The 56,541-nt window shown below is 70.4% G+C and carries 54 protein-coding genes, 2 pseudogenes and 1 riboswitch (2 of these 57 cut by a window edge); of the genes and pseudogenes, 36 read left to right on the plus strand and 20 right to left on the minus strand.

Annotated features, from left to right (window positions below; all coding sequences use genetic code 11):
* From ACIBJC_RS34285 to ACIBJC_RS34320, 8 genes are all read right to left on the minus strand, one after another.
* Positions 1-289, minus strand: partial view of an alanine racemase gene (locus tag ACIBJC_RS34285; RefSeq protein ID WP_399299296.1) — the start only. 893 nt of this gene lie to the left of the window's left edge; only the first 289 of its 1,182 coding nucleotides appear in the window; its start codon is at positions 287-289; its stop codon lies beyond the left edge, outside the window.
* A 2-nt stretch (positions 290-291) separates the two neighbouring features.
* The gene (locus ACIBJC_RS34290; protein WP_399299298.1) at positions 292-1,395 is read right to left on the minus strand and encodes an aminotransferase class V-fold PLP-dependent enzyme; all 1,104 of its coding nucleotides are present in this window, start codon (positions 1,393-1,395) and stop codon (positions 292-294) included.
* A 1-nt stretch (position 1,396) separates the two neighbouring features.
* Positions 1,397-2,404, minus strand: a complete 1,008-nt coding sequence (locus ACIBJC_RS34295) for a phosphotriesterase (protein WP_399299300.1) — start codon at positions 2,402-2,404, stop codon at positions 1,397-1,399.
* A 76-nt stretch (positions 2,405-2,480) separates the two neighbouring features.
* Complete coding sequence (locus ACIBJC_RS34300; RefSeq protein WP_399299302.1) at positions 2,481-3,851, minus strand: YhfT family protein; 1,371 nt, start codon at positions 3,849-3,851, stop codon at positions 2,481-2,483.
* Positions 3,852-3,889: 38 nt separating this feature from the next.
* Complete coding sequence (locus ACIBJC_RS34305; protein ID WP_399299304.1) at positions 3,890-4,243, minus strand: DUF2620 domain-containing protein; 354 nt, start codon at positions 4,241-4,243, stop codon at positions 3,890-3,892.
* Positions 4,240-4,650 carry a transcriptional antiterminator gene (locus ACIBJC_RS34310; RefSeq protein WP_399299306.1) on the minus strand — a complete coding sequence of 137 codons (411 nt, stop codon included), beginning with the start codon at positions 4,648-4,650 and terminating at the stop codon, positions 4,240-4,242. Before ACIBJC_RS34310 ends, ACIBJC_RS34305 begins: the two co-directional genes overlap by 4 nt.
* Positions 4,651-4,805: 155 nt before the next feature.
* Positions 4,806-5,744, minus strand: coding sequence for a GntR family transcriptional regulator YhfZ (yhfZ, locus tag ACIBJC_RS34315; RefSeq protein WP_399299308.1), 939 nt, complete (start codon positions 5,742-5,744; stop codon positions 4,806-4,808).
* Between the two features lie 168 nt (positions 5,745-5,912).
* Positions 5,913-6,806, minus strand: coding sequence for an SAM-dependent methyltransferase (locus tag ACIBJC_RS34320; protein ID WP_399299310.1), 894 nt, complete (start codon positions 6,804-6,806; stop codon positions 5,913-5,915).
* A 539-nt stretch (positions 6,807-7,345) separates the two neighbouring features.
* Between ACIBJC_RS34320 and ACIBJC_RS34325 the strand changes: the two genes are divergently transcribed.
* The 17 genes and pseudogenes from ACIBJC_RS34325 to ACIBJC_RS34405 all read left to right on the plus strand — a co-directional run bounded on the left by ACIBJC_RS34325 (position 7,346) and on the right by ACIBJC_RS34405 (position 20,423).
* Positions 7,346-7,939 carry a hypothetical protein gene (locus tag ACIBJC_RS34325; RefSeq protein WP_329823030.1) on the plus strand — a complete coding sequence of 198 codons (594 nt, stop codon included), beginning with the start codon at positions 7,346-7,348 and terminating at the stop codon, positions 7,937-7,939.
* Positions 7,940-8,230: 291 nt separating this feature from the next.
* The gene (rpsP, locus tag ACIBJC_RS34330; RefSeq protein WP_329823029.1) at positions 8,231-8,677 is read left to right on the plus strand and encodes a 30S ribosomal protein S16; all 447 of its coding nucleotides are present in this window, start codon (positions 8,231-8,233) and stop codon (positions 8,675-8,677) included.
* A 2-nt stretch (positions 8,678-8,679) separates the two neighbouring features.
* Positions 8,680-8,919: an RNA-binding protein gene (locus ACIBJC_RS34335; RefSeq protein ID WP_329823028.1), complete on the plus strand. Its 240-nt coding sequence runs from the start codon at positions 8,680-8,682 to the stop codon at positions 8,917-8,919.
* Between the two features lie 157 nt (positions 8,920-9,076).
* Positions 9,077-9,628 (plus strand): ribosome maturation factor RimM, encoded by a 552-nt coding sequence (gene rimM, locus ACIBJC_RS34340; RefSeq protein ID WP_329823027.1) that lies wholly within the window; start codon positions 9,077-9,079, stop codon positions 9,626-9,628.
* Complete coding sequence (gene trmD / locus ACIBJC_RS34345; protein WP_399299313.1) at positions 9,625-10,446, plus strand: tRNA (guanosine(37)-N1)-methyltransferase TrmD; 822 nt, start codon at positions 9,625-9,627, stop codon at positions 10,444-10,446. The genes rimM and trmD overlap by 4 nt, the downstream gene beginning before the upstream one ends.
* A gap of 129 nt (positions 10,447-10,575) precedes the next feature.
* A complete protein-coding gene (gene rplS / locus ACIBJC_RS34350; RefSeq protein ID WP_329823025.1) occupies positions 10,576-10,926 on the plus strand; it encodes a 50S ribosomal protein L19 in 351 nt (116 codons plus the stop codon).
* Between the two features lie 95 nt (positions 10,927-11,021).
* Positions 11,022-11,816 carry a signal peptidase I gene (gene lepB, locus ACIBJC_RS34355; protein WP_399299316.1) on the plus strand — a complete coding sequence of 265 codons (795 nt, stop codon included), beginning with the start codon at positions 11,022-11,024 and terminating at the stop codon, positions 11,814-11,816.
* Positions 11,809-12,898 (plus strand): annotated as a pseudogene (lepB, locus tag ACIBJC_RS34360) (signal peptidase I); the annotation flags it as partial. The gene lepB (ACIBJC_RS34355) and the pseudogene lepB (ACIBJC_RS34360), both read left to right, overlap by 8 nt.
* Complete coding sequence (gene lepB, locus ACIBJC_RS34365) at positions 12,795-13,715, plus strand: signal peptidase I (RefSeq protein WP_399299495.1); 921 nt, start codon at positions 12,795-12,797, stop codon at positions 13,713-13,715. The pseudogene lepB (ACIBJC_RS34360) and the gene lepB (ACIBJC_RS34365), both read left to right, overlap by 104 nt.
* A 42-nt stretch (positions 13,716-13,757) precedes the next feature.
* Positions 13,758-14,519, plus strand: coding sequence for a signal peptidase I (gene lepB / locus ACIBJC_RS34370; protein ID WP_399299318.1), 762 nt, complete (start codon positions 13,758-13,760; stop codon positions 14,517-14,519).
* Positions 14,509-15,033: an NUDIX hydrolase gene (locus ACIBJC_RS34375; RefSeq protein WP_399299320.1), complete on the plus strand. Its 525-nt coding sequence runs from the start codon at positions 14,509-14,511 to the stop codon at positions 15,031-15,033. Before lepB (ACIBJC_RS34370) ends, ACIBJC_RS34375 begins: the two co-directional genes overlap by 11 nt.
* Positions 15,034-15,087: 54 nt before the next feature.
* Entirely contained in the window at positions 15,088-15,396 is a 309-nt protein-coding gene (locus tag ACIBJC_RS34380) for a DUF2469 domain-containing protein (protein ID WP_014675276.1), read from the plus strand.
* 143 nt (positions 15,397-15,539) lie between these two features.
* A complete protein-coding gene (locus ACIBJC_RS34385) occupies positions 15,540-15,917 on the plus strand; it encodes a YraN family protein (protein ID WP_399299323.1) in 378 nt (125 codons plus the stop codon).
* Positions 15,917-17,542, plus strand: a complete 1,626-nt coding sequence (locus ACIBJC_RS34390; protein ID WP_399299325.1) for a YifB family Mg chelatase-like AAA ATPase — start codon at positions 15,917-15,919, stop codon at positions 17,540-17,542. Before ACIBJC_RS34385 ends, ACIBJC_RS34390 begins: the two co-directional genes overlap by 1 nt.
* Positions 17,539-18,714 carry a DNA-processing protein DprA gene (gene dprA / locus ACIBJC_RS34395; RefSeq protein WP_399299327.1) on the plus strand — a complete coding sequence of 392 codons (1,176 nt, stop codon included), beginning with the start codon at positions 17,539-17,541 and terminating at the stop codon, positions 18,712-18,714. The genes ACIBJC_RS34390 and dprA overlap by 4 nt, the downstream gene beginning before the upstream one ends.
* 253 nt (positions 18,715-18,967) lie before the next feature.
* Positions 18,968-19,804, plus strand: coding sequence for an RNA polymerase sigma factor WhiG (whiG, locus tag ACIBJC_RS34400; protein ID WP_399299329.1), 837 nt, complete (start codon positions 18,968-18,970; stop codon positions 19,802-19,804).
* A 61-nt stretch (positions 19,805-19,865) separates the two neighbouring features.
* The gene (locus tag ACIBJC_RS34405) at positions 19,866-20,423 is read left to right on the plus strand and encodes a TetR/AcrR family transcriptional regulator (RefSeq protein WP_399299498.1); all 558 of its coding nucleotides are present in this window, start codon (positions 19,866-19,868) and stop codon (positions 20,421-20,423) included.
* Between the two features lie 169 nt (positions 20,424-20,592).
* On the opposite strand, the pseudogene ACIBJC_RS34410 reads toward ACIBJC_RS34405, so the two are convergent.
* Positions 20,593-21,180, minus strand: a pseudogene (locus tag ACIBJC_RS34410) (peptidoglycan DD-metalloendopeptidase family protein); the annotation flags it as partial.
* A 387-nt stretch (positions 21,181-21,567) separates the two neighbouring features.
* Between ACIBJC_RS34410 and rpsB the strand changes: the two are divergent.
* From rpsB to ACIBJC_RS34455, 9 genes are all read left to right on the plus strand, one after another.
* Entirely contained in the window at positions 21,568-22,500 is a 933-nt protein-coding gene (gene rpsB, locus ACIBJC_RS34415) for a 30S ribosomal protein S2 (protein WP_399299331.1), read from the plus strand.
* 93 nt (positions 22,501-22,593) lie between these two features.
* Positions 22,594-23,430 carry a translation elongation factor Ts gene (gene tsf, locus ACIBJC_RS34420; protein WP_329823016.1) on the plus strand — a complete coding sequence of 279 codons (837 nt, stop codon included), beginning with the start codon at positions 22,594-22,596 and terminating at the stop codon, positions 23,428-23,430.
* Positions 23,431-23,609: 179 nt separating this feature from the next.
* Positions 23,610-24,374 (plus strand): UMP kinase, encoded by a 765-nt coding sequence (gene pyrH / locus ACIBJC_RS34425; RefSeq protein ID WP_385001703.1) that lies wholly within the window; start codon positions 23,610-23,612, stop codon positions 24,372-24,374.
* Between the two features lie 127 nt (positions 24,375-24,501).
* Positions 24,502-25,059, plus strand: coding sequence for a ribosome recycling factor (gene frr, locus ACIBJC_RS34430; RefSeq protein ID WP_046499668.1), 558 nt, complete (start codon positions 24,502-24,504; stop codon positions 25,057-25,059).
* Positions 25,059-26,126 carry a phosphatidate cytidylyltransferase gene (locus ACIBJC_RS34435; protein ID WP_399299335.1) on the plus strand — a complete coding sequence of 356 codons (1,068 nt, stop codon included), beginning with the start codon at positions 25,059-25,061 and terminating at the stop codon, positions 26,124-26,126. Before frr ends, ACIBJC_RS34435 begins: the two co-directional genes overlap by 1 nt.
* 196 nt (positions 26,127-26,322) lie before the next feature.
* Positions 26,323-27,429 carry a 23S rRNA (adenine(2503)-C(2))-methyltransferase RlmN gene (gene rlmN, locus ACIBJC_RS34440; protein WP_329823013.1) on the plus strand — a complete coding sequence of 369 codons (1,107 nt, stop codon included), beginning with the start codon at positions 26,323-26,325 and terminating at the stop codon, positions 27,427-27,429.
* Between the two features lie 39 nt (positions 27,430-27,468).
* Positions 27,469-27,594: riboswitch (TPP riboswitch) on the plus strand.
* Positions 27,595-27,684: 90 nt separating this feature from the next.
* Positions 27,685-28,809: a thiamine ABC transporter substrate binding subunit gene (locus ACIBJC_RS34445; protein ID WP_399299337.1), complete on the plus strand. Its 1,125-nt coding sequence runs from the start codon at positions 27,685-27,687 to the stop codon at positions 28,807-28,809.
* A 158-nt stretch (positions 28,810-28,967) separates the two neighbouring features.
* Positions 28,968-30,581 carry an ABC transporter permease gene (locus ACIBJC_RS34450; RefSeq protein ID WP_399299339.1) on the plus strand — a complete coding sequence of 538 codons (1,614 nt, stop codon included), beginning with the start codon at positions 28,968-28,970 and terminating at the stop codon, positions 30,579-30,581.
* A complete protein-coding gene (locus ACIBJC_RS34455) occupies positions 30,581-31,678 on the plus strand; it encodes an ABC transporter ATP-binding protein (RefSeq protein WP_399299341.1) in 1,098 nt (365 codons plus the stop codon). The genes ACIBJC_RS34450 and ACIBJC_RS34455 overlap by 1 nt, the downstream gene beginning before the upstream one ends.
* Positions 31,679-31,685: 7 nt before the next feature.
* Here the strand turns inward: ACIBJC_RS34455 and ACIBJC_RS34460 are convergent, their stop codons facing one another.
* From ACIBJC_RS34460 to ACIBJC_RS34485, 6 genes are all read right to left on the minus strand, one after another.
* Positions 31,686-32,108, minus strand: a complete 423-nt coding sequence (locus ACIBJC_RS34460) for a nuclear transport factor 2 family protein (protein ID WP_399299343.1) — start codon at positions 32,106-32,108, stop codon at positions 31,686-31,688.
* A gap of 135 nt (positions 32,109-32,243) precedes the next feature.
* The gene (locus ACIBJC_RS34465; protein ID WP_399299345.1) at positions 32,244-33,368 is read right to left on the minus strand and encodes an LOG family protein; all 1,125 of its coding nucleotides are present in this window, start codon (positions 33,366-33,368) and stop codon (positions 32,244-32,246) included.
* 260 nt (positions 33,369-33,628) lie between these two features.
* Entirely contained in the window at positions 33,629-34,972 is a 1,344-nt protein-coding gene (locus tag ACIBJC_RS34470) for a hypothetical protein (protein ID WP_399299347.1), read from the minus strand.
* Positions 34,954-35,682 (minus strand): ABC transporter ATP-binding protein, encoded by a 729-nt coding sequence (locus ACIBJC_RS34475; protein ID WP_399299349.1) that lies wholly within the window; start codon positions 35,680-35,682, stop codon positions 34,954-34,956. The genes ACIBJC_RS34470 and ACIBJC_RS34475 overlap by 19 nt, the downstream gene beginning before the upstream one ends.
* Positions 35,683-35,944: 262 nt before the next feature.
* Positions 35,945-37,324: an aspartate aminotransferase family protein gene (locus ACIBJC_RS34480; protein ID WP_399299351.1), complete on the minus strand. Its 1,380-nt coding sequence runs from the start codon at positions 37,322-37,324 to the stop codon at positions 35,945-35,947.
* Positions 37,309-37,749 carry an Lrp/AsnC family transcriptional regulator gene (locus tag ACIBJC_RS34485; protein ID WP_329823088.1) on the minus strand — a complete coding sequence of 147 codons (441 nt, stop codon included), beginning with the start codon at positions 37,747-37,749 and terminating at the stop codon, positions 37,309-37,311. Before ACIBJC_RS34485 ends, ACIBJC_RS34480 begins: the two co-directional genes overlap by 16 nt.
* A 326-nt stretch (positions 37,750-38,075) precedes the next feature.
* Here ACIBJC_RS34485 and ACIBJC_RS34490 point away from each other — a divergent pair, with 326 nt between their 5' ends.
* The gene (locus tag ACIBJC_RS34490; protein WP_399299501.1) at positions 38,076-39,515 is read left to right on the plus strand and encodes a gamma-aminobutyraldehyde dehydrogenase; all 1,440 of its coding nucleotides are present in this window, start codon (positions 38,076-38,078) and stop codon (positions 39,513-39,515) included.
* A gap of 97 nt (positions 39,516-39,612) precedes the next feature.
* Here the strand turns inward: ACIBJC_RS34490 and ACIBJC_RS34495 are convergent, their stop codons facing one another.
* Both ACIBJC_RS34495 and ACIBJC_RS34500 read right to left on the minus strand, forming a co-directional pair.
* A complete protein-coding gene (locus tag ACIBJC_RS34495) occupies positions 39,613-40,431 on the minus strand; it encodes a glycerophosphodiester phosphodiesterase (RefSeq protein WP_399299504.1) in 819 nt (272 codons plus the stop codon).
* Between the two features lie 2 nt (positions 40,432-40,433).
* A complete protein-coding gene (locus ACIBJC_RS34500) occupies positions 40,434-41,459 on the minus strand; it encodes an adenosine deaminase (protein ID WP_399299353.1) in 1,026 nt (341 codons plus the stop codon).
* A gap of 219 nt (positions 41,460-41,678) precedes the next feature.
* On the opposite strand from ACIBJC_RS34500, the gene ACIBJC_RS34505 reads away from it, so the two are divergent.
* The gene (locus ACIBJC_RS34505; protein ID WP_399299355.1) at positions 41,679-42,464 is read left to right on the plus strand and encodes a DUF4190 domain-containing protein; all 786 of its coding nucleotides are present in this window, start codon (positions 41,679-41,681) and stop codon (positions 42,462-42,464) included.
* A gap of 61 nt (positions 42,465-42,525) precedes the next feature.
* On the opposite strand, the gene ACIBJC_RS34510 is transcribed toward ACIBJC_RS34505, so the two are convergent.
* Positions 42,526-43,098, minus strand: a complete 573-nt coding sequence (locus ACIBJC_RS34510) for an NADAR family protein (protein WP_399299506.1) — start codon at positions 43,096-43,098, stop codon at positions 42,526-42,528.
* A 229-nt stretch (positions 43,099-43,327) separates the two neighbouring features.
* Here ACIBJC_RS34510 and ACIBJC_RS34515 point away from each other — a divergent pair, with 229 nt between their 5' ends.
* The 7 genes from ACIBJC_RS34515 to ACIBJC_RS34545 all read left to right on the plus strand — a co-directional run bounded on the left by ACIBJC_RS34515 (position 43,328) and on the right by ACIBJC_RS34545 (position 51,694).
* Positions 43,328-44,863: a gamma-aminobutyraldehyde dehydrogenase gene (locus tag ACIBJC_RS34515; protein ID WP_399299357.1), complete on the plus strand. Its 1,536-nt coding sequence runs from the start codon at positions 43,328-43,330 to the stop codon at positions 44,861-44,863.
* 155 nt (positions 44,864-45,018) lie between these two features.
* The gene (locus ACIBJC_RS34520; protein ID WP_399299509.1) at positions 45,019-46,266 is read left to right on the plus strand and encodes a PotD/PotF family extracellular solute-binding protein; all 1,248 of its coding nucleotides are present in this window, start codon (positions 45,019-45,021) and stop codon (positions 46,264-46,266) included.
* Between the two features lie 187 nt (positions 46,267-46,453).
* Positions 46,454-47,773, plus strand: a complete 1,320-nt coding sequence (locus ACIBJC_RS34525; protein ID WP_399299359.1) for an ABC transporter ATP-binding protein — start codon at positions 46,454-46,456, stop codon at positions 47,771-47,773.
* A complete protein-coding gene (locus tag ACIBJC_RS34530; protein ID WP_399299361.1) occupies positions 47,770-48,705 on the plus strand; it encodes an ABC transporter permease in 936 nt (311 codons plus the stop codon). Before ACIBJC_RS34525 ends, ACIBJC_RS34530 begins: the two co-directional genes overlap by 4 nt.
* Positions 48,705-49,547 (plus strand): ABC transporter permease, encoded by an 843-nt coding sequence (locus ACIBJC_RS34535; protein WP_399299363.1) that lies wholly within the window; start codon positions 48,705-48,707, stop codon positions 49,545-49,547. The genes ACIBJC_RS34530 and ACIBJC_RS34535 overlap by 1 nt, the downstream gene beginning before the upstream one ends.
* Before the next feature lie 101 nt (positions 49,548-49,648).
* A complete protein-coding gene (locus tag ACIBJC_RS34540; protein WP_399299365.1) occupies positions 49,649-51,073 on the plus strand; it encodes an NAD(P)/FAD-dependent oxidoreductase in 1,425 nt (474 codons plus the stop codon).
* Between the two features lie 141 nt (positions 51,074-51,214).
* Positions 51,215-51,694: a hypothetical protein gene (locus tag ACIBJC_RS34545; protein ID WP_399299367.1), complete on the plus strand. Its 480-nt coding sequence runs from the start codon at positions 51,215-51,217 to the stop codon at positions 51,692-51,694.
* Between the two features lie 34 nt (positions 51,695-51,728).
* On the opposite strand, the gene ACIBJC_RS34550 is transcribed toward ACIBJC_RS34545, so the two are convergent.
* Together ACIBJC_RS34550 and gabT are read right to left on the minus strand one after the other, a co-directional pair.
* Positions 51,729-52,409: a phosphatase PAP2 family protein gene (locus ACIBJC_RS34550; protein WP_399299369.1), complete on the minus strand. Its 681-nt coding sequence runs from the start codon at positions 52,407-52,409 to the stop codon at positions 51,729-51,731.
* 497 nt (positions 52,410-52,906) lie between these two features.
* A complete protein-coding gene (gene gabT, locus ACIBJC_RS34555) occupies positions 52,907-54,241 on the minus strand; it encodes a 4-aminobutyrate--2-oxoglutarate transaminase (RefSeq protein WP_399299371.1) in 1,335 nt (444 codons plus the stop codon).
* Positions 54,242-54,585: 344 nt separating this feature from the next.
* Between gabT and ACIBJC_RS34560 the strand changes: the two genes are divergently transcribed.
* A protein-coding gene (locus ACIBJC_RS34560; RefSeq protein WP_399299373.1) for an ATP-binding protein crosses the window boundary here: on the plus strand, positions 54,586-56,541 show its 5' portion. It continues 162 nt past the right edge of the window; 1,956 of the gene's 2,118 nt are visible here — the first part of the coding sequence; its start codon is at positions 54,586-54,588; the stop codon falls past the right edge of the window.

The raw sequence follows: 56,541 nt of genomic DNA on the forward strand, positions 1-56,541 counted from the left end.
GGGCCCCCGCCGCGTGCAGTGTCCGGGCCTCGGACGGGTCGATCGCGGCGAACCGGGGGATGTGCCGGGCGACCGCGCGGATCAGGGCGGGGTTGCGGCCGAACTGCTTGACCACGAACCAGAGCGAGAGCCCCAGCCGCTCGGCCTCGGTCGCGAGCAGCGCCGCGTTGGCCTCCACGGCGTCGGCGTCCACGACATAGGTGTCGGGCCCGATGGCGCCCGAGGCGTGCAGCGCGGTCGCCGTCTCGACGAGCGCGGGGTTGCGGGTGAGGACGGTGTCCAGGAACACGATCAGCCCTTCAGCTCGTGCAGCGAACGGCACAGGATGTCGATCACCAGGTCCGCGCCCGCCCGCATGGGGTTGATCCGTACGGTCCAGTCGGCGAGCTCGGGAGCGTCGTCGAGCGACGAGGCGGACATCCGGTGGACGAGCGGCGCGATCTCGTAGCGGGAGTTGGACCCCACGGGGTACGGCGCGGCGCCGTACCGCGCGGCGACGGCGGGCAGTTGGCGGGCGACGGGGCGGTCGAGCCGCACCAGCAGACAGCGGTCCTGCGCGTTGGCGATCCGTACCTCCGCGACGCCTGGCACCTCGCCCGCGGTCAGCCGCCCGGCGACCTCGGCGGACACCCGGGACTGGAGCGCCCACAGGACGGGCACATGGGTGAGGGCGCGCAGCGCCTCCAGCGCCTGGGCGCCCTGGACCTGGCCGCCGCCCGAGTAGTTGTCGGCGCGGACGCGCCCGACGAGATCACGGGCGCCGACGACCGCGCCCACGCCCTCCGGGCCGTGCAGTTTGAAGAGGGAGAAACAGGAGACGTCGGCGCCGAGCTGGACGCCGCAGGCGGGCACGCGCAGCACCGTGTAGTTGTCGTCGACGACCGTACGCACCCCCGCGGCGCGGCAGGCCGCCAGCACCTCGCCCGGATCGTAGGAGTCCCCGAGCCGCTGCCTGCTGTGCTGGACGTACGCCCAGTCGAGGTCGGTCGACGTCAGGGCCTCGCGGAGCGCCGTACGGTCGTTGAAGTCCGCCTCGGTGGCACGGACGCCGAGGCCGCGCAGGGTGACGGCGGTAGTCCGGTAGACCGGTGCCCGGTGGATCAGCAGCGGATCGCCGGGGGAGACGGCCGCTTGGAGCGCGGCCCGGATCGCGCCCGTACCGGCGCCCTGCACCAGCGCGGCGTCCTCGGCGCCGAACCAGTCGGCGAGAACGGCCTCGACGCGTGCGGTCGTACGGGGCCGGCCCAGCCCGGTGACCATACCGGCGTCCGCCTCGAAGAGCTGGGGCCCCTCGAAGTGCGCGGCGGTGTGCTCCAGCAGCCGGAACTGGAGTTGGACGGCGTCCTCCAGCGCGATCGTGGGCAGCGGGAAGGTCCGGGGAAGACGGGGAGGCATCTCAGATCTCCTCGGCGTCGGTGCCTGTGAGGCGGGCGGTGTCGGTCTCGGTGTCCGTGCGCGGGTTTCCGTCCGTGTCGGCGCCGGTCAGGAAGCGCAGGGGGTTGCGGCGTGTCATCAGGTCGATCAGGCCGTCGTCCACGCCCGCCGCGCGCGCTTCCGGCAGGAAGGAGCGGAAGAGATGCCCGTACCCCTGGCCGCCCTCGGCCGTCAGATAGCTGTGGCGGGAGATGTCACAGCTCAGCAGGGCCCGGTCGGCGTGCCCCGCGTCCAGCAGGGCCAGCAGCAGCCGCAACCGGGTGTCGTCGCTCTGGTAGCGCTCCTTGCCCACGGTGTCGAACGCGACGTACGCGCCGCTCGCCGCGAGCTCACGGTGGACGCCTGGATCGTCCAGCAGGTCCTGATGGCCGATCGAGATCCGGTGTGGGGGCAGCCCCGCGCCGGTGAGCAGCTCCAGTTGGGCGAGCCCGCCGCGGCCGAGCTGGGTGTGGGTGGCGAGCGACAGACCGGTGGCGCGCGCGGCATGGGCCGAGGCGAGCAGCGCGCGGCTCTCGCGCCCGCTCGGCCGGCCGCCGTGGCTGCCGATCTCGCCGAGCACGCCGGGACGGACACCGCTCGCTCCGATGCCGTCCTCGATCTCCCGCACCAGGATCTCCGTGAGCCGCGCGACGCTCGCCTCTCCCGTCTCCCGGGGGTGGAACGGCTCGTAGTACCAGCCAGTGGCGGCGACCACCGCGACGCCGGACTCCTCGGCGATCCGCACCAGGGCGCGCGGATCGCGGCCCATGCCCCGGCAGGTCAGTTCGATGACCAGGGCGAGCCCGAACTCCGAGCGCAATGCGGCCAGTTCGGCGACGACGGCGGACCGGTGGCGCCCGGCTTCCAGGACGGCGGCGCCGTCGCCCGTACGGTCGAGATCGAGCACGAGATGCTCATGGGCGAGCGCCGGCCCGCGCACGGCGGAGACGGACAGCGGCCCGGCGACGGTGGTGAGACGCGGCGGGTCCAAGAACGAAGCGGGGAGCGGGGGATGCATGGGTACGGGTGCCTTCCTGACGGGTTCGTCCGCGCCGGGACGCCGGGCATCAGCTCTTCAGCGGGGTGAACAGGTCGAGCCAGTGGAGGAGGTTGAGCAGGACACCGCCGACGACGACCGCGGCGGGCGCCGCCGCCATCCGCACCACCGGTCTGCCCATCGCCTCGTTGAGGAGGTAGAGCCCCCCGACGACGAGGATCGCCAGGCCGCCGCCCATCACATGCGCCGCGAGCAGAGAGCCGAAGAGGATGGCCAGCCCCAACGTCTCCGTGATCGCGGCGCGTAGATACTCGGAGGAGTCGCGCACGCTCGGGAGCTTGCCGAGGACCCTCCCGACGGAGGAGAGCGCCAGCACTTCGAGGGCGAGGACCACGGCCCCGACGACCGCCGCGAGGAACGGGTCCGGCAGCAGATAACCGAGGGGATAGACGAGTGTGAACCCGGCGATGCCGTACGCGCCGGAGGCGAGCGCGGTCGTCGCGATCAGTGGGACGAAGCCGAACACCCGGTAGAAGTCGACCTGGGCGGCCTCGCTGTACTGCCCCTTGGCGATCAGGAAACTGGTCGCCTCCCCGCCGCCGAATATGTGCATCTGCGCCAGAACACACACCCCGGCGCCCAGCACCATGAAGAGCGGCAGATGGCGGCGCAGCCGCAGGGCGCTGCCGCTGAACAGGGAGGCCATCGGATCATTCCCGGTGTTCTCCCGCTCCTGCCCCTGTTCCAGCCGCTTCCCCTGTGGCTGCCGCTGTTCCTGGGCCCGCTCCTGTTTCCGCTGGAGCAGGTCCTTCCTGACGGCGAATCCGATGAGCAGCAGCACTCCCGCCGCCATCGCGAGCGAACCGGGGAAGACCTTCGGCCAGAGCTTCATCGTCATGATGACCAGGACCAGTTCCAGCACGGCCGCGAACGCGCCGCGCGGCCGTCCGAACTGTCTGGTGATGGCGAGCACCGGAAAGAGCGTGAACAGGAAGAGGATCGGCGTCGACATCTGCTGCATCGCGGTCAGGAAGTCGACGGGCAGATCGTGCGCCAGGTCGTTGGCGCCGTCGAGACCGAAGACGACCACCGCACCCCAGACGCCGCCCAGCAGCGGCGCGATCCACGCCCTGGGCGCAAGGATGCCCAGGATGTCGGTGGGGAGGAAGAGCAACCAGGGGTTGAGCACGCCGCTGGCGAGGGCCATGGGCGCACCGAGCCCGAAGATGAAGCCGGCCGAGAGTCCGAAGGACACCGCCGTGGTGGCGGAGCGCTTGGCGCGGCCCTGGATGAAGTCGAGCATGAAGGGGCGTACGCCGTCGTTGAAGACGGCCAGCGCCAGGTGGGAGACGAAGGCGGTCAGCGCGCACAGGGCTATCACGAACAGCTTCTGCGTCAGCGAGAGGTCCAGACGGGTGCTGGCTGCGAGGACGGTGTGCACAGGGAGGGTCTCCTCTGCGGTCCGGCGGATCGTCGGGGTCAGCCGCGCGCCGCGATCGCGCGGGCCATGAGTGGGGCGAGCGCGTCGATCTGGTCGACGGCGAAGCCGAAGACCTTCTTGCCGTCCGAGAGCAGCGCGGCCACCTGCTCCTCCGTTGGCACGGAGCGGCCGAAGGTGTGGCACAGGGGGCTGCCCAGCAGCCCGACGAGGATGCCGAGCGAGGCACCGGCGCCGGTGTGACAGGTGCCCAGGTAGTAGTCGGCCTGGCCGGCCCGGAGCTTCATCGCGGCGTCCATGTCGTTGGAGACCACGATCTCCAGGCCGTCGAGGCCGAGCCGCGAGACGGTGTCCGTGACCTCGGTCTTGCCGACGCCGCCGGTGAGGATCCTCATGACTGACTCCTTCGCTCTGACGTGTGGTGCCGGGTAGGAGGGGAGTTCTCTGCGAGCACGGCGAGATGCAGGCCCAGGAAGTTCACCTCGGAGCCGGGCAGCCGGGTACCGAGTGCCTTCTCGGCCCGTAGGGCCACGGCACGCGCCCGGGCGATCGCCTCGGGGTGTCCGGCCAGTTCGGCCGCGACCTGTTCATCCGTACGGAATGCCTCGATCGGTGCGCCGTCCAGCAGCCGGGTGAACGCCGCCATCAGGTGGCTGGTGAGTACCCCGGCCGTGTCCTCGGTGACGGTGAGGCCCTCGGCGGCCAGGGTGTCCAGCTCCGCCGCGACGAACAGGGCGACCTCGGGACTGACCTGACGGGTCTCACGGAAGAGCTGGATACGGAGGGCGAGTTGGTCGTCCATGGCGCTCCTTCCTACGGATCACGCGAAACGGACAGTGGATAAAACAATAACCAGTATTTTGTATTTTAAGGTCCGCCGGTTTCGCCGGGTGGGGGACGAGGGCGGGTCGTCGGATTCCCGGCGCGGTCGGCCGGGTGGTTGGACGTACGGGCCGGTCAGTACGAGGGTGTGCGCTCGCCGCGCAGTACCTCCGCCTGGAGCGCGGTGATGACGGACAGGTCGAGGGATGCGCGGACGGCGCCGAGCGCCTTCGCCCCCTCGGTTCTGCTGATGATCGCCGCGCTGGAGTTGCGCTGCGACAGGTCGCGGGTGATCTCGTCGTCGAGCGGCAGGACATCCACGCCCGTGCCGATCAGGCTGTGTGCCTCGTCCAGGTTCCACACGGTGGCGTCGGCCTCGTCGTGCTCGAACAGCTCGCGCAGTCGCGTGTGCGAGGCTTCGATCCACTCGATGTCGTCCCGCCCCGCGAACGTGCGCTCCGCGAGTATGCGCTGGTCCTCCGAGGTGTGGTCGACGGCGACGCGCAGCCCCGGGCTCTCCAGGTCCGAGCCGTGCCGCAGCACTATGCCGTGCGCCCCGACATAGGTGATCGGGCCGAGGTCCGCGACGAGTTCGACCGGATACTCCTCGATCAGCCGGTCGGCGGCGAAGCGGGAAAGAACCACGAGATCGACCTTGCCTTCGAGCAGCGTGGTGGTGCGGGCGTCCGCACCGTGCATGAAGGTGATCGCGAAGGGCGCCCCAGCCTCCTCGAAAGCGGAGCGCAGGCCGGTGGCCAGCCCCTCGTAACGACGGGAGTAGGGCAGTGGCATGGCGGCGAGCAGGGTGCCCAGCCCGGAGAGCCGCCAGAGTATTGAGCGGTCGGCCCGGACGAGGAACGTGCCCAGGTGGCCCCGTGCCGTCGTCTCGATGGCGCCGGCACTCTCCAGAAGGTGGAGTGCGGCCTGCACCGTGCCGTTCCCGACGCCCAGTTCCACGGCGAAGTCGCGGACGCGCGGCAGCCGGGTGTCCGGCTCGTGGTTCAGCAGGAGCACCGCGAGCTGCCGGGCCGCGAGGCCGTTGCGGGTCAGAAAACGCTCGTCGAAGTCTGTCACGCAAATGACAGTAAACAGGATTCTGGATACTGGCAAGGTCCCGGGATGCCTTGGCGTCCACACGCCATTTCGCCGCAGGGCGCCCGCCGCTCGCCGCCGACCGCAACACCGCCCACGGCTGCCAGGGCGGCGATGCCCTGCGGCCCGCCACGCCGCGCGCCCGCCCCGTCAGGGAGTACGGGCGATCAGATACCGGAAGACGTTCGGCATCCAGACCGTGCCGTCCCTCCGCAGATGCGGATGGAGTGCCTCGCCGATCTCCTTCTCCACCTGCCGCCGGTCGGTCGCCCGGATCGCACCGTCGAACACCCCGGTCGACAGCAGCCCGCGCACCGCGCTCTGCTGGTCCGCGTACCCGAACGGGCAGGCAACCCGTCCTGAACCGTCCGGTTTCAGCCCGGCTCGCGCCGCGACATCCTCCAGATCGTCCCGGTACGCGGGCCGACGGGTGCCCTTGCGCAGCCGATCGGCCAGCCGGCCCGCGACCCGCAGCACCGCGTCCGTGGCGCAGCGCTCCGGCGGACCCCAGCCGGCCAGTACCACCGGAGTGCCGCGCCCGGCCAGCGGTATCGCTGTTCTGAGGGCGGGATCGAGCCCTTTCGCGTCGCCCGCCACGGAGCCGATGGGCTGAAAGGCGGTGATCAGGTCGTACCCGCCCCGGTCGGCTCCCGCGGCGGCGTCGGCCATCCGATCGGCGGGCAGCAGCGCCCGGCACCCGGTGTCGCCCGGCCGGTGCCCGGCCCCGTCCCTTCCGTCCTCCGCGAGCAGCCGCTCACGGGCCAGTGCCAGCCGTTCCCCGTCCGCTTCGACACCGGTCACGCGCGCGCCCCGCGCGGTGGCCAGCAGCAGGGCGAGCCCTGAGCCGCAGCCGAGACCGAGCACCCGGGTCCCGGCGCGCACCTCCAGGCGCTCGTACACCGCTTCGTAGAGCGGCACCAGCATCCGTTCCTGGATCTCGGCCCAGTCCCGGGCGCGCGTGCCCGCTTCCGGCGGTACGGGGAGCGCCGGGTCCGTGGCTGTGCCCGAAGGGAGCTGATGTTGCTGGACGAGCGTACGTGTCATGGATAGCGCCCCAATCCGCCGAGAGGTCGTTCGTACCCTGTTTGACAGCCCCCCGTGTACGTGCGAACACACACCCCCCGTATGTCAGAGAACTCCCCATCCGTGCCCGCGTCCAGTGGGTGACGGGCAAAGCGTGCGTGCCCCGGGCGTACGCCCCCGCGTGCATGGCCGATTCCTTTTCCCGGCTCCGGAGCGGGTACCAGGATCTGAGCAGGACGGTCGAGCGGGCCGGTGGTCGAGCGGTGCGCGGCCCGGCCCCGATTGAGCCATTCGGGGCGTCGGCGCATCCGCAGGGGCGTCGCGGGAAGCAGGCGTCCGCCCCGGTACTGTCGCCGTCGTGGGTGGGGTAGACGTAGATCGTCTACGCGTCGATGCGTATCCAGCGCTACGTACCACCTTGGTATGAGCTGTGAGCCTTCTCCGCAGATCGACGCACCCGCCCTCGTCGGGACGCATCAATGGCAACTGACGGGTACGTGCAAATTATTTGTGATGCCCCGTAATGGAACCCGGGAGGGATCCGGCTCGTTATTCACGACGTGAGCACGACACCACCTGTTCTCGCCGCAGAGCTGGCACAGGCGTGGGCCGACATTCAGCGGTCCCACCCCGAGCTGCCGGATCTTGCCGCGCCAGAGTCCCTGATCGGAGAGTCGTCGTCCGCCTGCGGCGCCGAGCTCTCTTTCGAACGACTGCTTCACGAAGCGGTCCATGGCATCGCCGCGGCCAGAGGTGTCCGCGACACCTCACGCGCGGGCCGCTACCACAACCGCCGATTCCTTGCGATCGCCGAGGAGATGGGTCTCGACCATCCGGAGGAGCCGCATCCCAGCAGCGGCTTCTCCCTGGTCGCGCTCAGCCCCGAGGCGAAGCGCCGGTACCGCCCCACCATGGAGCGGCTCCAGCGCGCCCTCAAGGCGCACACCGTCGCGACGGCCGCCGACACCAAGCGCAGCTTCCGCGGCCCGGCCGCCCGGCACGGCTCGTCCGGCGGTGGGGTGCGGGTCAAGGCGGTCTGCGACTGCGGCCGGAATGTGCGCGTCGTCCCGTCGGTCCTCGCCCAGGCCCCGATCGTCTGCGGCGGCTGCGGCAAACCGTTCCGTATCCCGGAAGTGGTCGCCGCCGCGAGCTAGGCCCCTCGCCGGCACTCCGCGGGCTCCCGGTGGTCTTGGTGCCGCCGGGGCGGCGACCCGTATCCGCGGCACGGCTCCGTCATCCACGGGGCCGGAGCCGTGCGCAGTACGCCGTACCCCGGCCGGGTCAACCCCGGTGCCGGGGTGTGGCAGAATGGCCAGCCGTACTCGACAGTCGCACAGGACCCCTCTCTCCTCCGGCTGACGCGTCCATCGGGCAGATCGGGTACCGCAACCCCACGCGGCATCCTGCTGTGCCCAACCACGTCAAGACCAGGAGACACCACTCCAGTGGCAGTCAAGATCAAGCTGAAGCGTCTGGGCAAGATCCGTTCGCCTCACTACCGCATCATCGTCGCCGACTCCCGTACCCGCCGTGACGGCCGGGCCATCGAGGAGATCGGTCTGTACCACCCGGTGCAGAACCCGTCGCGTATCGAGGTCGACTCGGACCGCGCGCGTTACTGGCTGTCCGTCGGCGCCCAGCCGACCGAGCCTGTTCTCGCGATCCTCAAGCTCACCGGTGACTGGCAGGCGCACAAGGGCCTTCCGGCCCCCGCGCCGCTGCTCCAGCCGGAGCCGAAGGCCGACAAGCGCGCCCTCTTCGAGGCCGCCGCGAAGGACGCCGGCGACGAGCCCAAGGGCGAGGCCATCACTCAGAAGGCCAAGAAGTCCGACAAGAAGGCCGACGAAGCCGGGACCGAGTCTTCGGCCGCCGCCGAGTCGACCGGGGCCTGAGCATGCTCGAGGAGGCTCTCGAGCACCTCGTGAAGGGCATTGTCGACAACCCGGACGAAGTGCAGGTCGCCTCGCGCAACCTGCGCCGCGGCCGTGTGCTGGAGGTCCGGGTCCACCCGGACGACCTCGGCAAGGTGATCGGCCGCAACGGCCGCACCGCGCGTGCGCTGCGGACGGTCGTGGGCGCCCTCGGCGGCCGTGGCATCCGCGTCGACCTCGTCGACGTGGACCAGGTCCGCTGACACACCAGAACACCGGCACGGGCCGGGAAGGGCATCCACCTTCCCGGCCCGTGTTTGCGTGCTGGTACCAGAAACATCAATGGAGCAACCACGACGGCGAGCGACCACCTCCGCGGGAGCGGGCGGCGGTTCAGCCGCACAGAGGGCGGGCTTGGCAGTGCAGTTGGTAGTCGGGCGGATCGGCCGCGCCCACGGCATCAAGGGCGAGGTCACCGTCGAGGTGCGTACGGACGAGCCCGAGGTACGGCTCGGTCCCGGCGCCGTCCTCGCCACGGAACCGGCATCGACCGGGCCGCTGACGATCGAGACGGGCCGGGTGCACAGCGGCAGGCTGCTGCTGCGCTTCGCCGGAGTGCGGGACCGTACGGGTGCCGAGGCCCTGCGCAATGTCCTCCTGATCGCCGAGGTCGACCCGGAGGAGCTTCCCGAGGATCCGGAAGAGTTCTACGACCATCAGTTGATGGACCTGGACGTCGTCCTGACCGACGGCACCGAGGTCGGCCGGATCACCGAGATCACACACCTGCCCTCGCAGGACCTGTTCATCGTGGAACGGCCCGACGGCAGCGAGGTCATGATCCCCTTCGTGGAGGAGATCGTCACCGAGATCGATCTGACCGAGCAGCGGGCCGTGATCGACCCGCCGCCGGGTCTGATCGACGACCGGGCGGAGATCGTGCCCGGCGGTGGAGAGGCCGACGACCGATGAGGCTCGACGTCCTCACGATCTTCCCGGAGTACCTGGAACCGCTGAACGTCTCGCTCGTCGGCAAGGCCCGGGCGCGCGGACGCCTCGACGTACACGTGCACGACCTGCGGGAGTGGACGTACGACCGGCACAACACGGTCGACGACACGCCCTACGGCGGTGGCCCCGGCATGGTCATGAAGACCGGCCCCTGGGGTGACGCCCTCGACGAGACCCTTGCGGACGGCTATGAGGCGGGCGCGTACGGCCCCGTCCTGGTCGTTCCCACGCCCAGTGGCCGCCCCTTCACCCAGAAGCTGGCCGTGGAGCTCTCCGAGCGCCCCTGGCTGCTCTTCGCTCCCGCCCGCTACGAAGGCATCGACAGCCGGGTCATCGACGAATACGCGACGCGGATCCCCGTCGTCGAGGTGTCCATCGGCGACTACGTGCTGGCCGGCGGCGAGGCCGCGGTCCTGGTGATCACCGAGGCCGTGGCCCGCCTGCTGCCCGGCGTCCTCGGCAACGCGGAGTCGCACCGCGACGACTCGTTCGCCCCCGGCGCGATGGCCGACCTGCTGGAGGGGCCCGTCTACACCAAGCCGCCCGAGTGGCGCGGGCGCGGCATCCCGGACGTTCTGCTCAGCGGCCACCACGGGAAGATCGCGCGGTGGCGCCGCGACGAGGCGTTCCGGCGTACGGCGCTCAACCGGCCCGATCTGATCGAACGGTGCGACCCCGCCGCCTTCGACAGGAAGGACCGGGAAACGCTCTCCATCCTGGGCTGGTCGCCGGAGCCCAGTGGCCGATTTTGGCGCAGGCCCGACGACGTGGAACAATAGGCCGCTGCTGTACGTCCGGTGTGCGCCCCTGCCACAGGGGGACCGACGCCCGCCCGACGCGAACGGCACTCATACTCTCTCCCGATCATCCGCTGATGACCTGTGGCATCAGCGAGGAAGCAGACCTTCATGGCCAGCCTGCTCGACTCCGTCGACGCCTCGTCGCTCCGCAGCGACCTCCCCGCCTTCCGCCCCGGTGACACCGTGAACGTCCACGTACGCGTCATCGAGGGCAACCGCTCCCGTATCCAGCAGTTCAAGGGTGTCGTCATCCGCCGCCAGGGTTCGGGCGTCCGCGAGACCTTCACGGTTCGCAAGGTCTCGTTCTCCGTCGGCGTCGAGCGCACCTTCCCGGTCCACAGCCCGATCTTCGAGAAGATCGAGCTGGTCAGCCGCGGTGACGTCCGCCGCGCCAAGCTGTACTACCTCCGTGAGCTGCGCGGCAAGGCCGCGAAGATCAAGGAGAAGCGCGACCGCTGAGCCCCCACGGTCCTGGGCCTGAGACTTCTCAAGCCGAGGGCCGGGACTCTTCTCACGCCCGGTGCGACAGGGCCGCCGGATAAGATCTGGCCCCGATGGACACCGAAGCACAGCACGAGAAGCGCGACCGCTCTTCCGACATCCCCACGGGGGCGGAAGAGCGGTCGCGCTTCTCGCGTTCCCCCTGGCTCGTCACGGGCCGGGGCACGGTGGGGAGCTCGTGGCTCTCCTGGCGCCGTACAGGGCTCCTCGGCCTTTTCTGCACGGTCTTCGTGCTGCTCTTCAGCACGTTCGTACTCCAGCCATTTCTGATCCCCAGTGGCTCGATGGAACCCACCCTCCGTGTCGGAGACCGCTTGCTCGTCAACAAGTTGGCGTACCGTTTCGGTACCGCGCCGGAGCGTGGTGACGTGATCGTCTTCGACGGAACCGGGTCCTTCGTACAGGAGCCGGCCGGTGGGAATCCCGTCACCGGGCTGCTGCACGGGGCGGCCGCGGCCCTCGGACTCGCCGAGCCCGCCGAGACCGATTTCGTCAAGCGCGTGGTCGGTGTGGGGGGTGACCGTGTGGTCTGCTGCGACAAGGGGGGCAGGGTCGAAGTGAACGGCCGGGCCGTTGACGAGCGGTACGTGTACGCCGGTGACGCTCCCTCCCGCGTACCTTTCGACATCGTCGTGCCCGAGGGAACCCTGTGGGTGATGGGCGATCATCGCAGTAATTCGCGTGACTCCCGGGATCATCTCGGAGAGCCGGGAGGCGGGATGGTGCCCGTGGAGAGAGTGATCGGAAGGGCGGACTGGATCGGCTGGCCCGTGGGCCGCTGGTCCGTCCTGGAGCCCACAGACGCCTTCCGTGAGGTCCCGGCTCCGGGGAGCGGTGCCCATGGGTAAGCGCGGGCGTCCTGCGAATCACGGGTACGACACCAGGCTGCCGACCGGCTCCAGACCCACCACGGGCCGGGCGCTGCCGGGCCGTGCGGAGCGGCGCAAACTCGCCAAGAAGGTGAAGCGGCGCCGCAGCCGGTCCGCGGCCAAGGAGATCCCGCTGCTGATCACGGTGGCGCTGCTGATCGCCGTCGTCCTCAAGACGTTCCTGGTGCAGGCGTTCGTGATCCCTTCGGGATCCATGGAGCAGACGATCAGGATCAGCGACCGGGTGCTGGTGGACAAACTGACCCCCTGGTTCGGCTCCAAGCCGCAGCGCGGCGATGTCGTGGTCTTCAAGGACCCCGGAAACTGGCTCCAGGACGAGCAGCCCCCGCCGGACAACTCCCCGGTGGTGGTCAAGCAGCTCAAGGAAGGGCTGTCCGCCATCGGGCTGTTGCCGTCCGCGGATGACAAGGACCTGATCAAGCGGGTCGTCGCGGTCGGCGGTGACACCGTCAAGTGCTGTGACGTCAACGGCAAGGTGACGGTCAACGGCATGCCCCTCACCGAGCAGTACCTGAACCCCGGCAACGCGCCCTCCACGATCCCCTTCGAGGTACAGGTCCCCGCCGGACGTATCTTCGTCATGGGCGATCACCGCTCCAATTCGGCCGATTCCCGCTTTCATCTCCAGGAGGAGTACAGCGGTACGGTCTCCGAGGCCGGGGTCGTGGGCCGCGCGGTGGTCATCGCCTGGCCGCTCGACCACTGGAGCGGACTGGAGCAGCGGTCGACCTTCGCTTCCGTACCCGATGCGCGTGCCGCGCCGACCACGGCGGCAGGACCGTCGAATAGTCTGTCTTCCCAGGATCGAAACGGATTGGTCCGGCTCCCGACCCCTGCGGAACTCCCGCTCGTTATGGGAGTGGTGGGCCTGTCCCTTCTTAGGGACAGGCGATCACACAGAGTATTCGCGCGGAGTAAGGAGTGGATGTGGGGGATGTGGCGGTCGGCGCACGATCCGGACACGACGATCCCGAGGAGGGACGCGAGCAGCTCGCCGAGTCGCCCGAAGACGTGACGGACGAGTCGGCGGAACGGCGGGGCGACGGCGGGGAGGGGCCGGACGGAGGCGGCGCGACGGCGCCGAGGAAGCCGCGTTCCTTCTGGAAGGAACTGCCTCTCCTGATCGGGATCGCGCTTCTTCTCGCCTTCCTGATCAAGGCTTTTCTCGTCCAGGCGTTTTCGATCCCCTCGGACTCGATGCAGGACACCCTGCAGCGCGGCGACCGGGTGCTGGTGGACAAGCTCACACCGTGGTTCGGCTCCGAGCCGCAGCGCGGCGAGGTCGTCGTCTTCAACGACCCGGGCGGCTGGCTGGACGGCGCCGAGACCCCCGAACCGAACGCGGTGCAGTGGGCCCTCGGCCTCATCGGGCTGATGCCGTCCTCCGACGAGAAGGACCTGATCAAGCGGGTCGTCGCGGTCGGCGGCGACACGGTCGAATGCAAAAAGGGTGGAAAGGTTCACGTCAACGGCCACGCGCTGGACGAGACGGACTACATCTACCCCGGCAACACTCCCTGTGACGACGAGCCGTTCGGCCCGATCAAGGTGCCCAAGGACAGCATCTGGGTGATGGGCGATCACCGGCAGAATTCGCTGGACTCCCGCTACCACCAAGAGCTTCCCGGCAACGGAACGGTCCAGAACTCGAACGTCGTGGGCCGCGCCTTCGTCGTCGCCTGGCCGGTCAACCGCTGGTCCTTCCTCCCGGTGCCCGGCACGTTCGACCAGTCCGGTCTGAATACGGCGGCCTCCGTTGCGACGGCCGCGACGCCCGGAGCGCTCGCCCTGGCCGGAGCCGTGCCGATCGTGCTGTGGCGCAGAAGGAGGCTGACCCGCCGGAGTACCGCCGGGTAGGGTGCCGTCCCAGATCGTTCTCCGAACGGGGGGAGTGCTGGGATGAGCACAACAGAACGTAAGAACAGCGGCCACGGCCGCCTTGGCAGTGTGCTGTCGGGGCTGGCCGTGGCCGTCGGCTGTGTGCTCTTCCTCGGGGGGTTCGTCTGGGCGGCAGTCGAGTACCGGCCGTACACCGTGCCCACCGACTCGATGGACCCGACCGTGAAGGCGGGGGACCGGGTGCTGGCCCAGCGGATCTCCGGTGGCGGCGTACGCCGGGGGGACGTGGTCGTCTTCACCGACTCCGAGTGGAGCGACCTGCCGATGGTCAAGCGTGTGGTCGGCGTCGGCGGCGACACGGTCGCCTGCTGTGACGCGTCCGGCCGGCTGACCGTCAACGGGAAACCGGTCGAGGAGCCGTACGTGCAGGGCATGCTCGGCGGACGGGCCTCCTCGACCGACTTCGACGCGACCGTACCCGCGGGCCAGCTCTTCCTGCTCGGCGACGAGCGCAGCGGCTCACTGGACTCCCGCGTCCACCTCCAGGACCCCACACAGGGCTCGGTGCCGCGCACGGCGGTGGACGCGCGTGTGGACGCCGTGGCCTGGCCGCTGGGCGGCATGATCGGCCGGCCTGCGGCCTTCGCGGCGCTGCCGGGCGGCGTGTCCGCGCCCGGGCCGCTGCAAGCGCTCGTCGCGGCCGTGGTGGGCGGCGCGCTCCTGATCTTCGGAGGCGCGGCGTACGCACCGGTCGTACGGCTGATCGCGAAGAGACGCCGGAGCGAGCCCCGTGGCGAGGGAGCGTCCGCCCATGCCGCCTGACGACCGCCCCGGGGCGGAGGCTGCTCAGGCACAGGCGCTCAGGAGGGTGGCGCGGGTGGTACTGCTCGACCCCGAGGACCGCGTGCTGCTGATGCACGGGTACGAGCCGGGCGATCCCGACCGCCGCTGGTGGTTCACGCCCGGCGGTGGCCTGGAGGGCGATGAGAGCCGAGAGGAGGCCGCGCTGCGCGAGCTGGCGGAGGAGACGGGGATCACACAGGTGGAGCTGGGGCCCGTGCTGTGGCGCCGTCTCTGCTCCTTCCCCTTCGACGGCCGCCGCTGGGACCAGGACGAGTGGTACTTCCTGGCGCGTACGGCGCGGACCGAAGCCTCCCTCGGTGACCTCACCGACCTGGAACGACGCAGCGTCGCGGGGCTGAGGTGGTGGACCTCCGCCGAACTGTCGGCGGCGCGTGAGACGGTGTATCCGACCAGGCTCGCCGAGCTGCTGCGCACGCTGCTCGACGAGGGTCCCCCGGACACGCCGGTGGACCTCGCGCCCGAGCACGTCTAGCGGCGCGGGGGCCGGAGCACAATAGGGGAACGTACGGCTGAAGGGGAACATGCCATGAGCGCCGAGGACCTCGAAAAGTACGAGACCGAGATGGAGCTGAAGCTCTACCGGGAGTACCGCGATGTCGTCGGCCTGTTCAAATACGTGATCGAGACCGAGCGTCGCTTCTATCTCACCAACGACTACGAGATGCAGGTGCACTCGGTCCAGGGCGAGGTGTTCTTCGAGGTCACGATGGCGGATGCATGGGTCTGGGACATGTACAGGCCGGCCAGGTTCGTCAAGCAGGTGCGGGTGCTCACGTTCAAGGACGTGAATATCGAGGAGCTGAACAAGAGCGATCTCGAATTGCCCGGCGGCTGAAGTGCGTGAGACCGGCCATCGGCGCTGAGGGCCCGGAGATCACTCGGACGGGTGAGCGAGTTATCCACACTCGGTAGGTTTTCCACCAAGATCCACTCGTATCGGGAGATCGCGTCAGAGTCGGTGCCGGAGGTGGTGCCGAAATGAACGCGACGGGGGCACTGGGAAGGTACGGCGAGAATCTCGCGGCGCGGCGGCTGGCCGCGGCGGGGATGATCGTGCTCGCCCGCAACTGGCGGTGCGGCAGGACGGGCGAGATCGACATCGTCGCCCGGGACAGCGATACCCACGGCCGGGAGACGCTGGTCGTCTGCGAGGTGAAGACCCGCAGAGCGGGTTCGTTCGAACACCCGATGGCCGCGGTCACGCCGGAGAAGGCCGACCGGCTGAGGCGGCTCGCCGCCTGCTGGCTGGACCGGCACGGGGGCCCGCCGCCCGGCGGCGTACGGATCGACCTGATCGGCGTGGTGCTGCCCCGACGGGGTGCCCCCGAGGTCGAGCACGCACGGGGGGTGGCCTGATGGGGTTCGCGCGTGCGTGTTCGGTCGCGCTGGTGGGTGTCGAGGGTGTGGTCGTCGAGGTCCAGGCCGATCTGGAGCCCGGCGTGGCCGCTTTCACCCTGGTCGGACTGCCCGACAAGAGCCTGGTGGAGAGCCGTGACCGGGTCAGGGCGGCCGTTGTCAACTCCGGCGGGGAGTGGCCGCAGAAGAAGCTCACGGTGGGGCTCAGCCCCGCCTCCGTCCCCAAGAGCGGCAGCGGCTTCGATCTCGCCGTCGCCTGCTCCGTCCTCGGGGCGGCCGAGCGTATCGACCCCAAGGTGATCGCCGATCTGGTGCTCATCGGGGAACTGGGTCTGGACGGGCGGGTCCGGCCGGTGCGCGGGGTGCTGCCCGCGGTGCTCGCGGCGGCCGAGGCCGGGTACCGCCAGGTCGTCGTCCCCGAGCAGACCGCGGGCGAGGCGTCCCTGGTGCCGGGAGTCTCCGTCCTCGGGGTACGGAGCCTGCGCCAGCTCATCGCCGTACTGACCGGCGAGGCGGTCCCGGATGAGCCGCAGGAGCCCGGGCAGGGCCGCCCTGACGCCATGCTGGCGGGGCTGATGGTGCCAGGAGTCGGTGTCGGCACCGGACTCGCCACAGGCGCCGCGGGTGACGGCCACCGTCCTGACCTCGCGGACGTGGCGGGCCAGGCCACCGCCCGTACCGCCCTTGAGGTGGCCGCGGCGGGCGGACATCATCTGCTGCTCCAAGGGCCGCCGGGCGCGGGCAAGACCATGCTCGCCGAGCGACTGCCCGCTGTTCTGCCGCCGCTGACCGGCCAGGAATCCCTGGAGGTCACCGCGGTCCACTCGGTGGCGGGCATTCTCCCACCGGGCGAACCGCTCGTGCACACACCGCCGTACTGCGCACCGCACCACTCGGCGACCATGCAGTCACTGGTCGGCGGCGGGAACGGGCTGCCACGGCCCGGCGCGGTCTCGTTGGCACATCGCGGCGTACTTTTTCTGGACGAAGCGCCAGAATTCTCCGGACGGGCGCTGGACGCCCTGCGTCAGCCCTTGGAGTCGGGCCACGTGGTCGTGGCACGCAGCGCGGGGGTGGTGCGGCTGCCGGCCCGCTTCCTCATGGTGCTCGCGGCCAACCCCTGCCCCTGCGGACGGCACACCCTGAACGGCGCGGGATGTGAGTGCCCGCCCTCGGTGATCCGCCGCTATCAGTCACGGCTCTCGGGGCCGCTGCTCGACCGGGTCGACCTGCGGGTGAGTGTCCAGCCTGTTGGACGGGCGGATCTCCTGGGGCAGGGCGGCCGGGGCGAGTCGACGGCGGCGGTCGCCGCACGGGTACGGGAGGCCAGAGCGCGGTCCGCGGCCCGGCTGGACGGCACGCCCTGGTCGGTCAACAGCGAAGTCCCCGGCCATGAGCTGCGGACCCGTTGGCCCGTCGCCCCCGGAGCGCTCGGCGCCGCGGAACGGGATCTGGAGCGCGGGCTGCTTACCGCACGCGGTCTCGACCGGGTCCTGAGAGTGGCCTGGACGGTCGCGGACCTCGCCGGCTGTGACCGGCCGGAAGCGCGCCACGTGGACCTCGCCCTGGAGCTGCGCACGGGCATCGCCAGGGGCACCAGGGGCGCGGCGGGAGACGTCTCATGACCCACGTGGACCCCCGGGAGCGGCTGGCGCGCGCCGCGCTCACCCGGATCCTCGAACCGGGCGACGAACAGGGCGGCCGATGGCTGCGCGCGTTCGGCGCCGTCAGGCTGCTGGACCTGCTCGGCTCACAGGCCGGGGCCCAGGACGCCGTACGCGGGCAGCTCGCCGGAGCCACCGAGCGGCGGCTCGACGGCTACCGGGCCCGGGCGGCGCGGGCCGAGCCCGAGCGCGACCTGTCGGCGATCACAGCGATCGGCGGCCGGTTCGTCTGCCCCGGCGACGCGGAGTGGCCCAGCCAGCTCGACGACCTCGGCGCGGCCCGGCCCATCGGCCTGTGGATCCGCGGCCGGCCGGATCTGCGGATCTGGTCCCTGCGCTCCGTCGCGGTCGTCGGGGCCCGGGCGTGTACTCCGTACGGGGCACATATGGCGGCCACTCTCGGCTCCGGTCTCGCCGAACGCGGCTGGGTGGTGACCTCGGGCGCCGCGTTCGGCGTCGACGGAGCGGCCCACCGCGGCGCTCTGGCGGCCGACGGGGCGACCGTGGCCGTACTCGCCTGCGGCGTCGACGTGGTCTACCCGCCGGGCCACGCCGAGTTGGTGGGCCGGATCGCTGAACAGGGCCTGGTCATCGGCGAATTACCCCCGGGCGACCATCCGACCCGCAGCAGATTCGTGCTGCGTAACCGTGTCATCGCCGCGCTCACCCGGGGGACCGTCGTGGTGGAGGCGGAGTACCGCAGCGGCTCCCTCGTCACCGCGCGCTGCGCACAGCGGCTCGGCCGTTTCACCATGGGCGTCCCGGGATCCGCCACCAGCGGGCTCTCGGCAGGGGTGCACGAACTGCTACGCGGAGAAGGCGTACTGGTCACTGACGCCGCCGAAGTGGTCGAACTCGTCGGAGACATCGGGGACCTTGCCCCGGCCCGCCGGGGCCCCGTACTCCCCAGGGATCTGCTCGATCCGCTCAGTGCGCAGGTCCTTGAGGCACTGCCGGCCCGAGGCGCCGCCGAAGGGCGGGAGATCGCGCGGGACGCGGGCACGACGGCGGACGAGGCGCTCGGCAGGCTGTACGAACTCCACTCGTTGGGGTTCGTCGAACGGCACGGCGACCGGTGGCAGTTGGCCTCCCGGACCACACCGGGAACCGTCGCGCGGCGAGGCGGTGCTTGACCTGGGGCATTCGGGTGAAAAGGTGAGAGGGATGATCCTCGAACCGCTATCGGCGACCTGCGTCGCGCCGGTGCCCGGACAGGACCTGGCGGGGCCGGCACCCGATCGAATACGTGACCGACGGCATCCACCGGGGCGGGTCCGGCCGCCCACTCCTCGCGCAGCGCGACTCCTCAGTCACGCTACGCTCACCTGGACTCCGGTCCAGCGAGATGTCCCCCGCACTTCACGGCAGAACGGCTCAAGGCGACGCATGCCCCAGCACACCTCCGGGTCTGATCGCGCGGCAGCGCCCCCGGCTGCCCGGAGCGCCGTGCGTTCCCCCGCGCCCTCGTCGCTCAACGAGTTGTGGCGGTCGTACAAGACCACGGGCGACAGCCGACTGCGCGACCAGCTCATCCTCCACTACTCGCCGCTGGTGAAGTATGTCGCGGGCCGGGTCAGTGTCGGGCTGCCCGCCAACGTCGAGCAGGCGGACTTCGTCTCCTCCGGGGTCTTCGGTCTCATCGACGCGATCGAGAAGTTCGACATCGAGCGATCGATCAAGTTCGAGACGTACGCGATCACCCGGATCCGCGGGGCCATGATCGACGAACTCCGGGCGCTGGACTGGATCCCACGCTCCGTACGGCAGAAGGCGCGAGCCGTCGAGCGCGCCTACGCCACCCTGGAAGCCCAGCTCAGGCGTACCCCCACCGAGGCGGAGGTGGCCGCGGAAATGGGTATCGCACTGGAGGAACTGCACGCGGTTTTCAGCCAGTTGTCCCTGGCGAACGTCGTCGCGCTGGAAGAGCTGCTCCATGTCGGCGGTGAGGGCGGCGAGCGGCTCAGCCTGATGGACACCCTGGAGGACACCGCCGCCGACAATCCGGTGGAGGTCGCCGAGGACCGCGAGCTGAGACGGTTGCTGGCGCGCGCGATCAACACCCTCCCCGACCGGGAGAAAACCGTGGTCACGCTCTACTACTACGAGGGTCTGACCCTCGCCGAGATCGGCAATGTGCTCGGTGTGACCGAGAGCAGGGTCAGCCAGATCCACACAAAATCCGTGCTCCAACTGCGGGCCAAGCTGGCCGACGTCGGACGCTGAGGCTGTGCTGCCGCGATCGCATCCGTAAAGTGGAGGCGTGCCAAGGATTCGAGCGGCCTCCGTGGCCGAGCACCGGACCATGCAACGCGGCGCCCTGCTGGACGCCGCGCGCTCCCTCCTGTCCGAAGGCGGTACGGAAGCGCTGACCTTCCCCGCCCTCGCCGAGCGCACGGGCCTCGCCAGGTCCTCGGTCTACGAATACTTCCGCTCGCGCGCCGCCGTCGTCGAGGAGCTGTGCGCCGTCGACTTCCCGGTCTGGGCGGCGGAGGTCGAAGCGGCCATGGCCGGTGCGGACACCCCCGAGGCCAAGATCGAGGCGTACGTACGGCAGCAGCTCGCCCTGGTCGGTGACCGGCGCCACCGCGCGGTCGTCGCCATCTCCGCGAGCGAGCTGGACGCGGGCGCCCGGGAGAAGATCCGTGCCGCGCACGGCGGCCTGATCGCCATGATCGTCGAAGCCCTGGCCGAACTGGGCCAGGAGCAGCCCCGGCTGGCCGCGATGCTGCTCCAGGGCGTGGTGGACGCGGCGGTCCGCCGTATCGAACTCGGTGCGGCCGAGGCCCCGCCGGAGATCGCCGAGGCGGCCGTCGCCATGGCGCTGCGCGGCGTACGGGGCTGAACCCGGCGGGCCCACGGCGCCCCGGGCGACGGGCCAGGACTGCCACCGCCAGCAGCACCAGCGCGTACAGCCCGTACGCCCCGTGCGAGGCGCCGTACCCACCGGACGGGACCGACTCCGTGGTCGCCCCCACCGCCCGCGTCGGCCTCGGCGGCGTGAGCGTCGATGCCGCCGGTTCCGGCACTCCGAGCACCGGCAGCAGCCGGGAGGGGCCCCGGCGGAGCATGCCCGGCGGCAGCAGCGACAGCGGGTCCAGGTAGGTGTCGCCCCGCAGCAGCCCCCAGTGGAGGCAGGTCGTCGGGCAGTGGGAAGGGCCGGCCGCCAGCACCCCGACCACTTGGCCCGCCACGACCTGGTCCCCTCTCCTGACCAGCGGTTCCACCGGTTCGTAAGTGGTGCGCAGCGATGGATCGCCCGTGCCGGGCAGGGTGATCGAGACCACCCCACGCCCCGCCACGGGGCCCGCGAAGGAGACCCGCCCTGACGCGGCGGCTCGTACCGGCGCACCCGCGGGCGCCCCCAGGTCCACGCCGCGGTGACCGGGCCCGTACCCCGTCGCCGGCGGCTGCCAGCCGCGCAGCACCGTGGGCCGCGAGCCCACCGGCCAGGACCGGCGGCCGTCGGGGACGTCGGGCGGGACGGTGGACGGGATGTCGGGAGGGGGCTCGGAAGGCGCGGGCGTCCCGGCAGGCGCGGGCGTCGGGGCGGCGGAGGCGTGAGGAGCCCAGAGCAGCCCCGCGGCGAGCGTGAGGGCGATGGCGAGGGCAGGGGTGAAGGACGGCTTGCGGACATGGGCTCCGGCGCGGGCGAGCAGGCGCGGGAACAGCGAACGGCGGCTGACGCGATGGGTGATCATGCGATACACCGTGGACCCGAAAGCCCGGACCGCGCTGATCATGAACCGGATCTGTGGACTACTGACCGGTTGTGGATAACGCCGTCACCCGAGGGTGCGAAGGTCCCGTACACTTCTTGTGGCGATCCGGGTCACCGGGTCGACTTCGCACGCCTCGTCATCGGCCTCTTCGCGCCGATGCCAGCGCTTCTCGGTCTCGGGCTGTTCCCGTGGCACAGCGCAATCGAGGCGTCAGGCGCGACTGCCGTCCGGCGGACGCGACAACCGAGTACCTCAAGGAGTACGGCCATGGCCGTCGTCACGATGCGGGAGCTGCTGGAAAGCGGCGTCCACTTCGGTCACCAGACCCGTCGTTGGAACCCGAAGATGAAGCGCTTCATCTTCACGGAGCGCAACGGCATCTACATCATCGACCTGCTCCAGTCGCTGTCGTACATCGACCGCGCCTACGAGTTCGTCAAGGAGACCGTCGCCCACGGCGGTTCCATCATGTTCGTCGGTACGAAGAAGCAGGCGCAGGAAGCCATCGCCGAGCAGGCGACGCGCGTAGGCATGCCCTACGTCAACCAGCGCTGGCTGGGCGGCATGCTCACCAACTTCTCCACCGTCTACAAGCGCCTTCAGCGTCTGAAGGAGCTTGAGCAGATCGACTTCGAGGACGTGGCCGCCTCCGGCCTCACCAAGAAGGAGCTGCTGGTTCTCTCCCGCGAGAAGGCCAAGCTGGAGAAGACCCTCGGTGGTATCCGCGAGATGCAGAAGGTGCCCAGCGCCGTCTGGATCGTCGACACCAAGAAGGAGCACATCGCCGTCGGTGAGGCGCGCAAGCTCCACATCCCGGTCGTCGCGATCCTCGACACCAACTGCGACCCCGACGAGGTCGACTACAAGATCCCGGGCAACGACGACGCGATCCGCTCCGTCACCCTGCTCACCCGCGTGATTGCCGACGCTGTCGCCGAGGGCCTCATCGCCCGTTCCGGCGTCGCCACCGGTGACTCGAAGCCGGGCGAGAAGGCCGCCGGCGAGCCCCTCGCCGAGTGGGAGCGCGACCTGCTTGAGGGCGAGAAGAAGGACGACGCCGAGAAGCCGGCCGAGGCCGCCACCGAGGCTCCGGCCGCTGAGGCTGCTGAGACCGTCGAGGCCGCCCCGGCCGCCGAGGCCGAGAAGCCCGCCGAGGCGCCCGCCGCCGAGGCCCCGGCCGCGGACACCGAGCAGGCCTGACCTTCACCAGGTTCGGCAGTTGACGGCGGGGGCCCATCGGCCCCCGCCGTTCACCCGTAGATCTTTCAGACCTTCGAAAGAGAATTACAGATCATGGCGAACTTCACCGCCGCTGACGTCAAGAAGCTCCGCGAGCTCACCGGCGCCGGCATGATGGACTGCAAGAAAGCCCTGGAAGAGGCCGACGGCAGTGTCGATAAGGCCGTCGAGACGCTCCGCGTCAAGGGTCAGAAGGGCGTCGCCAAGCGCGAGGGCCGTTCGGCCGAGAACGGCGCCGTCGTCTCCCTCATCTCCGACGACAAGACCTCCGGCGTCCTCCTTGAGCTGAAGTGCGAGACGGACTTCGTCGCCAAGGGCGACAAGTTCCAGGCCGTGGCCAACACGCTCGCCGCCCACGTCGCCGCGACGTCCCCGGCCGACCTGGCCACGCTGCTCGCCTCCGAGATCGAGGCTGGCAAGACCGTCCAGGCGTACGTGGACGAGGCGAACGCGAACCTCGGCGAGAAGATCGTCCTGGACCGCTTCGCGCAGTTCACCGGCGGCTACGTCGCGGCGTACATGCACCGCACCATGCCCGACCTCCCGCCGCAGGTCGGCGTGCTGGTCGAGCTGGACAAGGAAGACGCCCAGGTCGCCAAGGACGTCGCGCAGCACATCACCGCCTTCGCGCCGAAGTACCTCAACCGCGACGAGGTCCCGGCCGAGACGGTCGAGAAGGAGCGCCGCGTCGCCGAGGCCACCTCGCGCGAGGAGGGCAAGCCCGAGGCCGCCCTTCCGAAGATCATCGAGGGTCGCGTCAACGGCTTCTTCAAGGAGAACGTCGTTCTGGAGCAGGCTTTCGCGAAGGACAACAAGAAGTCCGTTCAGAAGATCCTGGACGAGGCCGGTGTCACCCTGACGCGCTTCTCGCGCATCAAGGTCGGCGTCTGAGTCCGTACGCGATCAACCAAAGACCCCGATAGGGTCGGAGGCAGTCGCTCGCGTGTGCCTGACGGCATTACTTCGTAGGCGGCCGGGCGACCGCAGATCTGACGAGGAGGCCATTGCCGCACAGGGAACCGCAAGGACCCCGGCAATGGCCTTCTTCGTATGTGCACGAGGAGATCTCCATGGAACAGGCCGACAAGAGCGCCGAGAAGAGCGCCGACGGTGCGAAGCGCCGCTTCATGCTGAAGCTGTCCGGTGAGGCGTTCGCCGGCGGAGGGGCGCTCGGAGTCGATCCCGACGTCGTACACGCCATCGCCCGCGAGATCGCCGCCGTCGTCCGCGACGGCGCCCAGATCGCGGTCGTCCTCGGCGGCGGCAACTTCTTCCGCGGCGCCGAACTCCAGCAGCGCGGCATGGACCGGGCACGCTCCGACTACATGGGCATGCTCGGCACGGTCATGAACTGTCTGGCCCTCCAGGACTTCCTGGAGAAGGAAGGCATCGACTCCCGCGTCCAGACGGCCATCACCATGGGCCAGGTCGCGGAGCCGTACATCCCGCTGCGGGCCGTACGGCACCTGGAGAAGGGCCGCGTCGTCATCTTCGGCGCAGGTATGGGCATGCCGTACTTCTCCACCGACACCACCGCCGCCCAGCGCGCCCTGGAGATCGACGCCCAGGCGCTGTTGATGGGCAAGAACGGCGTGGACGGGGTGTACGACTCCGACCCCAAGACCAACCCCGACGCGGTCAAGTTCGACGCGCTCGAATACAGCGAGGTCATCGCCGGCGATCTGCGCGTCGCCGACATGACCGCGATCACGCTGTGCCAGGACAACCGGCTGCCGATCCTTGTCTTCGAATTGCTGAAGGAAGGCAATATCGCGCGTGCGGTCAAGGGTGAGAAGATCGGCACGCTCGTGAGCGACCAGGGCACCCGGAACTGACCCCGGGCTGCCCCGTACGGGGATGGACAAAGCCCTGCCGGTCGGACACCGTGCAGGACAGGACGCGACGCAGGTTCCGCCGGCCGGCAAGCATGCCGGGCCCACTCAAGACACGCAGGAGCAAGTGGTGATCGAAGAGACCCTCCTCGAGGCCGAGGAGAAGATGGAGAAGGCCGTCCTGGTCGCCAAAGACGACTTCGCCGCGATCCGCACCGGGCGTGCGCATCCGGCGATGTTCAACAAGATCGTGGCGGACTACTACGGTGCGCTCACCCCGATCAACCAGCTCGCCTCGTTCGCCGTACCCGAGGCGCGGATGGCCGTGGTGACCCCGTTCGACAAGAGCGCGCTGCGCAACATCGAGCAGGCCATCCGGGACTCCGACCTCGGCGTCAACCCGAGCAACGACGGCAACATCATCCGGGTGGTGTTCCCGGAGCTGACCCAGGACCGCCGCAAGGAGTTCATCAAGGTCGCCAAGACCAAGGCCGAGGACTCCAAGATCTCGATCCGCGCCGTACGCCGCAAGGCCAAGGAGACCATCGACAAGCTGGTCAAGGACGGAGAGGTCGGCGAGGACGAGGGACGCCGCGCCGAGAAGGAGCTCGACGACACCACCGCGAAGTACGTCGCGCAGGTGGACGAGCTGCTCAAGCACAAGGAAGCCGAGCTGCTCGAAGTCTGATGAACGACTCTTCCCGGGGGGCCTTGCCGACAGCCGGTTACTGGGGACCGACCGACCAGGGGGCTGCCCCGGCGGGTCCCGCATACGATGAGCATTCCGCACAGCAGACTCGGCCCATGCCCATCGTGCCCGACGAACCCGCGAACGGCGGGGACCAGAACGACGACCGGGGGGCTGCTCGGCCGGGCGGCCCCCTGTTCCGCGACGAGACTCCGCAGGAGCCCATGGCCGTCCCTCCGCCGCCCCCGCCGAAGAAGCGGGCCGGCCGTGATCTGCGCGCGGCCATAGGAGTCGGTGTCGGGCTCGGCGCGGTGGTCGCCGCGTCGCTCTTCATCGTCAAGGCCGTGTTCATCGGTGTCATAGCGGTCGCCGTGGTCGTGGGGTTGTGGGAGCTGACCTCGCGGCTCGACGAGAAGAAGGGCATCAAGGCACCGCTCGTGCCGCTGGCCGTGGGCGGCGCCGCGATGGTCGTCGCCGGGTACGCGCGCGGCGCGGAGGGCGCCTGGGTCGCGATGGCCCTCACCGCGCTCGCCGTGCTGATCTGGCGCATGACGGAGCCGCCTGAGGGCTACCTCAAGGACGTCACCGCAGGGGTCTTCGCCGCGTTCTACGTGCCGTTCCTGGCGACCTTCGTCGCGATGATGCTCACGGCGGGGGACGGTTCGCAGCGTGTGCTGATGTTCCTCGTGCTGACCGTCGTCAGCGACACCGGCGCGTACGCCGTCGGCTGGCGCTTCGGTACGCACAAGCTCGCGCCGCGCATCAGCCCTGGCAAGACCTGGGAGGGGCTCGGCGGCGCCGTCGCCTTCGCGATGGTGGCCGGCGCGCTCCTGATGGAGTTCCTGATCGATGGTGGTGCCTGGTGGCAGGGGCTGCTGATCGGCCTGGCCGTCGCGGCCAGCGCCACGCTCGGCGACCTCGGCGAGTCCATGATCAAGCGTGACCTCGGGATCAAGGACATGGGGACGCTGCTGCCGGGGCACGGCGGGATCATGGACCGGCTCGACTCGCTGCTGCCCACGGCGCCGGTGGTCTGGCTGCTGCTGGTGCTCTTCGTGGGGTCCTGAACGTCCGGACCGCCGTGACGGTTCCGGCGGTTCTGACGGGCAAAGGCGCTGCCAGTCCCCGCTCGGGATCCGTGCGGAGACGGTGCGTGCTTGAGAGGAGGGGGTACGCCGCCCACGGGGCGGCGTACCCCCTCTCCCATGGTGCCGATGTACGGGGAACGGGCCACGCGGCGTCGTCTGCGACACTGGACGGACCATGCCTGCACCCGGAGAACTCACTTTCGTCGCGCCCCGCGGAGCCAAGAAGCCCCCGCGGCATCTCGCCGACCTCACCCCCGCCGAGCGCCGCGAGGCCGTCGCCGCCATCGGGGAGAAGGCGTTCCGCGCCAAGCAACTGTCGCAGCACTACTTCGCGCGCTACGCGCACGATCCCGAGCAGTGGACCGACATCCCGGCCGCCGCGCGGCAGAAACTCGCGACGGAACTGCTGCCCGAGCTGATGTCGGTGGTACGGCACATCTCGTGCGACGACGACACGACCCGTAAGACGCTCTGGCGGCTGCACGACGGCACGCTCGTCGAGTCCGTACTGATGCGCTATCCCGACCGGGTCACCATGTGCATCTCGTCGCAGGCGGGCTGTGGGATGAACTGCCCCTTCTGCGCGACCGGACAGGCTGGCCTGGACCGCAATCTGTCCACGGCGGAGATCGTCCACCAGATCGTCGACGGGATGCGCGCACTGCGCGACGGCGAGGTCCCCGGTGGCCCCGCGCGGCTGTCCAACATCGTCTTCATGGGCATGGGCGAGCCCCTCGCCAACTACAAGCGCGTTGTCGGCGCGATCCGCCGGCTCACCGACCCCGAGCCGGACGGTCTTGGCATCTCGCAGCGCGGGATCACCGTCTCCACGGTCGGACTGGTGCCCGCGATGCTGCGCTTCGCCGACGAGGGCTTCAAGTGCCGGCTCGCGGTCTCCCTGCACGCCCCCGACGACGAGCTGCGCGACACCCTCGTTCCGGTCAATACGCGCTGGAAGGTACGGGAGGTGCTGGACGCCGCGTGGGAGTACGCGGAGAAGTCCGGCCGCCGGATCTCCATCGAGTACGCCCTGATCCGCGACATCAACGACCAGGCATGGCGTGGCGACCGGCTGGGCCGGCTCCTTAAGGGCAAACGGGTCCACGTCAACCTGATCCCGCTCAACCCGACGCCGGGCTCGAAGTGGACGGCGTCGCGCCCGGAGGACGAGAAGAAGTTCGTCGAGGCGATTGCGGCGCACGGCGTGCCGGTGACCGTACGGGACACGCGGGGCCAGGAGATCGACGGGGCGTGCGGACAGTTGGCCGCCACGGAGCGCTAGGCGGGCCTGGGGGTAACCTTGGCTCGAAACGCATTGCATATTTTCCGACAGGGGAGCGCCACAGCGCTGAGAGTGCGGCACATGTCCGTGAGAGCGGGCAGCGGTCGCAGACCCTCTGAACCTTGCCCAGGTCATTCTGGGTAGGAAGTTCGGACATCACTCAAGCTGTTGCGCCCTGTCCGGGCTCGGTCCGTACCTACGGTCGGCCCCCGGACAGGGCCGCGTCTTCTCCTGGACATCCCAGGAGGAAAATCAGTGAGCACCATCCGTACCCGTACCGGCGTCAGAAACGCGGCGTACGCCGCGCTCGCGGCGACTCTCGGTGTCGCGACCCTCGCCGCCTGTGGCGGCTCCGACGGCTCCGCGTCGTCCGGCGACGGGGGGAGCGGTGGCACGAAGTCCAAGACCGTCACCCTCGTCAGCCACGACTCGTTCAACGCGTCCCCCGCGGTGCTGAAAGAGTTCACCAAGGAGACCGGCTACACCGTCAAGGTGCTGAAGAGCGGCGATGCCGGCGAAGCGCTCAACAAGGAGATCCTGACCAAGGGATCGCCCCAGGGCGACGTCTTCTTCGGCGTCGACAACACCCTGCTCTCCCGTGCCCTCGACAACGGCCTGTTCACGCCGTACGAGGCGAAGGGCCTGGGCCGGGTCGACGCGAGCGCGCGGCTCGACAAGGAGAAGCATCGGGTCACCCCGATCGATAACGGCGATATTTGCATTAACTACGACAAGAAGTACTTCGCGGACAAGAAGCTTGCGCCACCGCAGTCCTTCGACGACCTGATCAAGCCCCAGTACAAGAACCTCCTCGTCACCGAGAACGCCGCGACCTCCTCGCCCGGCCTCGGCTTCCTCCTGGGCACCGTCGCGCGCTACGGGGACGACGGCTGGCAGGACTACTGGAAGAAGCTCAAGGCCAACGGCGTCCAGGTCGTCGACGGCTGGGAGCAGGCGTACAACGAGAGCTTCTCCGGTTCTGCGGGTGGCAAGAAGGCCAAGGGCGACCGGCCGCTGGTCGTCTCGTACGCCTCCAGCCCGCCTGTCGAGGTGCTGTACGCGAAGCCGCAGCCCCAGCAGGCCCCGACAGGGGTCTCCACGGGTACGTGCTTCCGGCAGACCGAGTTCGCGGGGCTGCTCGACGGCGCGAAGAATGCGGCGGGTGGCAAGGCCCTGCTGGACTTCCTGATCAGTGAGAAATTCCAGGCGGACATGCCGCTGAACATGTTCGTCAACCCGGTGGTCAAGGGCGTCGCGCTGCCCGAGTTGTTCACGAAGTTCGGCGCGACCGTCGACCGGCCCGAGACCGTGGCACCTGACCGTATCGCCGCCAACCGTGAGCAGTGGATCCAGTCGTGGTCCTCACTCGTAGTGAAGTAACCGCCGAGGAGAAGGGCCGGGCGGCGCGGGACGGCCGGACCGGGCGAGGCGCCGTGCGGCACGGGGGCGGCGTACGGGGCGGTCTACGGGGCGCTGTGCGGAGCCGAGAGTGGCAGGGACGCCGACGTGGGCGCGGAAACGCCGTACGACTCGCCCTCATGGCCGGGCCCCTCGTTTTCTTCGCCGTCTTCTTCGCCTATCCCGTCGCCGCGATCGTCGGCCGCGGCCTCAAGGCGGACGGTGCCTGGCAGTTCGGCCGCGTCGGCGACGTACTGAGCCGCTCCGACATCCTCGGCGTCCTGTGGTTCACCACGTGGCAGGCGCTCGCCTCCACCGCGCTCACGCTGCTGATCGCGCTGCCCGGCGCCTATGTCTTCGCGCGCTTCGCCTTCCCGGGGAAGCAACTCCTGCGCGCCGTGGTCACCGTGCCCTTCGTGCTGCCCACCGTCGTCGTCGGCACCGCCTTCCTGGCGCTTCTCGGACGCGGCGGTCTCCTCGACGACCTGTGGGGCGTACGGCTCGACACCACCGTCTGGGCCATCCTTCTCGCCCATGTCTTCTTCAACTACGCGGTGGTCGTACGCACCGTGGGCGGCCTGTGGTCACAGCTCGACCCGCGCCAGGAGGAAGCCGCGCGCGTACTGGGCGCCGGGCGCCTCGCGGCGTGGTGGCGCGTGACGCTTCCCGCGCTCGCCCCCGCCGTCGCCGCCGCGGCGCTGATGGTCTTCCTCTTCACGTTCACCTCCTTCGGCGTCGTACAGATCCTCGGTGGCCCCGGCTTCTCCACCCTTGAGGTCGAGATCTACCGGCAGACCGCGCAACTCCTCGACCTGCCCACCGCCGCCGTGCTGACGCTGGTGCAGTTCGCGGCGGTCGGCGCGATCCTCGCCGTACACGCCGGGACCGTACGGAGGCGGGAGAGCGCGCTGAAGCTGGTCGACCCGGCGCAGACCGCGCGCCGGCCCCGCGGAGCCGGGCAGTGGGCGCTGCTCGGCGGCGTGCTCGCGACCGCCGCGCTGCTGATCCTTTTGCCGCTGGGGGTGCTCGTCGAGCGCTCCCTCGACGGCCCCGGCGGGTACGGGTTCGCCCACTACCGGGCGCTCGCCTCGGTTGACGCGAGCGGCGGCACCTTCCTCGTGCCGCCGCTGGAGGCCGTCTGGAACTCGCTGCGGTACGCGCTGGTCGCCACGGCCATCGCGGTGGTGATCGGCGGCCTCGCCGCCGCCGCGCTGACCCGTCGCGCCGGACGCCTCGTACGGGGCTTCGACGCGCTGCTGATGCTGCCGCTCGGCGTCTCCGCCGTCACCGTCGGCTTCGGCTTCCTGATCACGCTCGACAAGCCGCCGCTCGACCTGCGGGCCTCCTGGATCCTCGTGCCGCTCGCCCAGGCGCTGGTGGGTGTGCCCTTCGTCGTACGGACCATGCTGCCGGTGCTGCGCGCGGTCGACGGGCGGCTGCGCGAGGCGGCGGCCGTTCTCGGGGCGTCCCCGCTGCGCGCCTGGCGGGAGATCGATCTGCCGTTGGTACGGCGGGCCACGCTCGTCGCGGCAGGGTTCGCCTTCGCCGTCTCGCTCGGTGAGTTCGGCGCGACGGTCTTCATCGCGCGTCCCGACCGGCCGACGCTGCCGGTGGCAGTGGCGCGGCTGCTGAGCCGGCCCGGCGAGCTCAACTACGGGCAGGCGATGGCACTGTCCACGGTCCTGATGGTGGTGTGCGCGGTGTCGCTGCTGGCGCTCGAACGTATCCGTACCGACCGCTCGGGAGAGTTCTGATGGCTTTGCTGACCCTGTCGGACGTGACCGTACGGTTCGGCACCGGCACCGGCACCGGCACCGCACCGTACGCCGCGCTCGACGCGGTCGATCTGGAGGTCGCCGAGCACGAGATCGTCTGTGTGCTCGGGCCGAGCGGCAGTGGCAAGTCGACACTGCTGCGCGTCGTGGCGGGCCTCCAGGCCCCGGACGGTGGGCAGGTCTCCCTCGACGGCGCCGACCAGTCGGGGGTGCCGGTGCATCGGCGTGGCGTCGGGCTGATGTTCCAGGACCATCAGCTCTTCCCGCAGCGCGACGTGGCGGGGAACGTCGCCTTCGGCCTGCGGATGCGCGGCGCGTCACGCGACGAGCAGTCCCGGCGGGTCGACGAACTGCTCGAACTCGTGGGACTGCCGGGCGCCGGACGGCGCGCCGTCGCCGCGCTGTCCGGCGGCGAACAGCAGCGGGTCGCCCTGGCCCGGGCGCTCGCGCCCCGGCCGCGACTGCTGATGCTGGACGAGCCGCTCGGCCAGTTGGACCGGAGCCTGCGCGAGCGTCTCGTGGTCGAACTGCGCGGCCTCTTCGGACGGCTCGGTACGACCGTGCTCGCCGTCACTCACGACCAGGGCGAGGCCTTCGCGCTGGCCGACCGCGTCGTGGTGATGCGCGACGGTCGCATCGCCCAGAGCGGCACACCGCTGGAGGTCTGGCAGCGGCCTGCCTCCGCGTTCGTGGCACGATTCCTCGGCTTCGACAATGTCGTGGCCGCGACGGTGGGCGACGGGGCCGCAGACACCGCCTGGGGCCGGATCCCCGTACCGAACGGCTCCGCACGGGGGGAACGTCTGCTCCTGGTACGGCCGGCCGGAGTACGGCTGGTCGACGCCATGCAGGGGCTGCGCTGCACCGTCGAGGCCCTTACCTTCCGGGGCAGCCGCGTCGCCGTACTGCTGCGCCCGGACCGGCCCGGTGACAGACCGGTGCTGGAGGCCGAGTGCGGGCTGCACGAAGCCCCGGCGGTGGGTGCGACGGTAGGGGTCGCCTTTGCTGCCGAGGACGTGGTGGTCCTGGAGGAGCAGGACGAGCGCCCCGTACGGGGCGGACAGGCAGCGTCCTGAATCCGGCTCACGGAGTGCAGGCGGCAGCGATGGCGAGGCTGTCCTCGTAGACGCGGTAGCGGGTGATCAGGCCGTCCTCCACGGTCAGCCGCATGGCGAAGGGCGAGCGGAACGACTTGCCCGTGCTCCGTACGGTGCCCGCGAGCCGGCCACTGAGCGCGGCCTCCGCGCCGTCCGCGACAAGAGCGTCCACGGAGGAGCCGTCCGGGTCGGGGTACTGCCCCTCGGCGAGTTCCCGGAAGTGGTCCGCGACGTCGGCGCGCGTCGTGCGGGGCCGGATCCACGGGACGGCGGGGTTGTCGGCGATGACCCAGTCGACCTTCTCCGTGAACAGTTCGGCGATACGGGCGGGGTCGCCCTCCGCGATCCGTTGGAGCAGAAGTCGGACGGTGGAGCGCGTGCGTTCGGTGAGTGCGGTGCCGTCGGTCATGTGAGATCCCCTGCTCAAGCCTGCGTGTCCGTACAGGGACGAGCCTGTCGCGCAGTGGCCGCGGCGTCGATTACCTCACGGGTCATGCCGTCGACGGAGCGGCGGACGCTGACACGGAGTCGGAGACGACGCCGTTCAGTTGGAGAGCCTGGCGAGCGCCGCGGGGGCCTCGTCCACCGAGTCGACGAGCGCGATCCGTGCCTCCATCGGGCGTTCCTTCGCCAGCGCTTGGAGCAGCGGCCACGTCGGGAGCCGCTCGGTCCAGTGGGCGCGGTCGACCAGGACCATCGGGGTCGGTTCGCCGCGCGACTGGTAGTAGTTCGGCGTCGCGTTGTCGAAGATCTCCTGGACGGTGCCCGCCGCACCGGGCAGGAAGACCACCCCCGCGTTCGAGCGGGCCAGCAAGCCGTCCTCGCGGGTCGCGTTGGCGAAATACTTGGCGATGTGGCCGGCGAAGGCGTTGGGCGGTTCGTGGCCGTAGAACCAGGTGGGGATTCCGATCGAGTCGTCGCCCTTCGGCCAGCGCGCCCTGACCTCGAAGGCGGCCCGCGCCCATGCCGAGACGGAGGGCACGAACGACGGGGCCTCGGCGAGCACTTCGAGAGCCTTGTCCAGCATCTCGTCCGGGTGGGAAGCGGCGTACGCGCCGAGGTTCGCGGCCTCCATGGCGCCGGGCCCGCCACCGGTGGCCACGGTCAGTCCCGTACGGGTGAGGGAGCGCCCGAGGCGGGCCGCACCGGCGTACGCGTCGGTGCCACGGGCCATCGCGTGCCCGCCCATGACGCCCACGACGCGCGCGCCGACCACGAGTTCGTCCAGGGCGTCCGAGACCGCGTCGTCGTGCACGGAGCGCAGCATGGACGCGAATATGTCGCCGTCGGCCTTGGTCCGCTGGAACCAGGCGTAGGCGAGGGCGTCGGGGGTGGCCTCGTAGCCGCCGTCCGTAAGGCCCTCGAAGAGTTGCTCGGGGGAGTAGAGGAACCCCCGGTACGGGTCGAACGGCAGATTGGGCACGGGCGGGAAGACCATGGCACCGTCGGCGCGCACCTTCGACGCGGCGTCGGGCTCCATGGGGCAGCCGAGGAAGACGGTGTCGGCGGTGTCGGCACGGAGGAGTTCCGGCGTACGGGCCGTCAGATCGACGGACTGCACACGGTATCCGCGGAGTGTCCCCAGGGATCGTACGGTGCGGTCGAACTCGTCGATGGACTCGATCTCGCGGTCCTGGCGGTGCACGGTGAGCTGCTTGTCGTTCGACATGGGCTCACGATAGGGGATCCTCCCGACCCTGGTCCTTGGGGCGGGTGGAGGAGGTTGCGAGCTGAAGCGGCGCGGTACGACGGGGCGCGAGCGCGGACGCCGCGTGGGCTCCCTTGGGCGGCGTACGGTGCGTCATACGCCGCGGCGCCACGGGGCGTACGCCGCACCGCAGGCCCGTGGCGGCCGGGCCGGCGGCGCGGGGCCGCCGCCCTCGCACCGTCCGCGCTCCCCGCGGCGTGGCGTGCCCGTCGGTGTCGCGTCTACGTGGACAGCGGGATCGCCGCAAGCGCCGCCACGGCCCAGGTCAAGGGCGTGAAGACCGCCACCACGGTGGCCGCCCTCACCAGCGCCGCCGTACGCAGCAGCGCCGCCGGGGCACCCACGAGGCGGAGACTCTCGGTGGTCGAGGCTCGCGTCTGCCGCGTTTCCAGGGACGCCATCAGCACCGTGGCCGCCGTACAGCCGATGACCAGAGTCGCGCCGAGCGCGGTGAGTGGGCCGAAGGGGCGCTCGTCCGCGGGGCCGTACAAGGACGCCGCGGCGAACGTGCCCGACACCACCGCGCACAGCACGCCCACGGGGCGGCCGATACGTCGCGACTCGGCCATCAAGGTCCGTCCGGCCAGCAGACGGAGTGCCCCGGGGTGCATGACCTGGAGCAGCCAGCCACAGAGATGCATGATGCCCGGGCCTGCCAGCGCCAGGCCGACGGCGGTCAGTGACCAGCCGGCCAGGACAGCGGCGGAGCTGCCGTCGAACTGACCGGGCAGCGGCAGCACGGAGCCTCCTCCTTCCTGGCTCGCGTACGTCTCGACCGCGAGGCCGGCGGCCGTGAGCGCGACGCCCCAGGGCAGACCCGCCGGCGTGGGCGCTGGATGCGGCGCGGCTACCGGCGCGGGCACAGGCACAGGCACGGGGGAGAGGACGGACGTGCCCGTGTGCACCGTTACGGGCCCGTCGGCGGCGGGCGTGCCCCCCTCCGTGTCCGAGGTTTCCGAGACAGGAGCGGTCGTGGTGGAGGCAGCGTTGCTGCTTCCGGCGCTCGCTCCCACCCTGGCCCTCGAAACGGCCCGTACGGCGCCTGTGACCCTCGCCTCGGCGTATCCGCGCCTCCGTAGGGCAATCCCCGTCGCCATCGTCGCCAGGACCGGTGTGGCCGCCAGCAGCGTCAGCGCCGCGCCGAACGGCAGTGGCCGGCCCGCGGCCAGCAGCTCCGCCGCCTCACCGTCGAACGGCAGGCCCGTCAGGTCGCCGCGCAGATGCAGGAAGAACAGCAGCGCCACGGAGCTGCCCAGCGTGCAGGAGATCGCCGTCGACGTCGCCGCGAGCACCGTGAGCCGCGCCGGGCCGAGGCCCACCGCCGACAGTCCGGAGCGCGGCCGCATGCGCGGTTCGGTGCGCGCCACCGCCACGGCGAACTGCACCGCCGCCGCAAGCGGGACCAGACACCAGAGGAGCCGGATCAGTGACCCCGCCGGGTGGCCCATCGCCCAGCCGAGAGTGCACAGCATCAGGAAGCCGACCCCCGCCGACGCCGCGACGACCAGCAGCCGCCGGAACAGGACCAGGGGGTGTGTGGCGCGGCTTAGACGGAGAGCGAGCACGCGGCGCGGCCTTCCGCCTCGGACGGCCGCGGCGAGTTGTCGCGCCGTCCGTCGATCAGGGTGACCGTACGGTCGGCGAGCGTCGCGACCTCCGCGTCCAGAGTGGCGAGGACGACGGTGATCCGGTGCGAGCGCGCCGCGGTGGTCAGCGTACGGAGCACCTGCGCCCGGTCCGTACGGTGCAGCGGCGCCGTCGGTTCGTCGGCGAAGACGACCGAGGGCTCGGTGACCAGGGCGCGCGCGACGGCGACACGTTGCTGCTGGGATCGGAAGAGAGCGTACGGCCGCTTACGGGCGCAGGGGCCGATGTCGAGGCGTTCCAGCCACTCCAGTGCGGCGGTCTTGGCGGCACGGTGCGACGTACCGCGCATCAGCAGGGGCAGGGCGGCGTTCTCCCACGAGGTCAGTTCGGGAACGAGCGCCGGCTCGGGGCCGATCCAGCCGAAGCGGTCGCGGCGCAGCCGTTCACGCAGCAGCGGGCTCATGGTGTGGACCGGTGAGCTGTTGAACCAGACCTCGCCCTGCTGGGGGACCAACTGCCCTGACAGGCATCGGAGCAGCGTTGTCTTGCCGCTGCCGCGTGAACCGTTCACGGCGAGGATCTCGCCCTCGCGCACGCCGAGCGAGACGCCGTCGAGTGCGGGCGATCCGTTGTGGGAGTAGTTCAGGGAACGCGCCCAGAGCACGTCGTTGTCCGGCGGGGCCACCATGGCGTACACCTCGGTTCTGATCGGATGTGGGTGCGCGTCGGCGCTTCCCTGCCATCCCTCGTCCGGCGGAACGAGGGCGGCGACGATCGGTCATGGGGCACGCTAGGTATTCGGAGCGGGGAGAGCGCACATCACAGGCCCGGGTGCCGCCCTTCTCACCCGAAAGGGGGCACCCGGACGCTTCTCGGGCGCCGTACGGGCCGATCATGGCGGGCAGGCTCCCGGGGCACCTGCCCGCCCGGGCGGGCCGCGTGCCGTCCGCTCAGAGCTTCGTCCACGCCTCCGTGAGCACGGACCGGAGGATCCCCTCGATCTCGTCGAACGTGGACTGGTCGGAGATCAGCGGCGGCGCGAGCTGCACCACCGGGTCGCCCCGGTCGTCGGCGCGGCAGTACAGGCCGCTGTCGTACAGCTTCTTGGAGAGGAAGCCGTAGAGGACGCGTTCCGTTTCCTCGTCGGTGAAGGTCTCCTTGGTGGTCTTGTCCTTCACCAGTTCGATGCCGTAGAAGAAGCCGTTGCCGCGTACGTCGCCCACGATGGGCAGGTCGTGCAGCTTCTTCAGGGTGTCGAAGAACGCGCCCTCGTTGTCGAGCACATGCTGGTTGAGGCCCTCTCGCTCGAAGATGTCGAGGTTGGCGAGACCGACCGCCGCGGAGACCGGGTGGCCGCCGAACGTATAGCCGTGCAGGAACGTGTTGTCACCCTGGTAGAACGGCTCGGCGAGCCGGTCGGAGACGATGCAGGCGCCGATCGGTGAGTAGCCCGACGTCATGCCCTTGGCGCAGGTGATCATGTCGGGTATGTAGTCGAACTTGTCGCACGCGAACATCGTGCCGAGCCGGCCGAAGGCGCAGATGACCTCGTCGGAGACGAGCAGGACGTCGTACCGGTCGCAGATCTCGCGGACCCGCTGGAAGTAGCCGGGCGGCGGGGGGAAACAGCCACCGGCGTTCTGTACGGGCTCCAGGAAGACCGCCGCGACGGTCTCCGGCCCCTCGAAGAGGATCTCCTGCTCGATCTGGTCGGCGGCCCAGCGGCCGAACGCCTCCGGATCGTCCCCGTGCAGCGGCGCACGGTAGATGTTCGTGTTCGGGACCTTGTGCGCGCCCGGCACCAGCGGCTCGAACGGTGCCTTCAGAGCGGGCAGTCCGGTGATGGAGAGCGCCCCCTGAGGTGTCCCGTGGTAGGCGACGGCGCGTGAGATGACCTTGTACTTGGTCGGCTTCCCCGTCAACTTGAAGTACTGCTTGGCGAGCTTCCAGGCGGTCTCCACGGCCTCGCCGCCGCCCGTCGTGAAGAAGACCTTGTTGAGGTCGCCGGGAGCGTGGTGCGCGAGCCGCTCCGCGAGTTCGACGGCCTTCGGATGGGCGTACGACCACACCGGGAAGAAGCCCAGCTCCTGGCCCTGCTTGTAGGCGGCTTCGGCCAACTCGTGGCGGCCGTGGCCGGCGTTGACGACGAACAGCCCCGAGAGGCCGTCCAGGTAGCGCTTGCCCTCGGCGTCGTAGATGTACGTGCCCTCGCCGCGCACGATGGTGGGCACGGGGGCGTTCTCGTACGAGGACATGCGGGTGAAGTGCATCCACAGGTGGTCGTACGCGGTCTTGGAGAGGTCCTTGCTCACGGCTATCGGGTTCCCCACATGTAGGTCTGCTTCTTCAGCTTGAGGTAGACGAAGCTCTCGGTGGAGCGCACGCCGGGGAGCGCGCGGATCCGCTTGTTGATCACTTCGAGCAGGTGGTCGTCGTCCTCGCAGACGATCTCCACCATCAGGTCGAAGGAGCCCGCGGTCATCACCACGTACTCGCATTCGGCCATCTCCGACAGCGCGTCCGCGACCGTGTCCAGGTCGCCCTCGACATTGATGCCGACCATCGCCTGCCGCCGGAAGCCGACGGTGAGCGGGTCGGTGACGGCGACGATCTGCATCACGCCCTGGTCGAGCAGCTTCTGTACGCGCTGGCGTACGGCCGCCTCGGAGAGGCCGACCGCCTTGCCGATCGCGGCGTAGGGGCGGCGTCCGTCCTGCTGGAGCTGCTCGATGATCGCGAGCGATACGGAGTCGATCGTCGGCGAGGAGCCGTTCCCGGTCCGGGGCTCCGGCCTGGAGTCGTGCTTCGAGTGCGCCTTGGGGGCAGGCGTGGGCCCCGGCCTCGAGTCCGCCTCGGACTGCGCCTGGGGGTGCGTTCTGGAGTCTGTGCTACGGCTGGCCACGCACTTCACTGTGCACCGGGACTCGTCCGTATAGCAACCCCGTATCGATGAAATTCGTTGTTCAATGGCGCTAATATCACCGAATCCGAAGTTTCGTGGGGTCGGGCCTGTTGAAAGCGTTGGTCGAGCGATTAGGGTGGGTGTCTCACCCATCGGACATCTGACAGGGAGGGGTGGCAGTGACCACCGAGCTGCGCCGGCTGCGTAACTACATCAACGGGGAGTTCCGGGACGCCGTTGACGGGCGGACCATCGAGGTGGTCGACCCGACCACGGGCGACGCGTACGCTACGTCCCCGCTCTCGGGGAAGGCCGATGTCGACGCCGCCATGGAGGCCGCTGCCGCCGCCTTCCCGGCGTGGCGGGACACCACTCCGGCCGAGCGTCAGAAGGTGCTGCTGAAGATCGCGGACGCCTTCGAGGAGCGCGCGGAGGATCTGATCGCCGCCGAGTCCGAGAACACGGGCAAACCGATCGAACTCACCCGCACCGAAGAGATCCCGCCGATGGTGGACCAGATCCGCTTCTTCGCGGGCGCCGCCCGGATGCTCGAAGGCCGGTCGGCCGGGGAGTACATGGACGGGTTCACCTCCATCGTCCGGCGGGAGCCGGTCGGTGTCTGCGCGCAGGTCGCGCCGTGGAACTACCCGATGATGATGGCGGTGTGGAAGTTCGCGCCGGCGCTCGCCGCGGGTAACACCGTCGTGCTCAAGCCGTCGGACACCACCCCCGCGTCGACGGTGCTGATGGCGGAGATCATCGGCGTGATCGTCCCCAAGGGCGTCTTCAACGTCATCTGCGGCGACCGCGACAGTGGCCGGGCCATGGTCGAGCACCCGACGCCCGCGATGGCCTCCATCACCGGCTCCGTACGGGCCGGCATGCAGGTCGCGGAGTCGGCGGCCAGAGATCTGAAGCGGGTCCATTTGGAACTGGGCGGCAAGGCGCCGGTCGTGGTCTTCGAGGACGTCGACCTGGCGAAGGCCGTCGAGGACATCGCGGTGGCGGGGTACTTCAACGCGGGGCAGGACTGTACGGCGGCGACGCGCGTCCTCGTCCACGAGTCGATCCACGACGAGTTCGTGACCGCGCTCGCCAAGGCGGCGGCCGACACGAAGACGGGCGCGCCGGACGACGAGGACGTGCTCTACGGGCCGCTCAACAACGCCCGGCAGCTCCAGCAGGTCTCCGGCTTCATCGAGCGGCTGCCGGCCCACGCACGGGTCGAGGCGGGCGGTCACCGCGTCGGTGAGAAGGGCTACTTCTACGCCCCGACCGTTGTCTCCGGACTCAAGCAGGACGACGAAATCATCCAGAACGAGGTGTTCGGGCCCGTCATCACCGTCCAGTCCTTCACGGACGAGGCCCAGGCCCTGGAGTACGCCAACGGCGTGGAGTTCGCGCTCGCCTCGTCCGTGTGGACGAAGGACCACGCCCGGGCGATGCGGATGTCGAAGGCGCTGGACTTCGGCTGCGTGTGGATCAACACGCACATTCCGCTGGTCGCGGAGATGCCGCACGGAGGCTTCAAGAAGTCGGGTTACGGCAAGGACCTGTCGGCGTACGGCTTCGACGACTACACGCGCATCAAGCACGTGATGACGTCGCTCGACGGCTGAGGCTGACGGCTGGCGGCCTCTGCTATGAGCGCGGCGCGGCGTACGGGCCCGCCCCGTACGCCGCCGTACGGGGCGGGAGCGCGGCGATGTTACGGCGCTACACGCCCGGGCCCGCCGCGCGGTCGGCGCCTGGCGTACCGGGCGTCCCGCGGAGCAGGCAGGACAGGACGTCGATCCGGTTCGTGGTGATCGAGTCGACCCCCCGCTCGATCAGTCTGCGCATGCTGCGCCGCGTGTCCACGGTCCAGGCGGAGACCAGCAGCCCGTCCCGGTGGTTGCGGTCGGCCAGCTCACGGCTGACCAGCCCGAAGCGGTAGTTGAGCCAGCGTGGCCGCACCGTCGCGAGCAGCAGGGGGCGCGGCGGTGCCAGCGTTGTCCACGTCATCGCGATCTCGGCGCGCGCGTCGGCGGCGCGGACGGCGAGCATCGTGTCCGGGCCGGCGCAGTAGTACACGCGCTCCGCGGCGCCGCACTCGCGCACGGTGCCGACGACCGTGCGCACCGACGCCGCGGTGGCACCCGGCAGATCGATCATGAACCGGCCACCCGCCCCGTACGGGCCCCGTCCCGGCGCCGGGACTCCGCCGTAATCCCCGTCCGGCGGCGGGAGGAGCACGTCGCGCAGGGTCGGTACCTCGCCGCGCGTCAGCTCGCGCAGTTCGTCGTACGTCACTTCGGCGAGCCGCCGCTCGTGGCCCCAGAGCCGCGCCAGCGACGCGTCGTGCAGCAGTACGGGCACGCCGTCCCGGGTGAGCCGTACGTCGACCTCGACCGCGTCCGCGCCCCGTTGCCGCGCGGAACGGAGCGAGGGGAGGGTGTTCTCTCGGACGCGGTAGGGGTCGCCGCGGTGGCCCACGGCGACGACCGCCCGCCCCGTACCGGCTCCGTGGCCACGTTCGCCGCCGCCGTCGGCCATGGTCAGCGCGCGAGCCACTGGGCGGTGTACGTGTCGATCTCCTCGGCGAGCAGCTTCTTGCCTGCCGCGTCGAGGAACGATGCCTCCACCCCGTTCTTCGCGAGATCCGCGATACCGCGTTCGTCCAGGCCGAGCAGCCGCGCCGCGACGCGGTACTCCTTGTTCAGATCCGTGCCGAACATGGGCGGGTCGTCGCTGTTGACCGTCACCAGTACGCCCGCCGAGACCATCGCCTTGATCGGGTGCTCGTCGAGATCGGCGACGGCGCGGGTGGCGATGTTGGACGTGGGGCACACCTCCAGAGGGATCCGGTGCTGGGCGAGGTGCGCCAGCAACTCCGGGTCCTGGACGGAGCTGGTGCCGTGGCCGATGCGTTCCGCGCGCAGTTCGCGCAGCGCGTCCCAGACCGTCTCCGGCCCCGTCGTCTCCCCGGCGTGCGGTACGGAGCGCAGCCCCGCCGCGATGGCCCGGTCGAAGTACGGCTTGAACTGCGGCCGGGGTACGCCGATCTCGGGGCCGCCCAGTCCGAAGCCGACCAGCCCCTCGGGGCGCAGGTCCACCGCGAGCCGGGTGGTCTCCTCGGCGGCCTCCAGCCCCGCCTCTCCGGGAATGTCGAAGATCCAGCGCAGTACGACGCCCAGTTCGGCCTCGGCGGCCTTCCGGGCGTCCTCGATGGCCTCCATGAAGGCGTGGTCGGGGATGCCGCGGTTGGTCGAGCTGAACGGTGTGACCGTCAGCTCGGCGTAGCGGATGTTCTGCCGGGCCATGTCGCGGGCGACCTCGAAGGTCAGCAGCCGCACGTCCTCCGGCGTCCGGATCAGATCGACGACCGAGAGGTAGACGTCGATGAAGTGGGCGAAGTCCGTGAAGGTGAAGAAGTCGACGAGCGCGCCGGGGTCGGTGGGTACCTTGGAGTCCGGGTGCCGGGACGCCAGTTCGGCGACGATGCGCGGCGACGCGGAGCCGACGTGGTGGACATGGAGCTCGGCCTTGGGTAGACCGGCGATGAAGGCGCTCGGATCGGTCATCGTGATCCTCCGGGGAAGGGGAAGGGGAAGGGGAAGGGGAAGGGGAAGGGGACGGTACGGGGCGGGTGCCGGCGGTACGGGTGCCGGAAGCGCGGCCTCGACGGGGCGGCGCACGGGCCGCCTGCCGGACGGTTTCCGGGGCACGGATCATCGTAGGCCGGGCCGGTTCCGCGCGGAGCCGAGCCCGTAGCATGACGGAAGGACGAGTGGGGGAGGCCCATGTCAGACAAGAGCGAGCAGCCGTCGGACGGCTACGAGCCGAGCGATCCCTGGGCGCCGCCGGAGCGCAAGGTGCCCTTGGACAAGCCGTCGTCCGCGCAGCCGCACACCCCCCAGGGCTCGCAGGCGCCGCCGCAGCCGTCCGCCCGGAACGTGCACGACCAGCCGACGATCACCGGGATGCCGACCGGTGGGCCGGGGCACGCTTCCGGCGCGAGCGCCGGAAGCGGTCCGGGTGCGGGGCCGGGGCCAGGCGCCGGTGAGGGCGCCGTACCGCCGCCGCCCACCGCCCCCGGTGGCCCTGCCAGGCCGACCCCGGGACCGTACGGCTACCCGGGGGCCCAGCAGTCCGGCGCCCCGTACGGGGCCGGTACGGGGGCAGGGGCGGGCGCCGGCTACGGCTACCCGGGCTACCCCAGCGCCCCGTACCCGGGTTACGGCCAGACCGGGTGGCAGCAGGCGCCGTCGAACGGCATGGGGATCACCTCGCTGGTGCTGGGGATCCTCGCCGTCGTGACCTTCTGCTTCTGGGGGCTCGGCATCATCCTCGGCGTCCTGGCGCTGATCTTCGGGTTCGTGGGGCGCGGGCGCGCCCAGCGTGGTGAGGCGAACAACGCGGGCATGGCGCTGGCGGGCATCATCCTCGGTGCGATCGGCACCCTGATCAGCGCCGCCTTCCTCGGCTTCCTGATCTGGGCGGTCGTGAACGGGGAGGAGCTGACCTCGGAGACCACCGAGGATCCGTTCGCCACCTCGCTCGTCGTCGGCGTCGCGTCCAGCCGTTAGATCCGGTTAGATCCGGTCCGGCCGTTACCCCCGGTCCCAGCCGTTTCCCCCGGTCCGGTCGTTACTTCCGGTCCACCCGGAGCTGGTCGCGCGCCTCCATGAGTGCGAAGCCCAGCAGGTTGAGTCCGCGCCAGCGCGCGGGGTCCGCCGCCCGCTCGTCGTCCGAGGTGAGCCCGATGCCCCAGATCCGGTCCATCGGGCTCGCCTCGACGAGAACCCGGTCTCCCGTGGTCAGCAGAAAGTCCCGCAGCGCCGCGTCCTGCCCGAACTTGTGGATGGTGCCCGCCACCACGATGCCGTAGCGCTCACGCTCCCAGACGGTCTGGTCGAACTCGCGTACCAGCCGTCCCGCCTTCTTGGCGAGCGCCGGATTCGCGGCGCCCAGGGCCGCGCGCTCGGCCTCCTCGTCCCCGAAGAGCCGGGCCTTGGCCGCCATCATCCAGTGCTCGGCCGTCGCGTACTCGACCCCGTCGACCGTGAACGGCGCCGGCCACCACTGGCTCAGACAGCTCGCGCCGAGCGTGCCGTCCCGCCGTGGGGCGTGCCCCCAGAAGTGCAGATACTTGACCGTCTCGCCGCTCTGGGCCCGCTCGACCAGCTCGGCTGCCGTACGTACGGAACTGCCCGTGTTCATCCCCATGCCCGCGAGTCTGCCGGCCACCACTGACAGCGACCGCCGGTACTGCGTACGACTACGGTTCTGAGGTGCTGCCCCGTCCACCGATTCCGTCGCGTAACCAAAAGGCAACAACGGAATCCCTTGTTGAGGTGGACGTCCTCTGTCAGGATCGGCACTCAATCCAAGCCGGAACAACACTTCGTACAGAGGCCGGCACCGTCGGCCCGGGACATCGGAGAGCGTCATGGGCAACCGCTTCCAGGTGCGGGACCGTTTCGCGGAGGGCGCGCAGTTCATCGGCGGGCGGTCGCGGCCGGGCACCTCGGGACGTCTGCACGCCGTCGTGAACCCGGCGACCGGCGAGGACGTCCACGCGTACGAACTGGCCGGCCCCGCCGACGTGGACGCCGCCGTCGCCGCCGCGCACGCGGCCTTCCCGGGCTGGGCCGGCGCCACGCCCGGCGAGCGCTCCGACGCCCTGCACCGCCTGGCGGACGTCCTCGCCGCTCAGGCGGACGACTTCGCGTACGCCGAGTCGTTGCAGTGCGGCAAGCCGATCAAGCTCTCCACCGAGTTCGACGTTCCCGGGACCGTCGACAACGCGGCCTTCTTCGCAGGCGCCGCACGCCGCCTGGACGGGGTCTCGGCGGGTGAGTACAGCGGCGACCACACCTCCTCCGTACGCCGCGAGCCGATCGGCGTCGTCGGCTCCGTCGCACCGTGGAACTACCCGCTCCAGATGGCCGCCTGGAAGGTCCTCCCCGCCGTCGCCGCGGGCAACACGGTCGTCCTGAAGCCCGCCGAACTCACGCCCTTCACGTCGCTGATGTTCGCCCGGGCCGCCCAGGAGGCCGGAGTGCCCGACGGCGTGATCAACATCGTCACCGGGGCGGGCCCCGACGCGGGCGAGCGCCTTGTGGGCCATCCTGATGTCGCCATGACGTCGTTCACCGGCTCCACCGCCGTCGGGAGGCGCGTCGCGGCGATCGCCACCGCCGCCGTCCCCGCCAAGCGCCTCCACCTCGAACTCGGCGGCAAGGCCCCCTTCCTCGTCTTCGACGACGCGGACCTGGAGGCCGCCGTCCACGGCGCCGTCGCCGCGTCGCTCATCAACGGCGGCCAGGACTGTACGGCAGCCACTCGCGCCTACGTCCAACGGCCGCTGTACGAAGCCTTCGTCGCCGGTGTCGCCGATCTCATGGCAACGGTCCGCCTCGGTGATCCCTTCGACGAGGCGACCGACCTCGGCCCGCTCATCTCGCACGCCCACCGCGACCGCGTCGCGGGCTTCGTCGACCGGGCCCGTGGCTACGCCCGCGTCGTCACCGGCGGGGAGTCCCCGGGGGGTGACTGGAAGAACGGCGCCTTCTACCGCCCCACGCTCATCACGGACGCCGCGCAGGACAGCGAGATCGTCCAGTCCGAGGTCTTCGGGCCCGTCCTCGTCGTGCTCCCCTTCGACTCCGACGACGAAGGCGTGCGGCTCGCCAACGACACCCCGTACGGCCTCGCCGCCTCCGCCTGGAGCCGCGACGTCTATCGCACCGGGCGGGCGGTCCGCGAGATCAGGGCGGGCTGCGTCTGGATCAATGATCACATCCCGATCATCAGCGAGATGCCGCACGGCGGCTACAAGGCCAGCGGGTTCGGCAAGGACATGTCGGCGTACTCATTCGACGAGTACACGCAGCTCAAACACGTGATGTACGACAACACGGCGGTGGCCAGGAAGGACTGGCATCGCACGGTCTTCGGCGACCGGCAGCGCCGCCGCCCCTGAGGCCCCGCAGGAAGCCTGGCCGCCCCTTCGACGCCCCGGGAAAACCCCGCCACGGAGCCCGCCGGAGCCCCTCCCCGGAAACGCCGAAGCCTCGAAGTCCCGAAGCCCCCGAACCGTCGTAACCGTCCAGCTGAAGGGCAGAGTGCATGGAGCAGATGGAGCAGTACGAGCCCGACCGCCCGTCCGGGGCGCAATGGGCCGCGATACGCCGCACCATGACCAGCGGCCGGGGCGCCCTCACCCGCCGCTCCGTGCTGCGCGCCACCGGCGCCGGCGCCCTCACGCTCGGCGGGCTCACCGCACTGGGCGGCTGCGGTATCCCGCCGGCGAAGAGGGAGGGGGAAGGGCTCGCCTCCACCGACCACTCGGCCGAGGAGAAGCGCGTCATCTTCTCCAACTGGACCGAGTACATGGACGTCAGTGACGATGAGAAGCACCACCCGACGCTGGAGGCGTTCACCGAGCGCACCGGGATCACGGTCAAATACACCGCGGACATCAATGACAACGTCGAGTTCTTCGGCAAGATCCAGCCACAGCTCGCGGCCGGCCAGGACACCGGACGGGACCTCGTCTGTGTCACGGACTGGCTGGCCGCCCGCATCATCAGGCTCGGCTGGGCACAGAAGCTCGACCCGTCCCACCTCCCGCACGCGTTCGCGAACCTCTCCGCGCCGTTCCGCTCGCCCGACTGGGACCCGGGCCGTGCCTACACGTACCCCTGGACCGGGATCCCCGCCGTCATCGCGTACAACACCAAGGCGACCGGCGGGCGCACGGTCGACTCGGTCTCCCAGCTCCTGGACGATCCGAAGCTCAAGGGGAGGGTGGCCTTCCTCTCCGAGATGCGCGACACCGTCGGGATGACCCTCCTGGACCTCGGCAAGGACCCGGCGGCCTTCACCGACGACGATTTCGACGCCGCACTCGCCCGGATCCAGAAGGCCGTCGACAGGAAGCAGATACGCCGGTTCACCGGTAACGACTACACCGCGGACCTCGACAAGGGCGACATCGCGGCGTGCGTCGCGTGGGCGGGGGACATCGTCCAGCTCCAGAACGACAACCCGGACATCAAGTTCGCCATCCCGCGGGCCGGCTACATGCTCTCCAGCGACAACCTGCTGGTCCCGGCCAAGGCGCGGCACAAGACCAACGCCGAGCGGCTCGTCGACCACTACTACCGGCCGCCGGTCGCCGCGCGGCTCGCCGCGTACATCAACTACGTCTGCCCGGTCGACGGCGTGCGCGCCGAGCTGACCAAAATCGACAAGTCGATGGCTGACAACCCCCTGATCCTCCCGGACGCCGCGATGGCCGCCGCGTCGCACGCCTTCCGTTCCCTCAGCGCCAAGGAGGAGACAGCGTACGAGCAGAAGTTCGCCAAGCTCATCGGCGCGTAGACGCGTGGTCCGGGGCCCGCGCCGTACGCCGCGCAGCCCCCCCCGCCCGGGAGTATCTCGGCGGCCGGTCCGTCGGGCTCCGTACGCCGCGCCCCGTACGGCCTTCTGTACGCGGCTCCTTGCGCCCCGTCGCACCCCGCCCCGTACGCCCCGTCCGTCCACCTCTCTCCTCCCGGGACCGTGACCCATGACAGAGACCGCATCCACCAGCCAGGGCGGCGGCGACGTCCGCCTCACCGGGATCAGCAAGACGTACGGCTCCTTCCGCGCCGTACGGCCCCTCGACCTCACCGTGCCGCAGGGGTCCTTCTTCGCCCTCCTCGGTGCGTCGGGCTGCGGCAAGACCACCACCCTGCGGATGATCGCCGGCCTGGAGGAACCCACCACCGGCACGGTCTTCCTGGGCGAAAGGGACGTCACGGGGCTCCCTCCGTACAAGCGCCCCGTCAACACCGTGTTCCAGAGCTATGCCCTCTTCCCGCATCTCGACATCTACGAGAACGTCGCCTTCGGACTGCGCCGTCGCGGCATCAAGTCCGTACGCAAGCAGGTCGGTGACATGCTCGACCTCGTCCAGCTCGGCGACTACGCCAGGCGCAAGCCGCATCAGCTCTCCGGCGGCCAGCAGCAGCGCGTCGCGTTGGCCCGCGCGCTGATCAATCATCCGCAGGTGCTCCTCCTCGACGAGCCGCTGGGCGCCCTCGACCTCAAGTTGCGCCGCCAGATGCAGGGGGAGCTGAAGCGCATCCAGACCGAGGTCGGCATCACCTTCATCCATGTCACCCACGACCAGGAGGAGGCCATGACGATGGCCGACACGGTCGCGGTGATGAACGCGGGGAGGGTCGAACAGCTCGGCAGCCCCGCCGACCTCTACGAGAAACCGCACACCACCTTCGTCGCCAACTTCCTCGGTACGTCCAACCTCATAGAGGCAGAGATCGCCGACGTACGGGGCGACGACGTGGCGGTCACGGCGGGCGGTACCAGGCTCCTTCTCCCCGGCGGCCGATGCTCCGCGCCGACCACGCGCGGCGGCAGGCTGCTGGTCGGCGTGCGCCCCGAGAAGATCTCCCTCACCCACGCGGACGATGCGGAGTCGATCCCCGGCGGACGCAACCGCATACCCGGCCGGATCGCCGACTCCCGCTTCATCGGCGTCTCCACGCAGTACGTGATCGAGAGCGCTGTCTCCCCCGAGCTGGAGGTGTACGCGCAGAACATCGAGCGTGACAGCCGGCTCGCCCCCGGCGCCGAGGTCGTCCTGCACTGGAACCCGGCGCACACCTTCGGCCTGGACGCCGCGCAGTCGCCACTGGCCGGCACAACGGGCGACGCCGGCGTCAACACGGCCCCTGACGGGGGCGGCGCGGGACCCGATGCCGATACGGGTGCTCCCGCAGGGGACACCACAGGCGGCGTCGGCGCCGCTACGGCGCGCGCGGAGGTACGGACCCGGCCCCAGGGGCCCGCCCGTGCCGGCAAGGCCGGAGGGGAGGGCGCGTGACCGCCACGGAAGCCCCACCCACGACGCCGGCCGCCGCAGAACCGGGCCGTCCCATGCGCAAGCCCGCCGCGCGCGGGCGCCTTGCCCCGTACTGGCTGCTTCTGCCCGGCATCCTCTGGCTGCTGGTTTTCTTCGCGCTGCCGATGGTCTACCAGGCGTCGACCTCCGTACAGACCGGCTCCCTGGAGGAGGGCTTCAAGGTCACCTGGCACTTCCGGACGTACTGGGACGCGCTCCAGGAGTACTACCCGCAGTTCTTTCGCTCTCTGCTGTACGCGGGCACCGCCACGCTTCTGTGCCTGCTGCTGGGCTACCCCCTCGCGTATCTCATCGCCTTCAAGGCGGGCCGCCGGCGCAATCTCCTTCTGGTCCTCGTCATCGCGCCGTTCTTCACCAGCTTCCTGATCCGTACGCTCGCCTGGAAGACGATCCTCGCGGACGGGGGCACTGTCGTCGGCGTACTGGACGCCCTGCACGTCCTCGACGTGACCAGTTGGCTCGGCTGGACCGAAGGCGACCGCGTTCTGGCGACACCCATGGCGGTGGTCTGCGGTCTGACGTACAACTTCCTTCCCTTCATGATCCTGCCGCTCTACACGTCGCTGGAGCGCATCGACGGCCGGCTGCACGAGGCCGCGGGCGATCTGTACGCCACACCGCTGACGACCTTCCGCACGGTCACGTTCCCGCTCTCCATGCCCGGCGTCGTCTCCGGCACGCTGCTCACCTTCATCCCCGCGAGCGGCGACTACGTCAACGCCGAACTCCTCGGCTCCACCGACACCAAGATGGTCGGCAGCGTCATCCAGACGCAGTTCCTGCGCGTCCTCGACTACCCGACGGCCGCCGCGCTCTCCTTCATCCTCATGGCGGTCGTCCTGCTGATGGTCACCGTCTACATCCGCCGAGCAGGGACGGAGGACCTCGTCTGATGAGTCCGACGAGTGGTGTTCCGAGGGGCGGCCCCGCGGCCGTGACGCGCTGGGTACGGCGCAACCTGGTGGTCATCGCGGGATTGCTCACGCTCGGCTACATGATCGTGCCCAATGTCGTCGTGATGGTCTTCTCCTTCAACAAGCCGAACGGCCGCTTCAACTACGCGTGGCAGCGCTTCTCCCTGGATGCCTGGAAGGATCCGTGCGGCGTCGCCGATCTGTGCGGCTCGCTGTCGCTCTCGCTCCGGATCGCCACCTGGGCGACGCTCGGCGCGACCGTCCTCGGCACCATGATCGCCTTCGCGCTGGTCCGCTACCGCTTCCGGGCGCGCGGCTCGATCAACTCGCTGATCTTCCTGCCGATGGCCATGCCCGAGGTCGTGATGGCGGCGTCGCTGCTGACGCTCTTCCTCAACCTGGGCGCGCAGCTCGGCTTCTGGACGGTCCTTATAGCCCACATCATGTTCTGCCTCAGCTTCGTCGTGACCGCCGTCAAGGCGCGTGTCATGTCCATGGATCCGCGTCTCGAAGAAGCGGCGCGCGATCTCTACGCGGGGCCGGTGCAGACCTTCGTACGGGTCACCCTGCCGATCGCCGCGCCCGGTATCGCGGCGGGAGCGCTGCTCGCCTTCGCGCTCTCGTTCGACGACTTCATCATCACCAACTTCAACGCCGGGTCGACCGTGACCTTCCCGATGTTCGTATGGGGCTCCGCGCAGCGCGGCACGCCGGTGCAGATCAACGTCATCGGGACGGCGATGTTCGTCGTTGCCGTATTGGTGGTCGTCGTCGGCCAAATGGTCAGCAACCGGAGGAAGAAGACCGCCGCCACCACCTGAACGGCTTTCTTCGAGCCGTCCGCGTCCGCAGCGGTCCGACTCGACGACAGCCCGCGACAGTCAGCATCCGGAGCAGTTCGAAGGAGAAGGAGCCGGAACACATGCCCGTGGACCTTGGAGCCGTGCGCGCAGCCGCCGCGGCGTCCCTCGCCGGCGTGCGCCCCGTACCGTACTGGCTGGACTCCCCGGACCGGCCGGTCGCGCGCCCCGCGCTCACCGGCGACGAACGCTGCGACCTGCTCGTCGTCGGCGGCGGCTACAGCGGCCTGTGGACCGCCCTCCTCGCCAAGGAGCGGGCCCCGGAGCGCGACGTCGTCCTGATCGAGGGCCAGGAGGTCGGCTGGGCCGCCTCAGGCCGCAACGGAGGCTTCTGCGCGGCCTCCCTCACCCACGGCTTCGGCAACGGGCTCACCCGCTGGCCCGACGAACTGCGCACGCTGGAGGAACTGGGCGAGCGCAACCTCGACGCCATCGAGGCGGCTGTCGCCCGGTACGGCATCGACTGCGCCTTCGAGCGCACCGGCGAGATCGACGTCGCCACGGAGCCGTACCAACTCGACGGACTCCGTGACCTGTACGAGGAACGGACACGGCGCGGCGGCAAGGGGCTCGAACTCCTCGACCGCGACGCGGTGCGCGCCGAGGTCGACTCGCCGACCTTCCTGGGCGGCCTGTGGGACCGGCGCGGCGTCGCCATGCTGGACCCGGCGCGGCTCGCCTGGGGGCTCAAGCGTGCCTGTACGGAACTGGGCGTACGGATCTACGAGAACACCCGCGGCCTGGCGCTGGCCCGGTACGGCGCAGGAATGGCCGTCCGTACCCCGTACGGACGGATCTTCGCCCGGCGCGTCGCGCTCGGTACCAATGTCTTCCCGTCACTGGTCAGACGGGCGCGCCCCTACACCGTCCCCGTCTACGACTACGCGCTGATGACGGAGCCGCTGACGGTGCGGCAACGGGGCGCGATCGGCTGGCGCAACCGGCAGGGTCTGGGGGACAGCGCCAACCAGTTCCACTACTTCAGGATCACCGCCGACCACCGTGTCCTGTGGGGCGGTTACGACGCGATCTACCCGTACGGCGGCCGGCTCGGCGCCGAGATGGAGCAGCGCCCGCAGACGTACCTCAGACTCGCCACCCACTTCTTCCGCTGCTTCCCGCAGTTGGAGGGCGTGCGCTTCAGCCACGCATGGGGCGGGGCGATCGACACCTGCTCACGGTTCTCGGCGTTCTTCGGCACGGCGTACGGCGGCCGGGTGGCGTACGCGGCGGGCTACACCGGCCTGGGGGTCGGTGCGACGCGCTTCGGTGGCGACGTGATGCTCGACCTCCTCTCGGGGGAGCGCACGGAGCGCACCGAACTGGCCATGGTCCGCGACAAACCACTGCCGTTCCCGCCCGAACCGGTCGCCTGGGCCGGGATCGGCCTCACCCGGTGGTCGCTGGCGCGCGCGGACGCCCACGACGGCCGGCGCAACGTCTGGCTGCGGACGATGGACCGGCTCGGGCTGGGCTTCGACAGTTGAACCGGAGCCTCTTCCTCCCCCACCAGAACCTGTGAGTCAGATCACCGGAAGATGGTGAACAGAACCCGCGTAATCGATCGGCCCCACCGCCCTCCCTCTTGTGGACACACTGTCCAACAACACGGATGGGAGGCCGGGCAGATGACTGGCTCGGGGGCAAAGGCCGCGGTGGACTGGCTGGCATCGGTGGCACCGGACCCCGACGCCTGCCGGTGGGAATGGGAGCGCAGCCCGAACGGGGTGGCTCTCCTTCCGGCAGGCAGGCGCTGGGACGTACTGATCCTGCCGGGCGACCTCGGTTACCCGACACTCGACGTGCTGACCCGGCTCGTCGACCGACCGGGCCCGGTACTCGCCGACTTCGGCGACGCCCGGATGGGCTTCTTCGTACCGCCGGGGACGGTCGCACGCTGGATCGGTACGGGGGTACGGGGCGCCGGCCGGGGCACCTGGATCGTCGTCCCGTACCCGGGCCGGGCGAGCGGCGGGGTGCGCTGGCTGATCCCGCCGGACGGCGCGGGGACCCTCACGGACGCGGCACTGCTGGAACTGGCGATGCACGAGGCGGCGGCGAGCATGGCGCGCGGAGGGGGTACGTGGGAGGGCGACGCCGGGGAGTGAGGTGTGAGCCGACGCCCGGCAGGCTCGCACCGCCTCAGCCGGAAGGTCGCCGATCGGCCGGAGGGTCCGCCGCGTCGCTGAGCACGGCGCGGCGCGAACCGGTGCCGTGTTCGTGTTCGTGTTCGCCGGCACGGTCACGCTCGCGTTCTTGTACGCGTTCGTGTACGTGCGAGCGGAATCCGCCGATCGCCGCCTCCGTAAGAAGGAGCAGCATGCCGCACAGCGCCAGACTCCCGAGGACGTCCAGCGGCCAGTGGTAGCCGCGCAGTACGTGGCCCACGCCTGTCGCCAGGGTGAGCAGCACAGCGACCGGAAATGTTCTGTTCCGTCCGGCGTACGGGGCGAGGAGCAGCGCGGCGCCGCCGTACGCGACCATCGCCGTCGCCGTGTGACCTGACGGGTAGTAGCCGGTCGCGTCCGTGAGCGGACCCGGTCGGTCGATCCACATCTTGAGCGGTACGACCAGGGCGGGGACGGCGGCCATCGCGACGGCGGCCCCCAGTGGCCGTACGCGCTGCCCGCGCCGCAGAGCCTCGCCGAGTGCGAGGGCCAGTACCGGCAGGGCGACCGGCATGCCGCCGAGGTCGGAGAGGAACTGCGTCAGAGGTTCAGGCCCCTTACCGGCGAGCGCGAGACCGAACCGTTCGTCGGCGGTGCGCAGCGGCCCGTCGGCAGCCGTCTGCCACGTGACGAGCGCGAAGAGGGCCGCGCACAAGGCGAACGCCGCGAGAGCACGAGGGGAGAAAAGAGGCGGCCGCCCGGGAACAGGGGGGATTGTTCCGGGGCGGCCGTCAGGACCGGTGTACCGCACGCCCCGGGGGGTTTGGGGCGGGCGGCCATCCGATCGGTGAGGAGATCCAGAGCCAGAAGCTCCAGTGGTGTGCGCGAAGGCACGACCAAGGCGACGCTGGGGATGCCCCGCATTGGTGTCGCCCACAGTTCCCTGTGCAGTTCCCTGTGAGCGGGGTGTTTCTCTCATCTGGCAAAACCGTACGTCAGGGCGGGGGACTCCAACAGTCGGAATCCCATCCCGCCATGGCCCTCGCACACCTTCTTCACAGGCCCTCACCGGTGTGACGGGCCCCGTCACGCCGCGGAAACGCCGCGCGGCGCCGCAGCGCGCCGCGGTGCGCCGTAACGGGGCGTAGGGGAGCGCAAAGGGCCCGTACCGGCGGTGAGGAGACGTACGAAGGGCGCTTTCGGACCGGAGGCTCAGAGAGTGGCGAGCGCCCGCTCGATGATGTCCAGGCCCTCGTTCAGCAACTCCTCGCCGATCACCAGGGGAGGCAGGAAGCGCAGGACGTTGCCGTACGTGCCACAGGTGAGGACCAGCAGCCCTTCCGCGTGGCACGCCTTGGCGAGCGCCGCGGTCGACTGCGGGTCCGGCTCCTTGGTGTCGCGGTCCTTCACCAGCTCGACCGCGATCATCGCGCCGCGCCCGCGGACGTCGCCGATCACGTCGTACTTCTCCCGCAGCGCGGAGAGACGGTCCTTCATGACCGTCTCGATGCGGCGCGCCTTCCCGTTGAGGTCCATCTCCTTCATCGTCTCGATGGAGCCGAGGGCGGCGGCGCAGGCCACCGGGTTCCCGCCGTACGTACCGCCGAGGCCGCCCGCGTGCGCGGCGTCCATGATCTCGGCGCGGCCGGTGACGGCGGCGAGCGGCAGGCCGCCCGCGATGCCCTTCGCCGTGGTGATCAGGTCGGGGACGACGCCCTCGTCCTCGCACGCGAACCACTGGCCGGTGCGGCAGAAGCCCGACTGGATCTCGTCCGCCACGAACACGATGCCGTTCTCCCGGGCGAACTGCGCGAGCGCGGGCAGGAAGCCCTTCGCCGGCTCGATGAAGCCGCCCTCGCCGAGCACGGGCTCGATGATGATCGCGGCGACGTTCTCCGCGCCGATCTGCTTGCTGATCTGGTCGATGGCCTGGGCGGACGCCTCGGCGCCACAGTTCTCGGGACCGGTCGGCCAGCGGTAGCCGTAGGCGACCGGTACCCGGTAGACCTCCGGCGCGAACGGTCCGAAGCCGTTCTTGTACGGCATGTTCTTGGCGGTCAGCGCCATGGTGAGGTTCGTACGGCCGTGATAGCCGTGGTCGAACACGACGACCGCCTGGCGCTTGGTGTGCGCGCGGGCGATCTTGACGGCGTTCTCCACCGCCTCGGCCCCCGAGTTGAAGAGGGCCGACTTCTTGGGGTGGTCGCCCGGCGTCAGCTCGGCGAGCTGCTCACAGACCTCCACGTACCCCTCGTACGGCGTGACCATGAAACAGGTGTGGGTGAAGTCGGCGAGCTGGGCGGTGGCGCGGCGTACGACGGCCTCGGCGCTGGCGCCGACCGAGGTCACGGCGATACCGGAACCGAAGTCGATCAGCCGGTTGCCGTCCACATCCTCAAGGATGCCGCCGCCGGCGCGCGCGGCGAAGACGGGCAGCACGGACCCCACCCCCGCGGCGACCGCGGCGGTACGGCGGGTCTGCAGCTCCCGCGACTTGGGTCCGGGGATGTCGGTGACGACGCGGCGCTCCTGCGGAATGGCGGTCATGAGGGGCTCCTGGGGGTATTCCGGGTCTTTCTCCGCAGGCTAGGGGCGGGAACGGAAAGCGGGCATGCTCCGATCGGGAGTGGTGAGGGGCGTGTCGTTGTCCGCGGCGGACATAGCGACGGGGTTTTGCGCCGTACGGGGCGGACGTAGCGACAGGGTTTCGCGCGGTACGGGTCGGCGCGCCGCCCGCCGTACTGCGCGGCGCGCCGTGCGCGGAAAGGCGGGCAACGACGCCCCGTGGGCGGGACGGTGGCGGTGGGCCACCCGCTCAACACCCGGCGGTGGCCATACATTGAGCGGGTACAGAGCGGGCAGGGCGGACTGCGCAGGGGGCAGGAGTTCACATGGACAGCGACGGCACACACGACGCACAGGTCACACGCGCCAACCCCGTGCCGCGCCCGGCGGGGCCGCCGCCCATGCCGTCCTCAGCGCCGTTCGAATCGCCCCCGCCTCCCGCACCGGGGCATGCGCCGCACTCCGGCCCGACCCTGGCGGAGTGGCTGCGCGTCCCACGGGTCACGGACGCGCCGGGAACCTGGGCGTACGGTCACCGGGTCCGGCCCGCCGAGGAACCGGAGCTGACGCCCCTGCGGCAGCTCGTCAGCGGGGCGCTGATCTCGCTCCTCGCCGGCCTGCTGCTCTGGTCGCTGCTGTGGAACGGCTATCTGGGCGGCTTCTGGCTCTGGCCGCTCTACCTCTTCACACCGGACCGCTGGTGGAGCGGCACGGTGGAAGGCGCGACCGCCCAGGACGTCTACTACGCGCTGGTCATCGGGGGAATGCTGTTCCTCTTCGGCCGTCTCGGCCGCTGGCCCGAACTGGCGCGGCGCGTGGTCGGCCGGGGCCCCGGTACGGCTCCCAAGGAGGCCGCCCCGCCGCCCCGGGAGCCCGAGGACGATCTCGCCGAGTGGCCCGAGCTGCGGACGGCGGGGCAGAGCGACATCGCCGTACGCCTCGCCTCCGAGGTACGGAGCGGGCGGATGAACGACGTCGACTACGCCCGGATCCGCCGCGCCTGGCACTCCGTACGGGCCGACCCCTCGCGCCTGACGGCCTTCGGAGAGGCCGTACGGGGCGACGGCGCGGGCGCCTGCGTCCATCCCTCGGGCAAGCGCGATCTCCCCGTCCGGGCCGCCCGGCACGATCTGCTCGTACGGCAGGTCAGGCTCGGCACCGTCCACGACGGCGAGCGTAACCCTTACCCCCGCAGGGGAACCGGGCTCGCGCTGGACCCGGTCCTGCTGGGGACCTCGCTGCTCGCCGTCGGCCCGCCCGGCGCCGGGAAGACGCATGCCCTGGTACGCCCCGTCGTCGAGTCGCTGTCGCTCCAGGCTCTCGCCGGGCAGGCCGCCGTCATCGCCGTCTGCGCCACCGGCACGCAGCTCGGGCCGGACAGCGCCTACGACGTGGTCGTCAGGCTCGGTGATCCCGATTCGGTGTACGACCTGGATCTGTACGGCGGCACGAACGACCCCGACGAGGCCGCTGTCGTCCTCGCCGAGGGCCTCGTGGGCGATCTCGCGGACACCGACAGCCGGCGGGCCTCCACGGCCCTCGCACAGCTTCTGGGGCCGTTCCGCGCCGTGCACGGCCGGCTGCCCGCCGTACCGGAGCTGCGCGAGCTGCTCGACGGCGAGCCCGCCGCGCTCGCCGTACTGCGGGAGGCGCTGGACGCCGAGGGGCACCTCGCCATGCGGCGCGAGCTCGACACCCGCGAACGGCAGTCCGGCGCGCCCGGGGACCCGGGACGGGCGCTCGCCGACCGGGTCGCGCTGCTCGACCGTCCCGCCTTCGCCGGCTTCTTCGACACGAGTGGCAGGACCCGGCCGTTCTCCCTGCGCACGCTGGAGCACCCGCTGCGCGTCCGCATCGACCTGCCCGAGCGCGGGCACGCCGAGGCGTCGCGAATGCTGGCCAGGATCGTCCTCGCCCAGTTCACGGCGAACGCCGCGACGCGGGCCGACCGGTCGCTCTTCGCCTGTCTCGTCCTGGACGACGCGACGCGCACCCTCACCCCCGAGACCCTGCGCGGCGTGCAGCGCCTCCGGTCGGTCAACGCGGGCGCGGTGCTCACGCTGCGCACCCTCGACGACGTGCCCGAGGCGCTGCACACCGCGCTGCTCGGCGCCGTCGGCTGCCGGATGGCCTTCTCCGGCATCACCACCTGGGACGGCAAGCGCTTCGCGGAGGCGTGGGGCACCGAGTGGGTGGAGACGCGCGACGTCACCCAGCGCACCGTCTTCGCGGACCAGCCGCTGACCCGGGCCATCCACGCCTTCCGCAAGCTGGTCACCGGC

It is taken from the genome of Streptomyces sp. NPDC050509 (genome assembly GCF_044457965.1).
Taxonomy (GTDB): Bacteria; Actinomycetota; Actinomycetes; order Streptomycetales; family Streptomycetaceae; genus Streptomyces.

Bases quoted from the DNA above. Each gene is read 5' to 3' on its own strand.
- whiG (WP_399299329.1), top strand. From the start codon at position 18,968: ATGCCCCAGCACACCTCCGGGTCTGATCGCGCGGCAGCGCCCCCGGCT.
- ACIBJC_RS34460 (WP_399299343.1), bottom strand. From the start codon at position 32,108: ATGACCGACGGCACCGCACTCACCGAACGCACGCGCTCCACCGTCCGA.
- ACIBJC_RS34500 (WP_399299353.1), bottom strand. From the start codon at position 41,459: ATGACCGATCCGAGCGCCTTCATCGCCGGTCTACCCAAGGCCGAGCTC.
- ACIBJC_RS34455 (WP_399299341.1), top strand. From the start codon at position 30,581: ATGGCTTTGCTGACCCTGTCGGACGTGACCGTACGGTTCGGCACCGGC.
- ACIBJC_RS34380 (WP_014675276.1), top strand. From the start codon at position 15,088: ATGAGCGCCGAGGACCTCGAAAAGTACGAGACCGAGATGGAGCTGAAG.
- gabT (WP_399299371.1), bottom strand. From the start codon at position 54,241: ATGACCGCCATTCCGCAGGAGCGCCGCGTCGTCACCGACATCCCCGGA.
- ACIBJC_RS34535 (WP_399299363.1), top strand. From the start codon at position 48,705: ATGAGTCCGACGAGTGGTGTTCCGAGGGGCGGCCCCGCGGCCGTGACG.
- ACIBJC_RS34385 (WP_399299323.1), top strand. From the start codon at position 15,540: ATGAACGCGACGGGGGCACTGGGAAGGTACGGCGAGAATCTCGCGGCG.
- tsf (WP_329823016.1), top strand. From the start codon at position 22,594: ATGGCGAACTTCACCGCCGCTGACGTCAAGAAGCTCCGCGAGCTCACC.
- pyrH (WP_385001703.1), top strand. From the start codon at position 23,610: ATGGAACAGGCCGACAAGAGCGCCGAGAAGAGCGCCGACGGTGCGAAG.
- ACIBJC_RS34520 (WP_399299509.1), top strand. From the start codon at position 45,019: ATGGAGCAGTACGAGCCCGACCGCCCGTCCGGGGCGCAATGGGCCGCG.
- ACIBJC_RS34540 (WP_399299365.1), top strand. From the start codon at position 49,649: ATGCCCGTGGACCTTGGAGCCGTGCGCGCAGCCGCCGCGGCGTCCCTC.
- ACIBJC_RS34510 (WP_399299506.1), bottom strand. From the start codon at position 43,098: ATGAACACGGGCAGTTCCGTACGTACGGCAGCCGAGCTGGTCGAGCGG.
- ACIBJC_RS34290 (WP_399299298.1), bottom strand. From the start codon at position 1,395: ATGCCTCCCCGTCTTCCCCGGACCTTCCCGCTGCCCACGATCGCGCTG.
- rplS (WP_329823025.1), top strand. From the start codon at position 10,576: ATGGCCAGCCTGCTCGACTCCGTCGACGCCTCGTCGCTCCGCAGCGAC.
- ACIBJC_RS34375 (WP_399299320.1), top strand. From the start codon at position 14,509: ATGCCGCCTGACGACCGCCCCGGGGCGGAGGCTGCTCAGGCACAGGCG.
- ACIBJC_RS34475 (WP_399299349.1), bottom strand. From the start codon at position 35,682: ATGGTGGCCCCGCCGGACAACGACGTGCTCTGGGCGCGTTCCCTGAAC.
- ACIBJC_RS34515 (WP_399299357.1), top strand. From the start codon at position 43,328: ATGGGCAACCGCTTCCAGGTGCGGGACCGTTTCGCGGAGGGCGCGCAG.
- ACIBJC_RS34390 (WP_399299325.1), top strand. From the start codon at position 15,917: ATGGGGTTCGCGCGTGCGTGTTCGGTCGCGCTGGTGGGTGTCGAGGGT.
- ACIBJC_RS34465 (WP_399299345.1), bottom strand. From the start codon at position 33,368: ATGTCGAACGACAAGCAGCTCACCGTGCACCGCCAGGACCGCGAGATC.
- rpsB (WP_399299331.1), top strand. From the start codon at position 21,568: ATGGCCGTCGTCACGATGCGGGAGCTGCTGGAAAGCGGCGTCCACTTC.
- ACIBJC_RS34310 (WP_399299306.1), bottom strand. From the start codon at position 4,650: ATGGACGACCAACTCGCCCTCCGTATCCAGCTCTTCCGTGAGACCCGT.
- ACIBJC_RS34320 (WP_399299310.1), bottom strand. From the start codon at position 6,806: ATGACACGTACGCTCGTCCAGCAACATCAGCTCCCTTCGGGCACAGCC.
- lepB (WP_399299316.1), top strand. From the start codon at position 11,022: ATGGACACCGAAGCACAGCACGAGAAGCGCGACCGCTCTTCCGACATC.
- ACIBJC_RS34450 (WP_399299339.1), top strand. From the start codon at position 28,968: ATGGCCGGGCCCCTCGTTTTCTTCGCCGTCTTCTTCGCCTATCCCGTC.
- ACIBJC_RS34525 (WP_399299359.1), top strand. From the start codon at position 46,454: ATGACAGAGACCGCATCCACCAGCCAGGGCGGCGGCGACGTCCGCCTC.
- ACIBJC_RS34505 (WP_399299355.1), top strand. From the start codon at position 41,679: ATGTCAGACAAGAGCGAGCAGCCGTCGGACGGCTACGAGCCGAGCGAT.
- ACIBJC_RS34495 (WP_399299504.1), bottom strand. From the start codon at position 40,431: ATGGCCGACGGCGGCGGCGAACGTGGCCACGGAGCCGGTACGGGGCGG.
- lepB (WP_399299318.1), top strand. From the start codon at position 13,758: ATGAGCACAACAGAACGTAAGAACAGCGGCCACGGCCGCCTTGGCAGT.
- ACIBJC_RS34545 (WP_399299367.1), top strand. From the start codon at position 51,215: ATGACTGGCTCGGGGGCAAAGGCCGCGGTGGACTGGCTGGCATCGGTG.
- ACIBJC_RS34435 (WP_399299335.1), top strand. From the start codon at position 25,059: ATGAACGACTCTTCCCGGGGGGCCTTGCCGACAGCCGGTTACTGGGGA.
- ACIBJC_RS34305 (WP_399299304.1), bottom strand. From the start codon at position 4,243: ATGAGGATCCTCACCGGCGGCGTCGGCAAGACCGAGGTCACGGACACC.
- rlmN (WP_329823013.1), top strand. From the start codon at position 26,323: ATGCCTGCACCCGGAGAACTCACTTTCGTCGCGCCCCGCGGAGCCAAG.
- trmD (WP_399299313.1), top strand. From the start codon at position 9,625: ATGAGGCTCGACGTCCTCACGATCTTCCCGGAGTACCTGGAACCGCTG.
- ACIBJC_RS34335 (WP_329823028.1), top strand. From the start codon at position 8,680: ATGCTCGAGGAGGCTCTCGAGCACCTCGTGAAGGGCATTGTCGACAAC.
- dprA (WP_399299327.1), top strand. From the start codon at position 17,539: ATGACCCACGTGGACCCCCGGGAGCGGCTGGCGCGCGCCGCGCTCACC.